Genomic DNA, 57,671 nt, shown 5'->3' on the forward strand with positions numbered 1-57,671 from the left:
GCGTCAGCACCACGCAGAATGATCTGGCCCATGTGCGAGACGTCGAACAGGCCGGCCTGCTCGCGGGTGTGCAGGTGTTCCTTGAGCACACCCAGCGGGTACTGCACCGGCATGTCGTAGCCGGCGAACGGCACCATGCGCGCACCCAGTTCCAGGTGCAGGGCATGCAGTGGGGTCTTGAGCAGTGTTTCGGACATCGATGACTCCTTGCTGTCATTGTCGGGTCAACATTCAATGATGTTGACGGCCAGGCCGCCACGGGCGGTCTCTTTATATTTGCTTTTCATGTCGGCGCCGGTCTGGCGCATGGTGCGGATGACCTTGTCCAGCGACACGTAGTGCTGCCCGTCGCCGCGCAGGGCCATGCGTACCGCGTTGATGGCCTTCACCGAGCCCATCGCATTGCGCTCGATACAGGGCACCTGCACGAGGCCGCCGATCGGGTCGCAGGTCAGGCCCAGGTTGTGTTCCATGCCTATTTCGGCGGCGTTCTCCACCTGCTGCACGCTGCCACCCATCACTTCGCACAGCGCCCCGGCGGCCATCGAGCAGGCCACGCCGACCTCGCCCTGGCAGCCCACTTCGGCACCGGAGATGGAGGCGTTTTCCTTGTACAGGATGCCGATGGCTGCGGCGGTGAGCAGAAAGCGCACCACCCCGTCCTCGCTGGCACCCGGCACGAAGCGCATGTAGTAGTGAAGGACTGCCGGGACGATGCCCGCTGCGCCGTTGGTAGGGGCCGTAACCACACGACCGCCGTAGGCGTTTTCCTCGTTCACTGCCAAGGCGTAGAGGTTGACCCAGTCGAGCACCGACAGGGCGTCACGCAGGCTGGCCTCCGGGTGGCCGCTCAGTTGGCGGTACAGGGCCGGCGCACGGCGTTTGACCTTGAGCCCTCCCGGTAATATGCCCTCATGCTGGCAACCAGCAGCGACACAATCTTGCATCACCTGCCAGATGCGCAGCAGCCCGGCTCGGGTTTCTGCTTCTGGGCGCCAGGCGGTCTCGTTGGCCAGCATCACCTGGCTCACCGACAGGTCATGCGCGGTGCAGTGGCCGAGCAGCTCCTTGGCGGTCTTGAACGGATAGGCCAGCACCGTGGTGTCCTCGACGATGCGGTCGTGGCCGGCAGCGTCCTCGTCGACCACGAAACCACCGCCTACCGAGTAATACTCGCGGCTTCGGATTTGCAGGCCTGCGTCGTCGAACGCGCGGAAGATCATGCCGTTGGGGTGGTAGTCCAACGGCTTGCGGATCATCGCCAGGTGCTGCTTTTCGATGAACGCAATGCTGTGCTCGCCCAGCAGGTTGATGCGTCCGCTGTCGCGGATGGCTTGCAGGCGAGCGGGAATGCTGTCGGTGTCGATAATGTCCGGGTGTTCGCCTTCAAGGCCCAGCAGCACGGCTTTGTCACTGCCGTGGCCTTTGCCTGTGGCGCCCAGTGAGCCATACAGCTCGGCTTTGACGCTGGCGGTGCGGGTAAGCAAGCCATCACGGCGCAGCCCTTCGGCGAACCGCGCAGCGGCGCGCATCGGGCCGACCGTGTGGGAGCTGGAGGGGCCGATGCCGATCTTGAACAGGTCGAAGACGCTCAGTGACATGGTGGTTCCTCCAGCCGGGGAAATTAGGCGGACGGTGAACCCTGTGGGAGCGAGCGTGCCCGCGAATGCGTCGGTGAAGTCATCATCGCATTCGCGGGCGTGCCCGCTCCCACAGAGGTCCACACCTCAAGTCAGGTAGCGGGCCTGAGCGCAATCAGGCGTCCTGATAGCTCTCGATCGACGGGCAGGCGCACACCAGGTTGCGGTCGCCGAACACGTTGTCGACCCGGCCGACCGGCGGCCAGTACTTGCCTTCCACCAGGCTCGCCAAGGGGTATACCGCCTGCTCGCGGCTGTAGCCATGGGTCCATTCGCCAACCAGCTCAGCCGCAGTGTGCGGTGCGTTTTTCAGCGGGTTGTCGTCCTTGTCCAGGCTACCGTCCTCCACCGCGCGGATTTCTTCGCGGATCTGGATCATCGCGTTGCAGAAGCGGTCCAGTTCTTCTTTGGACTCGCTTTCGGTCGGTTCGATCATCAGCGTGCCAGCCACCGGGAAAGACATGGTCGGGGCGTGGAAGCCGAAGTCGATCAACCGTTTGGCCACGTCGTCGACACTGATGCCGCTGTTGTCCTTCAGTGGGCGCAGGTCGAGAATGCATTCGTGAGCCACCAGGCCATTACCGCCGGTATACAGAACAGGATAGTGCTCTTCCAGGCGGCGGGCGATGTAGTTGGCGTTGAGGATTGCCATTTGCGAGGCACGTTTGAGGCCGGCACCGCCCATCATGCGGATATACATCCATGTGATTGGCAGGATGCTGGCGCTACCGAACGGCGCAGCGCATACCGCGCCCTGGGTGTTTTCCAGCTGTGCATGGCCTGGCAGGAACGGCGCCAGGTGCGACTTGACGCCAATCGGGCCAACGCCCGGGCCACCACCACCGTGCGGGATGCAGAAGGTCTTGTGCAGGTTCAGGTGGGAAACGTCGCCGCCGAACTTGCCTGGCGCGCACAGTCCGACCATGGCATTCATGTTGGCGCCGTCGATGTACACCTGGCCACCGTTGTCGTGGATGATCGCGCAGATTTCGCCGATCGCTTCCTCGAACACGCCGTGGGTCGACGGGTAGGTGATCATGATTGCAGCCAGGCGCTCGCGGTGCTCGATGGCTTTGGCGCGCAGGTCCTCGACATCGACGTTGCCACGGGCGTCACAGGCGGTAACCACGACACGCATGCCAGCCATATGTGCGGTGGCCGGGTTGGTGCCATGGGCCGACGACGGGATCAGGCAGATATCGCGGTGGCCTTCACCACGGCTGCGGTGGTAGGCGCGGATCGCCAACAGCCCGGCGTATTCGCCCTGCGAGCCGGCGTTGGGCTGCAGCGACACGGCATCATAGCCAGTGGCCGCGCACAGCATGGCCTCCAGTTCGGTGGTCATCTGCAGGTAGCCCTGGCTCTGCTCGGCCGGGGCGAACGGGTGCAGGTTGCCGAACTCGGCCCAGGTGACCGGGATCATTTCGCTGGCGGCGTTCAGCTTCATGGTGCACGAGCCCAGCGGGATCATGCTGCGGTCCAGCGCCAGGTCCTTGTCGGCCAGGCGGCGCAGGTAGCGCATCAGCTCGGTTTCGCTGTGGTAGCGGTTGAACACCGGGTGTTCCAGGATGGCCGACTGGCGCAGCAGGGCGGCAGGCAGCAGGGAACCGGTGCTGGCGGCCAGTGCGGTGAAGTCAGGCTGTGCCTGCTCGCCACCCAACAGCTGCCACAGCGACTCGACGTCAGCCTGAGTGCTGGTTTCGTCCAGAGACAAACCCACATGGGCGGCATCGATCTGGCGCAGGTTGATGCCTTGGGCGCGTGCCTTTCCATGCAGGCTGGCGGTGGCAGTGCCGGTGGCCAGGGTCAGGGTGTCGAAGGCGCTGGCGCCTACCACCTGTACGCCCAGCGCCTTCAGGCCGGCGGCAAGGATCGCGGTCAGGGCATGGGTGCGCTCGGCAATGCGCTTGAGGCCGGCAGGGCCGTGGTAGACGGCGAACATGCTGGCGATGTTGGCCAGCAGCACCTGGGCGGTGCAGATGTTGCTGGTGGCCTTTTCGCGGCGGATGTGTTGCTCGCGGGTCTGCATGGCCAGACGCAGGGCGGTTTTGCCGAAGCGGTCAATCGACACGCCGACCAGGCGGCCAGGCATGTCGCGCTTGAACGCGTCGCGGGTGGCGAAGTAAGCCGCGTGCGGGCCACCGAAGCCCAGTGGCACGCCGAAGCGTTGGGCGCTGCCGATGGCCACGTCAGCCTCGAATTCGCCCGGTGGGGTCAGCAGGGTCAGGGCCAGCAGGTCTGCTGCTACGGCGACCAGTGCGTTGGCAGCATGGAAACGCTGTACGACCTCGCGGTAGTCGAACACTTCACCGTTGCTGGCCGGGTATTGCAGCAGGGCGCCGAAGAAGGCGCTGACATCGCCCAGCTCGCGCTCGTCGCCAACCACAACTTCGATACCCAGCGGCTCGGCACGGGTGCGCAGCACGTCGAGGGTTTGCGGGTGGCAGTGTACCGAGGCGAAGAAGGTGTGGCTGGCCTTGTTCTTCGACAGGCGCTTGCAGAAGGTCATGGCCTCGGCCGCAGCCGTGGCTTCGTCAAGCAAGGAGGCGTTGGCGATCGGCAGGCCGGTGAGGTCGCTGATCAGGGTCTGGAAGTTCAGCAGCGCTTCCAGGCGGCCCTGGGAAATTTCTGGCTGATATGGGGTGTAGGCGGTGTACCAGGCCGGGTTTTCCAGCAAGTTGCGCAGAATCGGCGCCGGAGTGTGGGTGTTGTAGTAGCCCTGGCCGATGTAGCTTTTGAACAGCTGGTTCTTGCCGGCGATGGCCTTGAGTGCGGCCAGCGCATCCGCTTCACTTTGGCCGTCATGCGAGCCAAGCACGCTAGTGCCCTTGATGCTGTCGGGGATGACCGCAGCGGTCATGGCGTCCAGCGAGTCGAAGCCCAGTGCAGTGAGCATGGCCTGTTCGTCAGCGGCGCGCGGGCCAATGTGACGGGCGATGAATTCGTTGGCGGTGCCGAGGTTGATGGTCATGGCGGGTGTCCTCAGGCGTCGTCGTTGGCTTTGAGCAGGCGGTCGTAGGCGTCCTGATCGAGCAGAGCGGTCACGGCTTCTGCATCGGCAGGGATGAAGCGGAAGAACCACCCTTCGCCCATCGGGTCTTCGTTGACCAGTTCCGGGCTGTCTTCGAGCTGGCCGTTGACTTCGACCACTTCACCCGTCAGTGGCATGTACACGCCGCTGGCGGCCTTGACCGATTCGACGGTGGACGCTTCGCTGCCTTTCTCATACTGCTGCAACTCTGGCAGTTGCACGAAAACCACGTCGCCCAGGGCATTCTGGGCGTAGGCGGTGATGCCCACGGTGACGCTGCCATCGGCTTCGACGCGCAGCCATTCGTGATCTTCAGTGAAACGCAACTCGCTCATGGGAAATCCTCGGGAAGCAGGGCGTGGGGCGCGGTGGCGCCGCGCTCTTAGGGTAGGATTCCCTAAGCAATAATGCGGCCAATATAAAGAACTTCTTTTTTATCAATTGCTTACGTAAATATGGTGGAAAGCCATATTTTTTGTATGGAATGATATCGTTACAGGTGCTCATGGGAGGAAAAGGGTTTGAGCATCAAACCCTTGTGCACCCACGTCGAGGCGGGCTTGTATCGTTTTCGCTACAGTGTAGCGAAAACGATACGATTGCTGCGTGAACATGGCAGGTGCCAATTGGCCTTCGGTCATTTCACTTTCAGCAGATGATCCAGCGAAAACGCGCCGGCGCCACGTGCGACCAGGAGCAGCAAGAGCCCTGCCCAAGTCAGGTGGGTGGGCCACGCATCGGGGTATACGAACACTTCTATCACCAGGGTCATGCCCAGCAGTGCCAGCGCAGATAGCCTGGTCATCAGCCCGAGCACCAGCAATAGCGGGAACAAGTGCTCAGCGTAGGCTGCCAGGTGCGCTGCAAGCCAGGGCGAGAGTAGCGGCAGCGCGTACTCGGTGCGGAACAGCTCATAGGTGCCGGGTGTGAGGGTAAGGAAACCTTCCACTTTGGTGCGCCCGGAAAGAAAGAATACCGAGGCGATCCCGAGCCGGGCGACCAGGCACAACAGGTCATCGCTCAACCGGCGCTCGATGCTTTGCGCAACGTGGTTCCAGGCGCGCCGCAGGCCGCTGGCCGGGGGTGTGAAATCGACACTAGCCATGGTGGTGTTCTCCTGTGAAGGCGAGTGGGCGAAAAGCCTGGGCTGTCATCAGGCGCCCGAGCATCTCGGTGAAGTCCAGGTCGGTTTCTGCGTGTCGCGCCAGGTCTGAGGCCTGCATCAGCGAGTGTCCGGCCGCACAGGCCTTGAGAAACTCATGGCCACCTTTCCCCAACGGCTGATGGCATACGCCATCAGCGGTCCCGACAAACAGTACCCCTTCGCCCACCCATGGCTGGTCATGGGGCCAGGCAAGCTGTTCGCGGGCGCAGCGCCACAGGGTGTACACAGGATGCGCTTCGCACCAGTACCAGCGGGCACTGGCACGGGGGGCCAGGCAACCGTGATCCAGATCGCTGGGGGTCATGCCTGCCAGCTCGACAAGGTTCAGGCACGGTTCGTTCGGCGCGCTGAAGGCTTCTGTCCAACGCAGGTCCAGGCGCGCGACATCCGCCAGATACGGCACAGCATGCTGTGACTGAATGTCTTCGAGGAAATCTGGAAAGGTTGCGCCGTAGCAGATCAGCCGGGGATCGCTGGGGGGAAATTGCCGCGCATAGACTGCCGCGGTCTCATCCATCCAGGCGCGCCCGACGAGTGTGCACACGCTCGGAAAGTTTGCGCGCAGCGCATCCACGCAGCCGGCCAGCACCGTGTTGCGATAAACCGCGAACGCCGCTTGTTCGGCCACTCCCGAAAGCTGGGGAGCAGGGCGGGAATAGAGTGCCTCGATGAATGCGTGCTGGAACTGACCAAGGGAAAGGTTCATGGCAATACACCTGGGCAAGTCATGATCGACTGTGCGATGGACCGTTCGGCAAGCAGTTCGGTGAACGGGGGAAGCTTGTCGTCACGTTCAATGAGTGTCGGGCGCGGGCCGACACGGGAAACCAGTTGGCGGTACAGCGCCCACACAGGCTCGGCCACCTGCGCATCATGAGAGTCGATCAACAGGTTGCCTTGGTCATCATCGCTGTGCCCGGCCAGGTGAATTTCTGTGATGGTTTGCGCTGGAAAGCGGTCCAGGTAGGCAGTTGCCGAGAACCCCAGATTGTGAGCACTCACATAGACGTTGTTGATGTCCAGCAGCAGGCCACAACCCGTGCGACGTGTCAGTTCGCCAAGAAAGTCGATCTCGTCCCAGTCATGGCCCTGCAGCTGCAAGTAATGACTGGGGTTTTCGATGGATATACGCCGGCCCAATACCTCCTGGCATCGCTGGATGTTTTCAGCGATGCGCTGAAGGGCTTCGTTGCTGCGGGGAAATGGCAGCAGGTCTGGATGGTAGTGCCCCTGCCAGGTGGACCAGGCCAGGTGCTCTGATACAAGTACCGGTTCGGTCTGATCGCACAGTGCGCGCAGACGCTGCAAGTGGTCCTGATCGGGGGCTGCATCAGCCGCCAGCGAAAGTGCCACACCATGCAATGAGACCGGGTGCCGCTCTGCGATGCGGTTCAGCCAGGCAAGGCGAGGGCCACCGACCATGTAGTTCTCCGGGTGAACTTCAAACCAGAGCCCTTCGAGATTGCACGCCAGCGCCTGGTCGTAGTGCTCGGCCTTCAGGCTGATTCCGGCGCCCATTCGTGCGTCTGCGTTCATGGTCGGTTTCCCCTGATCAAGACTTGTGAGGTGTCAGCGAACCCATGCCGGCAGGTGTCTTGATCGAAGTGCAGGTGCCGGCGGGGACGTTTTTCCAGTGCATGCCGTCGTAGTCTTTCTTCGCACTGCCTGCGCAGCTGGTACCGGCGCCGGCCTTGCAATCGTTCTTTCCTGCCATGGCGACGCCGTAGCATTTTTCCATGGCAGCGCCACTGCCTGCGGGTTGCGTGCTGTCGGCCGCCATGGCAACGCCTGCAAGCGAGGCGAGAGCAAGTGCTGCAGTGGTGAGGGCGAGGGTTTTCATGGGTGAATCTCCTGAGAGTGTGGCCGTGGTCTTTACCGGCGGCTCATGGAGTAATTCGTGCCTCGCGTAAAAAGGGTTACAGCCGTGGGAGAATTTTTTTCAGGGCATGTCTTAACAAGCTGATGTTGAAGCCAAGGGCATGGCATATTTGCAGCACCTGCGTGCCACACGCCGGGAGCGGATGAATCAAGTCAATTGTATTCAGGGTGTAACCCAGGCGGCCCATGCAGCGAACTAACTCACAGGATGAGCTCGAGGCTCGCGAGGCCCGGTTGAAAGCACTGTTGCTTCGAGGGCTGACAGGCGACCAGCTGGCCTATCAGGATTTTCTTGGCACGCTTGCGCTGCATGTCCGTGCGTTTCTGCGCAGCCGTCTGAGCAGGCGCCCGGCCGAGATAGAGGACATGGTGCAGGATGTGCTGCTGGCGGTGCATAACGCGCGTCACACTTACCAGGCACAGCAGCCTTTGACGGCTTGGGTGCATGCGATCGCCCGTTACAAACTGGCGGATCATCTGCGAAGTGTTTCACGTCGCGAAGCCCGGCATGATGTTCTGGACGATGATGCGCAACTGTTTGCCATCTCGGAGGTTGAATCAGCCGAGGCCAGCCGAGACCTGACCAAGCTGCTCAAGCAACTGCCAGAGCGGCAACGACTGCCGATTGTTCATGTCAAGCTGGAGGGGTTGTCTGTCGAAGAGACGGCACAACTTACCGGGCTTTCCAGTTCAGCGGTAAAGGTTGGGATACATCGAGGTCTGAAAGCGCTATCCAGGCTGATTGGAGGAGCCAATAACCATGAAGACTGACGACTTGATTGCCTTGCTGGCCGCAGGCGAAGGGCCAGTGCCGCGCCACGCCGTTTGCAGGCGGATGGCGGTTGCTGTGCTGGGTGGGCTGACCGCAGCACTGCTGCTGACAGTTGCCCTTTACGGTGTACGTAGTGATATCACAGAGGTCGCACAAACCCCGTTGTTCGGGGGCAAAGTCGCCTTTCCAACCAGCTTGGCGTTGATCGGGCTGTGGTTGACAAGCCGCTTGGCCAGGCCAGGGGGGAAGGGCGCTGCGGGCTGGAAGATGCTTGGCTTGCCACTGCTGCTGGTCTGGTGCGGGGCGGCCGTGAGTATCGCCGGGGCGCCTGTGGATGCTCGCGCCGACCTGTTGTTCGGGCGCACATGGCGTACCTGCGCACTGAATATCACGTTGCTGTCGGTGCCGGCTTTTGTCACCGTGTTCTGGGCGCTGAAAGGCCTGGCGCCCACCCGGTTACGGCAAGCGGGCGCTGCCGGCGGCCTGCTGGCGGGCTCGACCGCGACGGTGGCCTACTGCCTGCATTGTCCGGAAATGGGCGTACCGTTCTGGGGTGTGTGGTATGTCCTTGGCATGCTTGTTCCGACGGCGTTCGGTGCCTGGTGGGGCCCCCGCATGCTGCGTTGGTAGGCAACTCAGAGCGGCCTTCTGGTTGTCGGTCCTGTGCTTTAAGGGGGCCTGAAAGCGCTTAACCAGTAATGAACAAGGGCAATGCCAGGTACAGCTTGATCACGATGACATTGATGATGTCGATGAAGAACGCCCCCACCATCGGCACCACCAGGAAGGCAAGGTGCGAGGCACCATAGCGTTGTGTCACCGCTTGCATGTTGGCGATGGCTGTCGGTGTAGCACCCAGGCCGAAGCCACAGTGGCCGGCAGCCAGGACGGCTGCATCGTAGTTGCGCCCCATTACCTTGAACGTCACGAAGATTGCGAACAGCGCCATGACCAGTGTCTGCGCGGCCAACAAGGTAAAGAAGGGTAAAGCCAGGGCTGCCAGGTCCCACAACTTGAGCGACATCAAGGCAATGGCCAGGAACAGGGACAAACTTACATTGCCCAGTACCGACACTTCCCGTTCGAATACTTTGTAAAAGCCGAAAGCCCGAAGACCATTGCGCAACAGTACGCCGACGAAGAGTACGCAAACGAATGTCGGTAGTTCGAATGCTGTACCTTTCAGCAAGCTGTTAAGTAATGTGCCAGTCAATAAGCTGACAGCAATAAGTGCCAAGGTTTCTATAAATGAAAACGATGTGATCAGGCGCTCTCTGTCCGGTTGTTCAAAGCCCTTGGGTAGCTGCGGCGTTTCTTCTTGCACCCCTGGTGTCTTGACCCGTTTGATCAGCAACCGGGCGACTGGGCCACCAATCAAACCGCCCAACACCAGCCCGAAAGTGGCAGAGGCCATTGCCAGTTCCGACGCCGAAGCCAGGCCAAACCTCTCAGTGAAGGTCGCGCCCCAGGCAACGCCTGTACCGTGGCCACCCGACAAGCTGATCGAACCGGCCAGCAGGCCCATCAGCGGGTCGAGCCCCAACGCTGTCGCCAGACCGATACCCATGGCGTTCTGAACCACCAGCAAACCCGTCACCACCAGGAGGAATACGGCGACCACGCGTCCACCTTTCTTCAGGCTCGCGAAGTCTGCACTCAAGCCGATGGTAGCGAAGAATGCCAGCATCAACGGTGTTTGCAACGAGGTATCAAACTGGACGTGTACATCGAAACTGCGCAATGCCAGAAGTGACAAGGCAACGACCAGGCCGCCTGCAACAGGCTCAGGGATATTGTATGCGCGCAGGAAACCGATACGTGCGACCAGGCCGCGTCCCAATAGCAGTACCAAAGAGGCGGCTACAAGTGTCCCGTAAAAATCGAGTTCAAACATCAGGGTGCTCTTAGTTCAAGGTGACATGCAAAATTACAATGTCACCATTCTACGGGGAGCACTCCAGTCAAATACGGCTGGGCAGCCAGGAAAAGTCTGATTCAATTATGGGTTTTTACCACGGGCGTCATGGTTTCCCGGGTATTCCATATTTACGCAGCCGCTGGGCGATAGCCGTGTGCGAAGTTTGCAAGCGCCCGGCCAGTTGCCGTGTTGACGGATAGCTGGCATACAGGCGCTGTAACAGCTCGCGCTCGAAATTACCCACGGCCTGTTCCAGGCTGGCCACTTCGCCATCTTGCCCGCGTGCCACCGAGGTGCCGGCGATGTCCAGGTCGCCGATATCCACCAGGTTGCCCTCGCAGATAGCCGCGGCGCGGAAGATCACGTTCTGCAACTGGCGCACATTGCCCGGCCAAGGGTTGGCCAGCAGTGCCGAATGGGTGGAGGGGGTCAGCCGACAGGCTGGGCGCTGGATCTGCGTGCACGCCTGCTGCATGAAGAAGTGCGCCAGCATCAGGATGTCCTGGCCACGGTCGCGAAGCGGCGGTACCTCCAGGTTAAGCACGTTCAGACGATAGAACAGGTCTTCGCGGAAGCTACCTTCGGCGACCATGCGCTCCAGATCGCGGTGGGTTGCGCTGATGATGCGCACATCCACCTTCACTTCGCGGTCGCCACCCACCCGGCGGAAGCTGCCGTCGCTGAGAAACCGCAGCAGTTTGGCCTGCAGGTATGGCGACATCTCACCAATTTCATCAAGGAATACGGTGCCCTGGTTGGCCAGTTCCATCAGCCCAGGCTTGCCGCCTCGTTGCGCGCCGGTAAAGGCCCCGGGCGCGTAACCGAACAGCTCGCTTTCGGCCAGGCTCTCGGGCAGTGCTGCGCAGTTCAAGGCCAGGAATGGGGCCGCGTGGCGGCTGCTGACGGCATGGCAGGCGCGGGCTACCAGTTCTTTGCCGGTGCCGGTCTCGCCATGCACCAGCAGCGGCGCATCGAGCGCCGCCACGCGTAAGGCGCGGGCTTTGAGGGTGCGAATGGCCGGCGACTCGCCCAGCAAGGCATCGAAGCCTTCGGCGTGGTCGTGGTGCAGGGCCGACAGGCGTTCGCCCATGCGCGAGGGTGGGTACAGCGTCAGCAGGCCACCGGCGTTGGTGATCGGCATGGCGTCCAGCAGCAGGCTATGGCCGTTCAGCTGCATTTCGCGCATGGGCAGGTGGAAGTTGTTGTCCAGCAGCGCTTGCAGCAATGCGGGGTCGCCAAACAGTTCACCCACCGAGCGCCCGGCAGATTCGCGACCGCACAGTTCGATCAGCGCCGGGTTGGCCAACAGCACCAGGCCTGCGCTGTCCACCGCCAGCACCGGGTCGCTCATGGCGGCCAGCAGGGCATCGAGCTGCAGGTGGCGGCGCTGGCCGGGGAGGATGTCGACCACGTCCACCGATTGCACACCGTGTACTTCGAACAGCGCGTCGTGCAGTTCTTCGAGTACGGCGGGGCTGAGGGTGGGGGCGTCGATGTAGACGTTCGGCGGGACCATCTCCACGGCGTCCAGGTTGAGGTTGCGGGCACCGAGCAGGGCGAGGACTTCCTGGGTGATGCCGACGCGGTCGATGAAGCTGACGTGGATGCGCATGGGGTTCGAACAGTTGGCGATGGAGGCCGCCAGTATGCCCTGAGACGGGGGTCAGGCCCAAGGTTGGCGGTGGCGCATTCGCGGGCACGCCCGCTCCCACAGGATTGCTGCTGTAGGGGCGGGCTTGCTCGCGACAAGGGTCACTCCAGATGTTCAGGTTTGATCGGGTCGCCCGATTTCACATCGAGCTTTTCGCGAATGTCCGCAAACATATGGTCATAAAGCTTGTGCGGCGAACTCAGGGTCTCGAATTTTTTCGGCGGCTTCAGATATGACTGCGCCTTGCGGGTCAGTAGCATGAGGAAGCTGGGCAAGACCTGGTCCTTGGCCAGGAAGAACTTTTCTTCCACCGGCTTGCCTTCGATGCTGCCATGCATGTGGAACTGAATACCTCTGCCTTCCTTGGGGTCCGACACAGCCTCGTACTCGATGCTCAGGTCATAGCTGTGGTCGGCGTTGTTCAGCGCAGTGCGCTCGATGTGTACATGACCGGAGTGATACTGGGCCATGGCTATCTCCTTTGGAAGGTCGAAAATGGCGGGCCGCGTAAGCCCGCCTGCTGCATTCAACGGTAGCTGATCCCCGGCTTCTCGGTGGAAACCCGAGTGCCGGCCGTGCCTTTGACGATGTCTTTGATGTTCTCCAGCGAACTGATCACCGCCACCTTGCCGGTGTTGCGGGCAAAGTCGCAGGCGGCCTGCACCTTCGGCCCCATGGAGCCGGCGGCAAACCCCAGCGTTTCCAACGCGTCCGGGTGGGCCTGGGCGATGGCCTTCTGCGTCGGTTTGCCCCAGTCAATGTAGGCTGCATCGACGTCGGTGGCGATAATCAGAAGGTCGGCTTCCAATTGCTCGGCCAGCAGCGCCGAGCACAGGTCTTTGTCGATCACCGCCTCGATGCCTTTGAGCTTGCGGTTTTCATCGTACAGGGTGGGGATGCCGCCACCGCCTGCGCAAATTACGATGCTGTTCTTTTCCAGCAGCCACTTGATCGGGCGGATTTCGAAGATGCGCTTGGGTTTCGGGCTGGCTACCACGCGGCGGTACTTGTCGCCGTCGGCCTTGACCACCCAGCCCTTTTCCTTGGCCAGGCGCTCGGCCTCATCCTTGCTGTAAACCGGGCCGATGAACTTGGTCGGATCCTTGAAGGCCGGGTCGTTGGCGTCCACTTCCACTTGGGTGAGCAAGGTGGCGAAGGGCACCTCGAAGGCCAGCAGGTTGCCCAGTTCCTGTTCGATCATGTAACCGATCATGCCCTCGGTCTCTGCACCCAGCACGTCCAGCGGGTAGGCCTCGTCTGGCTTGTACGACAGGGCCTGAAGCGACAGCAGACCCACTTGCGGGCCGTTGCCGTGGGCGATGACCAGTTCGTTGCCAGGGTGGATCTTGGCGATCTGTTCGGTGGCGGTGCGGATATTGGCGCGCTGGTTGTCAGCGGTCATGGGCTCGCCGCGACGAAGCAGGGCGTTGCCGCCCAATGCAACAACGATACGCATGTGGAATGTCCTTTAGCGAAAGAATGAATGGACTGTCGCTGCACGGAGGCTGCGGAGTTCGCTGTGGGAGCGGGCATGCCCGCGAAGAGGCCAGACCTGACATCATCGATGATGCGGCTGACGCCTTCGCGGGCACGCCCGCTCCCACAGGGACTGCGGGCTACTTATAGATCCGCCAGGGTCGATACCAAGATCGCCTTGATCGTGTGCATGCGGTTTTCCGCCTGCTCGAAGGCGATGCACGCTGGCGACTCGAACACGTCATCGGTCACTTCGATGCCGTTTGCCAGGTCCGGGTATTGTTCGGCGATCTGCTTGCCTACCTTGGTGTCGGAGTTGTGGAATGCCGGCAGGCAGTGCATGAACTTGGTCCGCGGGTTGCCGGTGGACTTCATCAGTTCGGCATTCACCTGATAAGGCTTGAGCTGCTTGATGCGCTCACCCCAGGCTTCGATCGGCTCGCCCATCGAGACCCACACGTCGGTATGGACAAAGTCGACACCCTTGACCGCGGCTTTCGGGTCTTCGGTGAGGGTAATGCGTGCGCCGCTTTCTTCAGCGTACTGTTTGCAGCGTTCGACCAGGTCGTCATGCGGCCACAGTGCCTTGGGCGCGGCGATGCGCACATCCATGCCCAGCTTGGCGCCGATCAGCAGCAGCGAGTTGCCCATGTTGTTGCGGGCATCGCCCAGGTAGGCGTAGCTGATGTCGTGCAGCGGCTTGTCGCTGTGCTCACGCATGGTCAGCACGTCGGCGATCATCTGGGTTGGGTGGTATTCATCGGTCAGGCCGTTGAACACCGGTACGCCGGCGAACTTGGCCAGCTCTTCGACGATTTCCTGCTTGAAGCCACGGTACTCGATGGCGTCATACATGCGCCCGAGCACACGGGCCGTGTCCTTCATGCTCTCCTTGTGGCCGATCTGCGAGGAGTTGGGGTCGATGTAGGTGACGTTGGCGCCTTGGTCATAGGCTGCCACTTCGAAGGCGCAACGGGTACGGGTGGAGGTCTTTTCGAAGATGAGGGCAATGTTGTTGCCCTTCAGGTGCTGCTGCTCGGTGCCGGTGTACTTGGCGCGTTTGAGGTCGCGGGAAAGGTCCAGCAGGTAGCGCAACTCACGGGTGGTGTGGTGTTCCAGGCTGAGCAAGTTGCGGTTGTGAATGTTGAACGCCATGACAGTTTCTCCTTGAGTTCGGTGATGTCCCGGCCGCCACTTCATGGGTGCGGCCGGGCGTGATGGTCGTTAGTAGTCGATCGGGTCGCGCACGATCGGGCAGGTCATGCAGTGGCCGCCGCCACGGCCTCGGCCCAGTTCGCCGGCGCTGATGGTGATGACCTCGATGCCGGCCTTGCGCAGCAGGGTGTTGGTGTAGGTGTTGCGGTCGTAGCCAATGACTACGCCCGGCTCGATGGCCACCACGTTGTTACCGTCATCCCACTGTTCGCGCTCGGCGGCGAAGCTGTTGCCGCCGGTCTCGACCACGCGCAGCTGGACGCCCAGTTGCTCGCCCACCACTTCGATGAACGACTTGTTGATGCGGCGTACATCCATGCCGTAAGGCTTGCTTTCGTCCGGGCGGATGATGAATGGCACAATCTCTTTCACCACTTCCGGGAAGACCGTGACCAAGTCGCGGTCGCAGAAGCTGAAGACAGTGTCCAGGTGCATGGCGGCGCGGGATTTTGGCAGGCCGGCGACGATCACTTCCTTGACGGCGCCCTTGGCGAACAGGTTTTGCGCCAGCTGGCCGATGGCCTGGCGCGAGGTGCGCTCGCCCATGCCGATCAGCACGATGCCATTGCCGATCGGCATCACATCACCGCCTTCGAGCGTGGCATTGCCATGGTCCTTGTCCGGGTCGCCATACCACACCTGGAAGTCGGCCTCGGTGAACTCCTTGTGGAACTTGTAGATGGCGGTGGTCAACAGGGTTTCCTGGCGACGCGCCGGCCAGTACATCGGGTTCAGCGTCACGCCGCCGTAGATCCAGCAAGTAGTGTCGCGCGTGAACTGGGTGTTGGGCAGTGGTGGCAGGATGAAGCTGGAGTGGCCCAAGTAGTCGTTGTACATCTTCACGACTTCGGCGCCTTCGCTCTGCGGCAGGTCCTGGCCTGCCACACCGCCGATCAGGAATTCGGCCAGGTGGCGTGGCTCAAGGCCTTCGAGCCAGCTACGCACTTCGTTGGTCAGGCCTACGCCGACGGTGTCAGGGGTGATCTTGCGGTCGAGGATCCACTTCAGGGCCTCTTTGTTTTGCACGATATCGGTCAGCAGGTTGTGCATCTCCAGCACATCCACGCCACGCTCGCGCATCTTGGTAACGAAGTCGAAATGGTCACGCTTGGCCTGGTCGACCCAGATCACGTCGTCGAACAGCAGTTCGTCACAGTTGCTCGGCGTCAGGCGCTTGTGCGCCAGGCCAGGGGCGCAAACCATCACTTTGCGCAGTTTGCCGGCTTCGGAGTGGACACCGTACTTCTGTTTTTCAGCGGACATGGTTTCATTCCTCCAATTGAGCGAAGACGTGGGTCAAAGGGTCAGGAAGCCGTCATACAGGCCATAGGCTGCCACCAAGGCACCAATGACCACGGCTGCGAAGATCAGTTTTTCCACGTTGGTGAAGACCGGTTTGCCCACCTCACGCTTGGCTTTGGCGAACAGGATGGCGCCAGGTGCGTAGAGCAGGGCCGAGAGCAGCAGGTATTTCACGCCGCCTGCGTACAGCAGCCAGACGGCGTACAACAGGGCGATACCACCGATGATCAGGTCCTTCTTGCGTTCGGCCAGGGCCTGTTCGTAGGTTTCGCTGCGCAGTGCCAGCAAGAACGCATAGGCTGCCGACCACAGGTAGGGCACCAGGATCATCGAGGTGGCGAGGTAGATCAGGGACAGGTAGGTGCTGCTTGAGAACAGCGTGATGACCAGAAAGATCTGCACCATGGCGTTGGTCAGCCACAGGGCGTTGGCCGGTACCTGTTTGGCGTTCTCGCGGCGCAGGAACTCCGGCATGGTGTGGTCCTTGGCTGCGGCGAACATGATCTCGGCGCACAGCAGCACCCACGACAGCAGCGCCCCGAGCAGCGAGATGACCAGGCCGACGCTGATCAGCACCGCCCCCCAGTGGCCGACCACATGCTCCAGCACGGCAGCCATCGACGGGTTCTGCAGCTTGGCCAGTTCCGGTTGAGTCATGATGCCCAGCGACAGCACGTTGACCAACACCAGGAACAGCAGCACGGTCACGAAGCCGATCACCGTTGCCTTGCCCACGTCGGTGCGTTTTTCCGCCCGCGCCGAGAAGATGCTCGCGCCCTCGATGCCGATGAACACCCACACGGTGACCAGCATCATGTTGCGCACCTGGTTCATGACACTGCCAAGCTCTGGCGTGCCCACGGCCCAGATATCGGCGGTGAAGATGTCGAGCCTGAAGGCGAACAGGCAGATCAGGGCGAACAGCACCAGCGGCACCACTTTGGCCACAGTGGTGACCAGGTTGATGAAGGCAGCCTCCTTGATGCCGCGCAGTACCAGGAAGTGCACCGCCCACAACAGGATCGACGCGCCAATGATGGCGGCTGGGGTATTGCCTTCACCAAAGATCGGGAAGAAGTAGCCCAGGGTGCTGAACAGCAACACGAAGTAGCCGACGTTGCCCAGCCAGGCACTGATCCAGTAGCCCCAGGCCGAGGAAAAGCCCATGTAGTCGCCGAAGCCGGCCTTGGCATAGGCATACACCCCGCCATCCAGATCAGGCTTGCGGTTGGCCAGGGTCTGGAACACGAAGGCCAGGGTCAGCATGCCGACTGCGGTGATCGCCCAGCCGATCAGCACGGCCCCAACCCCTGCGCTGGCTGCCATGTTTTGCGGCAGCGAGAAGATACCGCCGCCAATCATCGAACCGACGACAAGTGCAACTAACGCGCCGAGCTTTAGTTTTCCGGATGAATCAGACATTTAACAACTCCTGCCAGGAGAAAGTTGACGACAGAATAGATCCGACGCCTTTGCCTTGAGCTGACTTATGTCAGTTTAAGGCGCCGTGAAGGTAGGAAATTTCCTTCACGGGTGCTCCTGGAGAGTGCCGACAGCTTGAGCTGCAGGCCTTGTGTGCTGGCACCTCCATGTCCTTCTAGAGCAAACGCTCTGTTCAGCCTGCGATGCTTGAAATTAGCCGCTTTTGCCGCTTTAGCAAATTTTTCACAAGAAATTCGAGTTTTATCAGTTTCTTTTCCTGTTGCCGGACTGCTGCTAGTTTTGAGAGGGCAGGTACATAGACAAAGCAGTTATGAGTGATATAGGTTGAACCCACAGCTTCAGTATAAGTAACGATATTTATATAGCCCGCAATGCTGTTTCAAACGCATGACAGGGTTTGAAGAAGGAGGCTCATGAGCGAACCGGGACAGAAGCTGCGCCTGGGCGCGCTGATCGCGCTGGTGGTCGGGTCGATGATTGGTGGCGGGATCTTCTCGCTGCCGCAGAACATGGCCGCGCGTGCCGATGTGGGCGCAGTGCTGATCGGCTGGGCGATCACCGCAGTCGGCATGTTGGCCTTGGCCTTCGTGTTCCAGACCTTGGCCAACCGCAAGCCGGAACTGGACTCGGGGGTGTATGCCTACGCCAAGGCTGGCTTTGGCGAGTACATGGGCTTTTCCTCGGCCTGGGGCTACTGGATCAGCGCCTGGCTGGGCAACGTCGGCTACTTCGTACTGCTGTTCAGCACCCTGGGTTTCTACTTCCCGGTGTTCGGCGAAGGCAACACACCCATCGCCATCGGTTGTGCCTCGCTGCTGTTGTGGTCGGTGCATTTTCTGGTATTGCGCGGCATCAAGGAGGCGGCTTTCATCAACCAGGTCACTACCGTGGCCAAGGTGGTGCCGTTGCTGATTTTTGTGGTGATCGCTGCATTTGCCTTCCGCGCCGACATCTTCACCCGGGATATCTGGGGCTTGAGCAACCCACAATTCGGCAGCGTGCTGGAGCAGGTGCGCAATATGATGCTGGTGACTGTATTCGTGTTCATCGGCATAGAGGGCGCCAGCGTGTATTCCGGGCGCGCCCAGCGTCGGTCAGACGTGGGCAAGGCCACGGTCATCGGCTTTCTTGGTGTGCTGGCGTTGCTGGTGCTGGTCAACGTGTTGTCGCTGGGCATCATGACCCAACCGGAACTGGCCGGGCTGCAGAACCCCTCACTGGCCTCGGTGCTGGAGCATATCGTTGGCCCCTGGGGCGCCTTGCTGATCAGTCTCGGTCTGGCAGTCTCGTTGCTTGGCGCTTTGCTGTCCTGGGCGCTGCTGTGTGCCGAGATCCTTTACGCTACGGCGCGGGACAAGACCATGCCGCGCTTTCTGGCCAAGGAAAACGCCAACCATGTGCCGGCTAACGCCCTGTGGCTGACCAACTGCATGATTCAGGGCTTCCTGCTGATCACGCTGTTTTCCGCCGGTACGTACACCAGTCTGATCTACCTGGCCTCGTCGATGATCCTGGTGCCCTACCTGTGGTCTGCGGCGTATGCCGTGCTGCTGGCGATGCGTGCAGAAACCTATGCCGGGCAGCCGAGGTTGCGGCGCAAGGACTTGCTGGTGGCGCTGGTTGCCCTGCTGTATGCCGTGTGGCTGCTGTATGCCGGCGGGCTCAAGTACCTGCTGCTTTCGGCGCTGCTGTACGCCCCCGGCGTCATCTTGTTCGCGAGGGCCAAGCATGAGCAGGGGCAGACGTTGTTCACGGCCTGGGAAAAGCTGATTTTCGCCGCCGTGCTGGTGGGTGCCGCGCTGGCGGCCTATGCCCTGTATTCAGGGCTGCTGAGCTTGTGACGGGGCAGGGCAGGCGTGCTCCGGGCGTGACCAGATCCACAGGTTGCCCAAGGTCATCCCGGCGATTGCCAGGAATACCGGCCAGTGGTGTTCCAGAAAGGTCAGCATCAGGCCCGCACACAGCAGCATGCTGATGGTTGCGCTGACCTTGGCGCGGCGCTGGATAACCTTGCCGTTGCGCCAGTTATGCAGAATTGGCCCGAACAGCCGGTGGTTCTCCAGCCATGCCGACAGGCGCGGTGAGCTGCGTGTGGCGGCCCAGGCGGCCAGCAGGATGAACTCGGTGGTCGGCAAACCAGGGATCACAATGGCGACCAGGCCCACCCCGAGGCTCACGTAGGCCAGGATTCCATACAACAGGCGGGCGAGTTTCGAGCGGGCTGGTTGGGTCATGTTCTCACTGCATAAAACGGTTCGGCCACCGGAGGGGTGGCCGGCTACGGCGTATCAGACCAGCGCGGCATCCGCAGCGTAGGCGTGCTTGAGCAGCTCGGTGAAACGCTCGAAAGCGGCCACTGCACCGCGTTCGGCAGCCGCTTCCTCTTCAGGCGAGAGCGCCAGGCCATCGAGGATGCGGGTGAACTGCTTCCAGCCTTCGGCACGGCCACCGGCGGGCTCGCCCAAGTGACGGGCACCGAAGCTGTCGGACAGCTGCAGGGCCACGGCACGCTTGATCAGAAACGCAGCGCCCAGTTTGGAGCCTTCGGAGACGAAGATCCAGCCCATTGCCTCGCCCAGGCTCGGCTTGCCTACGGCGCCCGGCACGGCGGCCGGTACTTCGGTGTCGAGGTCGGCGAGGTCCAGGCGGGCCTGGTCGGCACGGCAGCGTTCAGCCAGGTCAGGGACGATGGCGATCAGTTGAGGGTCGTTGTACAGGGCCTGCAGCTCGGACTGGAACAGGTATTGCGCGACGACGAAGCGGGCGAAACTTTCGCGGCTGTCGAAAGGCGCGTGGGATTTGACCAGGGCATCCAGCTCGGCGTGCGGGGCGTGGGTGATCTGGTTCAGGCGTTGGGAGCGCAGGGCTGGGCGTTCGGTCATGGGGCAGTCCTTGGAGAGGGGGCGTCTAGATACAAGACGAAACAGCGGGGGCGGGACAGTAAAAAAAGGGTGTTTTCAGATTGGTTATTGCAGCGCCTGAGAGATCGAGCGCCGCCCGCGCGACCGCCTTGTTGGTTCGACACAATACAGAGTCGGACACCAAGGGGCCGCGCGCATAAGGCGCAGGAATAACTGGCCCGAAACAGATGTAGGAGCGAGCTTCGCTCGCGATGCGCCGCGCGGGCGGCGCTCGATCTCACAACCAATGCACATTTAAAGCGATCAGATATCCCAAACCACATTGATACCGAAGTTGCGCCCCGGCATGGTCAGGCGGTCGATGTTAGCAGGCTGGGTCACAGCCGCTTCACCCTGGCCGTCGTAGCTGCGCACCGAATCCCACTGCCAGTATTTCTTGTCGGTAAGGTTGTACAGCCCGGCATTGATGGTGACGTCGTCGGTGACCTTGTAGTAGCCGGTCAGGTCCAGCACGCCGTAGCCCGGGGTACGGAACTTCGAGGTGGAACCGTCAGGCGAATAGAAGGTACTGTCGTCGACACGGGTCTTGCGCTTGACCAGCGTCCAGCTCAGCAAGCCGCCGTAGTTCTGCTGCTCGTAGCCCAGGCCGAATACGCCCTTGAGCGGGTTGACACTGTTCAACGGTTGACCGGTGTCATCGTTACGACCATAGGTGTAGGCAATCGAGCTTTGGGCATAGAGGCCCTGCGCTGCGCCGAAGTGGTCGAGGTTCAGGCGGCCCTTGAATTCGGCACCCTTGATCGTGGCGTGCTTGATGTTGTTGGCCTGGAAGGTCTGTTCCAGGTTGGCGCTTTGCACGGCATCTTCGTCGATGAAATCACGGTACTTGTTGTAGAACACTGCCACGTCGAAGTTGCCGGCGTCGAAGTTGCCACGCAGGCCGGTTTCGTAGCTTTTGCTCTTTTCAGGCTCGAGGTTCGGGTTGCCCTCCACGCGGTAGCCTTGGTCCAGGTTCTGGAAGCGGCCATACATGGCTTTGGCGGTCGGAGTACGGAAGCCCTCTGCATACTGGCCGTACCAGGTGTAGTTGTCGTTGAAGGCGTAGGTCAGGCCGAACTTGGGCGAGATGCGGTGCCACTTCTTGTCCGAATCGTCCTGGGAGGTTGGCGCCGTACCGCTGGACTCCAGACCACGCAGGAATTCCTCCGTGAATTTGGGTTCCATGCGGGTGTAGTCGTAGCGCGCGCCGGGCATGAAGGTCCAGTTGTTCCAGCGGATTTCATCCTGCGCGAACAGGCTGTAGGTATTCACGGTCGGGTCCGGGAAGTCGCTGACCAACGCCTGCCCGTCACGCGCGCTGTCCTGTCCGATGGCGGTGCAGGTCCCACCGATATTCAGGCAAGTGCCGGTGCCGCTACGTGAACCCGTGACTTTCTCCTGTTTGAGTGTGGTGCCGTAGGTGAGCAGGTGGTCGGTTTGGCCGATGCTGAAGGCCTTGTCCAATTGGGCGTCGAATACCCACTGGCGATCCTTGTAGGTCGTCTGCCGGTCCCGAAACACTTGGCGTCCCGAGGCGACATACAGCTCATCGGTGCGTTGGTCGGTCTTCGCGATCTGGTAGTTGAGGCTCCATTTGACGTGATCTGCGACCACGCTATCGAGGTCGAATTCATGATTGAGGCCGAAGCGTTCACGGGTGATCGTGTCGTTGCCCTGGCGCATGCGGTACGAGTTCATGCCACCGAAGCCCGGAATGAACGGCCCACCCACCGCGCTGAGGATGTTCTGGTCGCGGTCATCCTTGTAGCGCTCGTAGGTGAGCCCCAGGCGCGCGTCGTCGGCGTAGTTCCAGCCCAGCTTGGCCAGCACGTTGGTGGTGCGCACGTCCATCGGGTTGGCTTCGGTGCGTGACAGGCCGTCGCCACTGTGGCTGCCGTGGGTTTCGGTCTCGTGGCCGTTGCGCTGGCTCAGGTGCAGCAGGCCGTCGAGATCACCCTGGCGGCCGGCGACAGTGGCGGAGGTCAGCCAGCTTTCGTCGGCCGAGCTGTAGCCGGTTTTCAGGCGTGCACCCACGTCTTTGCCGGGCTTGATGATGTCGTCCGGGTCGAGGGTGAAGTAGCTCACCGCACCGCCGATGGCGTTGCTGCCATACAACACCGAGGCCGGGCCGCGGAGGATTTCCACACGCTTGACGATTTCCGGGTCGACATAGTTGCGCTGGGTCTGGGCGTAGGGGCCGTAGAAGAAGCTGTCGGGGATCGACACGCCGTCGACTTGGGTGAGAATCCGCTCGCCGTCGATACCCCGGATGTTGTAGCCGTTCAGCCCGCTGCGTTGGCCGGTTCCGGATACCGACACCCCCGGCTCGTAGCGCACCAGATCCTGGATATTGTTCACGTTCTGCCGGTCCAGTTGCTCACGGGTCTGCACGCTGACAGTGCTCGGCACCTGGCTGACGTCCTGTGCACTGCGGGTGGCGCTGACGGTCACCTGCTGCAGGGCGATCACGTTGCTTGCGGTTTGGCGCTCCAGTACCACATTGCCGTTGCTGATCTTGCGAAAACTCAGCCCGGTACCCCGCAACAGGCGCTTGAGGGCAGCATCTGGCGGCAGCGAACCCTGTACGCCTGGCGAAGCCACGCCGTCGGCCAGCTCGGCGCTGAAGCCGACCTGCCAGCCGGTGACCTGGCTGAAGGCGTTGATCGCCGACACCAGCGGTTGCTGGCCGATGCTGAAGCGGTAGTCGCCCATACGCGGGCTGCTGGCCTGTGCCGGCTCGGCGGCCAGCGCCGGCAGGCTGCAGGCACCGCTGGCGAGCAGGGCAAGGGTCAACAGGGACAGTTGTCCTGTACGGCGGGGAAGGTTGGACGAGCGGGTAGGACCAGTGGACATCGGAAGCGCTCCCAGACGCGCGGGCTGTTATAGGTGATGGCTGTTCTCGTTCACAAACAAGAATCAGTTGCATTGGCTATAACGAGACGGGCGGGCGAGTGCGATCGCGTAAAAATAATTCAGGGTCAGTTCAGGATGACCAGCGCCGGGTACTCATGCAGCTGTGCCGAGGTGATGTGGGCCAGTGCGCGCAGGGTTTCCAGCGGCTGGTCGAGGCGGTAGTTACCGGTGACGGCAACATTCTCCAGCTGTGTATTGCGGTTGATGATCCAGCCCGGGTAGTACCGCTGCACTTCGGCCAGCACCTGGCTCAACGGGCAGTTCTCGAACACCAGGCGGCCGTCGATCCAGGCCAGGTCCTTGTGCATGTCTGGGCGCTGGCGTTGGCCAAAGCCCTCGGGGCCGACGCTGATGCTGTCGCCGGCACTCAGGCGGATGCGCTGGTCGCGCCCACCCTGCAGGTCGACAGCGCCGCGTTGCACCCGCACCTGAGCTTCGCCGTCAAGGTAACGCACGGCAAAGTCGGTGTCGCGCACCTGTGCGCGCAAAGGCCCAGCTTTCACTTCCAGCGGCAGCTGCGCGCTGTCGGGAACCTGAAAATAAGCCTCGCCCTGCAGCAGGCGGGCGACCTGGCGGCCGTCCTGGCGTTCGCTGGCAAATGCCGAATTGGTGTTGAGCAGCACTTTTGCGCCGTCTTCCAGTTGCAGGCGCTGGCGCTCGCCGACCACAGTCAGGTGGTCCGCCTGCAGGCGCATGGGCAGGTTACCGACGGTGAACAGCCCAACCACCAGCAGCGCTGCGGTGGCCAGAGGTTTCCAGTGGCTGCGCAGGCGCCCGCGCCATGAGCGGCGTTGCTGCTGGTGCATCTGTGTGGCCACTTGATGCAACGGGGTACCGTTCCACAGTGCCTCGGCCTCGACATAGGCCTCGGCGTTTTCTGGCGCAGCGCTCAGCCAGGCTTCAAAGGCCTGGGTGTCTGCGGCATCTGCGCATTGCAGGCGCACCAGCCAGTCCAGCGCCTCGTCCATGGCACGAGCTCGGGCGCTAAGCCGGGCAGGTGACGGGCGAGGGGCAGGGCGGTCGGTCACGGTGAATCCTTGAATGGTTTTTCTGCGCATCATCACGGCTGGGGTGGGGAGTGGCAAGGGGCTTTGCGTTACCTACTTGAGACGGTCGGCAACACCCATGCAGATTGCCATGATCAGTTTCAGTTCCTTTTGTACCGTGCTGGGCGAAACACTCAGTTGTTCGGCGATTTCCAGATAGGTGGCGCCATGCAGGCGGCTGAGGATGAAAATGCGTTGTTGGCGCTCGCTCAGTTGATTGAGGCTGACGCTGAGGTGCTTGAGCAACTGCTCGGCGTGGGCGGCATCCTCGCTGCTGGTGGCGGGCGCGGCGACACTGTGCAGCACTTCGTCGGGCACGTCGTCGACCAGCATGCGTGCCTGCACCCGGCGTGCACGCAGGTGGTCCAGCGCCAGGTTGCGCGCGGTCTGAAACACGAACGGCTCGATGTGCTCGATGGGCCGCTCGCCCAGCGCGCGGGACACCCGCAGGTAGGTTTCCTGCAGCAGGTCTTCGGCCGTGCTGGGGTTACCGACCATGCGCTGCAGGGTACGCAGCAGGGTGAGGCGCTGAACGAGGAAGACGGAATTGAACCGGGACTGACTCACGGGGGGACCTGGCCGACGAAAGGTTAATGATAATGCTTATCATCCGTGCGGCAGGTCAAGTGTGGAATTATCAGGAAAAGGTAAAGATTGTGAGTCTGCGGGCGCTTGGCGGTGGATTTTCTGTGTATTTGAAATCGAGCGCCGCCCGCGCGGCGCATCGCGAGCAAGCTCGCTCCTACATTTGTTTCGGGCCAGTCCATCCTGTGCCACTGGCGCGCGACCGCCTTGTTTGTACGACGCGATATCGAGCCATACGCCAGGGCGTTCGCGCGCAAATCCCACAGGCATAATTGGCCCGAAACAAATGTAGGAGCGAGCTTGCTCGCGATGCGCCGCGCGGGCGGCGCTCGATTTCATAGGCGCCGAAAATGCCTTGTCATGCTCAGCCAGCCCGGCACAACGCCAAACAGTTATCCAGCATCCGGTTGCTGAACCCCCATTCGTTGTCATACCAGGCCAGCACCTTGAGCATCCGCCCGTTGGCGCGGGTATGGTTGGCATCGTAGATCGACGACAGCGGGTTGTGGTTGAAATCGCAGGAAACCAATGGCAGGGCGTTGTAGCCCAATACCTTGGAATGCTTGCTGGCCTCGAGGAACAGCTGGTTGACCTGCTCCGCCGTAGCTTCGCGCTTGAGGTTGACAGTGAGGTCTACCAGCGACACGTTGATGACGGGCACCCGCACCGCCATGCCGGTCAGCTTGCCGGCCAGTTCCGGCAGCACCAGGCCCACGGCCTCGGCGGCACCGGTCTTGCTCGGGATCATCGACTGGGTCGCTGAACGCGCGCGGTACGGGTCGCTGTGGTACACGTCAGTCAGCACCTGGTCGTTGGTGTAGGCGTGGATGGTGGTCATCAGGCCTTGCTCGATGCCGAACTCCCGGTGCAGCACCTGAGCGATCGGCGCCAGGCAGTTGGTGGTGCAGGAGGCATTGGAAATGACCTGGTGCGAGGCGCGCAGGATGTCGTGGTTGACCCCGTATACCACGGTGGCATCGGCACCCTTGGCCGGTGCCGAGACAATCACCTTGCCCGCCCCGGCGGCCAGGTGCGCAGCAGCCTTGGCCCGGTCGGTGAACAGCCCGGTGCATTCGAACACCACGTCGATCGCCTCGGCCTTCCAGGGCAGTTCGGCCGGATTGCGGATGGCACTGACCGCGATACGGTCACCGTTGACCGTCAGGCTTTCGTGGTCGGCCTCGACGGTCGCGTCAAAGATGCCGTGGACACTGTCGTACTTGAGCAGGTGGGCATTCATGGCGCTGTCGCCCAGGTCGTTGATGGCGACGACCTGCAGGTCCTGGCGATAGCCTTGGGTATACAGTGCGCGCAGGACATTGCGCCCGATTCGGCCGAATCCATTGATGGCGATGCGAAGGGTCATGGCAGTACCTCTGGCAGTTCGAGTGAAACCTGTGGCACAAAGGAGCTTCACTGAAACGGTTTTGTTGTTGGAATTACAAGATTATTCACTGGCTGATAGAAAACAAGCCTTTTTAGTGGCAGTATTTTGTTTAAATATACAACGAGTGGTTGGGCGACGTGCCTCCACCGATGCAGCGGGCTCCTAACCATGAGCCTAGGCCGCAATCGTTTGGAGGGGAAATGCCCGGTAAACCGCCCTTACAATTAGCCTGGAGTCCAGTACATGCATCCGCGCATCCTTGAGGTCACCCAGCGGCTGGTCGAACGCAGCCGAGCCACCCGCGAACGCTACCTGCAGCTGATTCGTGGCGCGGCCAGTGACGGCCCCATGCGTGCCAGCCTGCAGTGCGCCAACTTCGCCCACGGCGTGGCCGGTTGCGGCAGCGAAGACAAGCAGACTCTGCGCCTGATGAACGCGGCCAACGTGGCCATCGTCTCGGCCTACAACGACATGTTGTCTGCCCACCAGCCGTACCTGCATTTCCCCGAGCAGATCAAGCAGGCCTTGCGCGAGGTCGGTTCGGTCGGCCAGTTTGCCGGTGGCGTGCCGGCCATGTGCGACGGTGTGACCCAGGGCGAGCCGGGCATGGAGTTGGCTATCGCCAGCCGTGAAGTGATCGCAATGTCCACGGCGGTAGCGCTGTCGCACAACATGTTCGACGCAGCACTGATGCTGGGCATCTGCGACAAGATCGTCCCCGGCCTGATGATGGGCGCGCTGCGCTTCGGCCACCTGCCGACCATCTTCGTCCCGGGCGGACCGATGGTTTCCGGCATCTCCAACAAGCAGAAGGCCGATGTGCGCCAGCGCTATGCCGAAGGCAAGGCCAGCCGCGAAGAGCTGCTGGAGTCCGAGATGAATTCCTACCATAGCCCCGGCACCTGCACCTTCTATGGCACCGCCAACACCAACCAATTGGTGATGGAGGTGATGGGGCTGCACCTGCCGGGCGCCTCGTTCGTCAACCCGTACACACCGCTGCGCGACGCACTCACCGCCGAGGCCGCGCAGCAGGTGACGCGCATGACCAAGGCCAGCGGCAGCTTCATGCCGCTGGGCGAAATCGTCGACGAGAAGGCGCTGGTCAACTCCATCGTCGCGCTGCACGCTACCGGCGGCTCGACCAACCACACCCTGCACATCCCGGCGATTGCCCAGGCTGCGGGTATCCAGCTGACCTGGCAGGACATGGCCGACCTCTCCGAAGTGGTGCCGACCCTGTCGCACGTGTACCCCAACGGCAAGGCCGACATCAACCACTTCCAGGCTGCCGGCGGCATGGCCTTCCTGATTCGTGAACTGCTCGACGCCGGCCTGCTGCACGAAGATGTCAACACCGTGGCCGGCCATGGCCTGCGCCGCTACACCCAGGAACCCTTCCTCGACGATGGCAAGCTGGTGTGGCGCGAAGGGCCGCAACAGAGCCTGGACGAAAGCATCCTGCGCCCGGTGTCGCGGCCATTCTCGGCCGAAGGCGGCCTGCGGGTGATGGAAGGCAACCTGGGTCGTGGCGTGATGAAAGTGTCTGCCGTCGCCCCTGAGCACCAGGTGGTCGAGGCCCCCGCACGGGTGTTCCAGGACCAGCAATCGCTGGCCGACGCGTTCAAGGCCGGCGAGCTGGAGCGTGACTTTGTCGCGGTGGTGCGCTTCCAGGGCCCGCGTTGCAATGGCATGCCGGAACTGCACAAGCTCACCCCGTTCCTCGGTGTGTTGCAGGACCGTGGCTACAAAGTTGCGCTGGTTACCGACGGACGCATGTCCGGTGCCTCGGGCAAGATCCCCGCGGCCATCCACGTTTGCCCGGAGGCTTACGACGGCGGCCCGCTGGCGCGGGTGCGCGATGGTGATATCGTGCGAGTCGACGGTGTCGAAGGCACGTTGCGGATCATGGTGTCGGCAGAAGAACTGGCCAGCCGTGAGCTGCCGCCAGCGCCCCAGGGCAACGACCTGGGGTGTGGGCGCGAGCTGTTCGGCTTCATGCGCATGGCGTTCAGCCCGGCAGAGCAGGGCGCCAGTGCCTTTACCTCGGCCCTGGAGCACCTCAAATGAAGCACCTGCTGGTTGGTGATATTGGCGGCACCAATGCCCGTTTTGCGTTGTGGCGTGACAACCAGCTGCATGAGGTAAAAATTTTCGCCACCGCGGACTACACCAACCCCGAGCAGGCCATCGAGGCCTATCTGGAAAGCCAGGGTATCGCCCGTGGCGGCCTGGCGGCGGTGTGCCTGGCGGTGGCCGGCCCGGTCGATGGCGATGAATTCCGCTTCACCAACAACCACTGGCGCCTGAGCCGCACGGCATTTTGCAAGACCTTGCAGGTCGAGCGACTGTTGCTGATCAATGATTTCACCGCGATGGCGCTGGGCATGACCCGTCTGCGCGAAGGCGAGTTCCGCGAGGTGTGCCCCGGCCAGGCCGACCCCTCGCGGCCGGCACTGGTGATCGGCCCAGGTACTGGCCTGGGTGTGGGCTCGTTGCTGCGTCTGGGCGAACAGCACTGGAAGGCCCTGCCGGGTGAAGGCGGGCATGTTGACCTGCCGGTAGGCAATGCTCGCGAAGCGGCAATCCACCAGCAGATCCACAGTCAGATCGGTCATGTCAGCGCCGAGGCCGTGCTCAGTGGTGGTGGCCTGGTGCGGCTGTACCAGGCGATCTGTGCGCTGGACGGCGACACGCCCAGGCACAAGACCCCGGCGCATATCACCGATGCCGCACTGGGCGGTGAGCCGCGAGCGCTGGCGGTGGTCGAGCAGTTCTGCCGTTTCCTTGGGCGAGTGGCGGGTAACAATGTGCTGACGCTGGGCGCACGAGGCGGGGTCTATATTGTTGGCGGTGTGATTCCGCGCTTTGCCGAGCTGTTCTTGCGTAGCGGGTTTGCCGCGAGTTTTGCCGACAAGGGGTGTATGAGTGGCTATTTTGCCGGGGTGCCGGTGTGGCTGGTGACGGCGGAGTTTTCCGGGTTGGAGGGGGCCGGTGTAGCGTTGCAGCAGGCGTTGGATCACTGATGGGGCCACTTGACGGCCCCGATGGCAATACCCGACAGCAGGCAAAAAGACCTGCAATCAACAAGAGGAAGGACCACCTTGAGCACTGCCGGCAAATCGATCCTGATGGTCGACGACGACCAGGAAATCCGTGAACTGCTGCAAACCTACCTGAGCCGCTCCGGCTTCCAGGTGCATGCCGAGGCTGACGGCAGGGGCTTTCGCCGTGCGCTGGAAACCACGCCCTGCGATCTGGTCATTCTTGACGTCATGTTGCCCGACGAAGACGGCTTCAGCTTGTGCCGCTGGGTACGCCAGCACCCACGCCAGGCGCGCGTACCTATCATCATGCTCACCGCCAACTCGGACGAGGCTGACCGGGTCATTGGCCTGGAACTGGGCGCTGATGACTATCTGGGCAAGCCGTTCAGCCCCCGCGAACTGCAAGCGCGAATCAAGGCTTTGTTGCGCCGCACCGAGTTCGGCCAGACGGCGCCGGGCAGCGCCGTGCTGGCCTTCGACGACTGGCGCCTGGACACGGTCAGCCACCGCCTGTTCCACCGTGATGGAGAGGAGGTGATCCTCTCCGGCGCCGACTTTGCCCTGCTCAAACTGTTCCTCGATCACCCGCAGCAAATCCTCGACCGCGACACCATCGGCAACGCCACCCGTGGCCGCGAACCGATGCCGCTGGACCGTATCGTCGACATGGCGGTCAGCCGTCTGCGCCAGCGCCTGCGCGATACCGACAAACCTCCCCGGCTGATCCGCACCGTGCGAGGCAGTGGCTACTTGTTGGCGGCGCATGTCTGCTGTGCGCCCTGAGCGGCGCTGGCGCCTGCTGCCGCGCTCCTTGCTGGGGCGCATGCTGCTGCTGACCTTGCTGGTTGTCCTGCTGGCCCAGGGGTTGTCCAGCATTATCTGGGTATCTCAGCTGCGCGCCAGCCAGCTTCAGGGGCTGCGTGCCAGCGCCAGCAGCCTGGCCCATTCCATGAGTGCCAGCGTCAGTTACTTCCGCTCGCTGCCGGTGGCCTACCGGCCGCTGGTGCTCGACCAATTGCGCAGCATGGGCGGCACGCGTTTTTTCGTGTCGCTTAACGCCACGCCGCTGGACATGCAGGCACTGCCCATCACCCCTCGCAAGCAGGCGGTGATCGATGTGTTCCAGCAGGTGCTGCACGAGCGCCTGGGTTCACAGATGGAAATTTCCGTAGCGTTCGTCGCCCCCGACGACCTGCGTATCTTCAACAGTGGCCTGAAGCTCGACGAGCTACCGCGCTCCTGGGCGCATTACTCGTTGACCCTGGAACCACTCAACCCGCCGGTGCTGGTAACGCAGATCCGTCTGGGTGAGGGGGAGTGGTTGTATATCGCCTCGTTGCTGCCTGAACCCTATACCAGCCTGGAGGCCGAACGCCTGCCTCGGCAGCAGATCGGTTTCATCGTGCTCACCACAACCTTGCTGCTGCTGTTCATCGGCCTGCTGGTGCACTGGCAAAGTTGGCCGCTCAAACGGCTGGCGCGGGCTGCGCGGGAAATGTCGTTGGGCGCCGATGTGGCGCCGTTGGCTGAAGCGGGCGGCAGTGAAGTGGTCGAGGTTAGTCGGGCGTTCAACAGCATGCGTGAGCGAATCAGCCGCTACCTGACTGAACGCAGCCAGTTGTTCAGCGCCATTTCCCACGACCTGCGCACGCCAATCACCCGCTTGCGCCTGCGTGTCGAACTGCTGGAGGACGAGCGCCTGCAGGCCAAGTTCAGCCAGGATCTGGACGAGCTGGAGTTGCTGGTCAAAGGCGCCTTGCAGTGCGTAAAGGACACCGACATCCACGAAAACATCGAGCCGGTCGACCTCAACCAGGTGCTGGAGATTCTGGCCGAGCCTTACCTGGGCGATGGTCGCATCACCGTCGAGGGCCAGGCGCTGGCGCCTTACCCGGGCAAGCCGCTGGCATTGCGTCGTTGCATCGGCAACCTGATCGACAACGCCATCAAGTACGGCGAACGGGCGCGGCTGCGCATCATCGACGGGGCAGAAGGCTTTGTGCTGCAGGTGGATGACCAGGGGCCCGGGGTGCCGCAGCAGCAGCTGGAACAGGTGTTCGAGCCGCATTTCCGTCTGGCCGGGCAGCAGCAGGGGTATGGGCTGGGGTTGGGCATTGCGCGCAACATCGCCCATAGCCATGGGGGCGAGGTGAGCTTGCTGAACCTGCGCGAGGGCGGGCTGCGGGTGACTCTGTATCTGCCACGGGGTATGGATTGATTTTTTGGGGTGCCTGTGTGGGCCTCTTCGCGGGCAAGCCCGCTCCCACAGGTACAGCGTAAACTTGGAAGGCTGTGTGGTCTTTGTGGGAGCGGGCGCGCCCGCGAAGAGGCCAATACAGGCAGGCGAAATGTCACTGACCGGTGACAATCCCGCCGTCCTTCGTGACATCCGCCATGACCCCGCTGGCTAGAATTCGCAAATGACTGGCAAGGATCAAGCTGGCCCATGACCTCCCTCAACCTGTCCGCTGACAGCTGGCTCAATGCCCCGGCCCACAACGCCTGGCGCTTGGCCGAAGCACAGCGCCTGCTGGCCTTTGCCAAGGCCGCGAAACTACCCGACGGTTTCGGCAATCTGGATGCCAACGGGCAACTCGCCCCTGGTGCCCGTGCCGAAACCATGAACACCGCCCGTATGACCCATTGCTTCGCCTTGGCCCATCTGCAGGGCATCCCTGGCAGCCTGGCCTATGCCGAGCACGGTGTGGCAGCACTGCGCGGAGCCATGCAGGATGCCGACCACGGCGGCTGGTTCGCTCACCCCGACGGCCACGTCGATAGCGGCAAGGCGGCGTACCTGCATGCCTTCGTCGCGCTGGCCGCCAGCTCGGCGGTGGTGGCCGGCGTTGTCGACGCCAATACGCTATTGGCAGACGCAATCCAGGTGATCGAAGCGCATTTCTGGAGCGAAGAAGAAGGTGCCCTGCGGGAAGCCTTCTCCCGCGCCTGGCAGCTCCCCGAGCCGTACCGGGGCGCCAACAGCAACATGCACGCGACCGAGGCCTTTCTGGCTTTGGCAGATGCCACCGGCAACGGCCTGTGGCTGCAACGCGCCCTGCGAATTACCGAACGCATCATCCATGGCCATGCTGCCGCCAACGGTTATCGGGTGATCGAACATTTCGATGCCCATTGGGCACCGCTGCCGGATTACAACCTCGAACACCCCGCCGACCCCTTTCGGCCTTATGGCACTACACCCGGGCATGCCCTGGAGTGGGCGCGGTTGCTGCTGCACCTGGAAGCCAGCCTTGAACGGGCCGGCCTGTGCGCCCCGCAATGGCTGCCGAACAGTGCCCGCGCATTGTTCGACACCGCCTGCCAGCAGGCCTGGAACGTCGATGGTGAACCGGGTTTCGTCTATACGCTGGACTGGGCTGATCGCCCGGTGGTGCATGCACGACTGCACTGGGTGCACGCCGAGGCCTGCGCCGCTGCGGCAGCCCTGTTGCAACGCACCGGCGAGGCGCATTACGAACAGTGGTACCGCTGCTGCTGGGGCTTTATCGCCAATCATTTCATCGACCCCATCGGCGGCAGCTGGCACCACGAACTCGATGCACACAACCAGCCGGCCGGCACCCTCTGGCCGGGCAAGCCCGACCTCTATCACGCCTACCAGGCGCTGCTGTTGCCAGGCTTGCCCCTGGCACCCAGCCTGGCCAGCAACCTGGGCGGCAATGTAACCAAACGATGACATTCACGCATCGCTTCGTTACCTGACGAGGCGAGCGCGCTGTTTAGACTTCATGCAACGCAAGCGATCGACTTGCACGGCATAACAACAAGAAAGGTGCCTCGATGAATTCCACGCTCCGTTTCGCTGCCGCAATTTCCTTTGCCTCCTTGATCCCCCTGGGTGCCCAGGCTGCTGACGCCAAAGGCAGCGTCGAAGTGGTGCACTGGTGGACCTCCGGTGGTGAAAAAGCCGCGGTCGATGTGCTCAAGGCCCAGGTCGAAAAAGATGGCTTCATCTGGAAGGACGGCGCCGTTGCCGGCGGCGGCGGTGCCACGGCCATGACCGTGCTGAAGAGCCGCGCGGTGGCCGGCAACCCGCCTGGCGTCGCGCAAATCAAGGGCCCGGACATCCAGGACTGGGCGGCCACCGGCCTGCTGGACGCCGATGTGCTCAAGGATGTGGCCAAGGAAGAAAAGTGGGACTCCCTGCTGGACAAGAAAGTCGCCGACACCGTGAAGTACGACGGTGATTATGTTGCCGTGCCGGTGAATATCCACCGTATCAACTGGCTGTGGATCAACCCCGAAGTATTCAAGAAGGCCGGCATCGACAAGGCGCCCACCACCCTCGAGGAATTCTACGCCGCCGCTGACAAGCTCAAGGCTGCTGGCTTCATCCCGCTGGCCCATGGTGGCCAACCCTGGCAGGACAGCACCGTGTTCGAAAGCGTGGTGTTGTCGGTAATGGGCGTCGACGGCTACAAGAAGGCCTTGGTCGACCTCGACAACACCGCCCTGACCGGCCCGGACATGGTCAAGGCGCTGACCGAGCTGAAGAAGGTCGCCACCTACATGGACCCGGACGGCAAGGGCCAGGACTGGAACCTGGAAGCCGCCAAGGTCATCAACGGCAAGGCCGGCATGCAGATCATGGGCGACTGGGCCAAGAGCGAATGGACCCTGGCGAAGAAAACCGCCGGCAAGGATTACCAGTGCGTGCCATTCCCCGGCACCGACAAGGCGTTCCTGTACAACATCGACTCGCTGGTGGTGTTCAAGCAGAACAACGCTGGCACCTCTGCTGGCCAGCAGGATATCGCCCGCAAGGTGCTGGGTGAGGACTTCCAGAAGGTCTTCAGCATCAACAAGGGCTCGATCCCGGTACGCAACGACATGCTTGCCGACATGGGCAAGTATGGTTTCGATGCCTGTGCTCAAACCTCCGCCAAGGACTTCCTGGCCGACTCCAAAACGGGCGGCCTGCAACCGAGCATGGCGCACAACATGGCCACCACGCTGGCCGTGCAGGGCGCGTTCTTCGATGTGGTGACCAACTACATCAACGACCCCAAGGCCGACCCGGCCGATGCGGCGAAGAAGCTGGCGGCGGCGATCAAGGCTGCCCGGTAACGGCTGTTCGCGGGCACGCCCGCTCCCAGATGGGCCCTGCTCACCACTGTTCCTGGTCATGACGCCGGACCTGTGGGAGCGGGCTTGCCCGCGAAGCGGTGCGCAGCACCGCCACTACCTCGGGATTCAATACATGAGCACTACCACCGCCCAACTGCGGGCCTCACCCCTGGACGCGCTTCAGCGCTGGCTGCCCAAGCTGGTGCTGGCACCCAGCATGTTCATCGTCCTGGTGGGCTTCTACGGCTACATCCTCTGGACCTTCGTGCTGTCCTTCACCACCTCGACCTTTCTGCCCACCTACAAGTGGGCGGGCCTTGCGCAATACGCCCGTCTGTTCGACAACGACCGCTGGTGGGTGGCGAGCAAGAACCTGCTTCTGTTCGGCGGCCTGTTCATCGCCATCAGCCTGGCCATCGGTGTGTTGCTGGCGGTGCTGCTGGACCAGCGCATCCGCCGTGAGGGCTTCATTCGCACCATTTACCTGTACCCCATGGCGTTGTCGATGATCGTCACCGGCACCGCGTGGAAATGGCTGCTCAACCCCGGCATGGGCCTGGACAAGCTGTTGCGTGACTGGGGCTGGGAGGGTTTTCGCCTGGACTGGCTGATCGACCCTGACCGGGTCGTGTACTGCCTGGTGATCGCCGCCGTGTGGCAGGCCTCGGGCTTTATCATGGCGATGTTCCTCGCCGGCCTGCGCGGCGTTGACCAATCGATCATCCGCGCCGCACAGATCGACGGTGCCAGCTTGCCGCGCATCTACTGGACTGTAGTGCTGCCCAGCCTGCGCCCAGTGTTCTTCAGCGCGCTGATGATCCTTTCGCACATTGCCATCAAGAGCTTCGACCTGGTGGCGGCAATGACGGCCGGCGGCCCGGGTTACTCGTCCGACCTGCCTGCAATGTTCATGTATTCGTTCACCTTCAGCCGCGGCCAGATGGGCATAGGCTCGGCCAGCGCCATCCTCATGCTCGGGGCGATCCTGGCGATCCTCGTGCCTTACCTGTACTCGGAGCTGCGGAGCAAACGCCATGCATAGTCCTGTCGACAAGCCGGTGCTCAGCTTCAGCCGTATGGCCATCCATACCGTGTTGCTGATCGCCGTGCTGCTGTATCTGGTGCCGCTGGTGGTGATGCTGCTGACCAGCTTCAAGACCCCCGAAGACATCAGCACCGGCAACCTGCTGAGCTGGCCTGCGGTGATTACCGGCATAGGCTGGGCCAAGGCCTGGGCAGCGGTCAGCGGTTACTTCTGGAACTCGATCATGATCACCGTGCCAGCGGTGCTGATCTCCACCGCTATTGGTGCACTGAACGGCTATGTGCTGTCGATGTGGCGCTTTCGGGGTTCGCAACTGTTCTTCGGCCTGCTGCTGTTCGGCTGCTTCCTGCCGTTCCAGACCGTGCTGCTGCCGGCCTCGTTCACCCTCGGCAAGCTTGGCCTGGCCAGCACCACCAGCGGCCTGGTGCTGGTGCATGTGGTCTACGGCCTGGCCTTCACCACGCTGTTCTTCCGCAACTTCTACGTGAGCATCCCCGACGCGCTGGTCAAGGCCGCACGGTTGGACGGTGCCGGGTTCTTCACCATCTTCCGCCGCATCATCCTGCCGATGTCCACGCCGATCATCATGGTCTGCCTGATCTGGCAGTTCACCCAGATCTGGAACGACTTCCTGTTCGGCGTGGTGTTCTCCAGCGGCGATTCGCAACCGATCACCGTAGCCCTGAACAATCTGGTCAATACCAGCACCGGGGCCAAGGAATACAACGTCGACATGGCGGCAGCGATGATCGCTGGCCTGCCAACCCTGCTGGTCTACGTGGTGGCAGGCAAATATTTCGTGCGCGGGCTGACGGCCGGCGCGGTCAAGGGGTAAGCCATGGCAACGCTCGAACTTCGCAATGTGAACAAAACCTACGGCAGCGGCCTGCCGGACACCCTCAAGGACATCCAGCTGTCGATCAAGGATGGCGAGTTCCTGATCCTGGTGGGGCCGTCGGGCTGCGGCAAGTCGACCTTGATGAACTGTATCGCCGGCCTGGAGCAGATTACCGGCGGCGCCATCCTCATCGACGAGCAGGACGTCAGTGGCATGAGCCCCAAGGACCGCGATATCGCCATGGTGTTCCAGTCCTATGCGCTGTACCCCACCATGAGCGTGCGTGAGAACATCGAGTTCGGCCTGAAGATCCGCAAGCTGCCCCAGGCCGCCATCGACGAGGAAGTGGCGCGGGTGGCCAAGTTGCTGCAGATCGAACACTTGCTGGCGCGCAAGCCGGCGCAGCTGTCCGGTGGCCAACAGCAGCGCGTGGCCATGGGCCGGGCACTGGCGCGGCGACCCAAGATCTACCTGTTCGATGAACCCCTGTCCAACCTCGATGCCAAGCTGCGGGTCGAAATGCGCACCGAAATGAAGTTGATGCACCAGCGCTTGAAGACCACCACGGTGTACGTCACCCATGACCAGATCGAGGCCATGACCCTGGGCGACAAGGTGGCGGTGATGAAGGACGGCATCATCCAGCAGTTCGGCACCCCGCAGCAGATCTACAACGACCCAGCCAACCAGTTCGTGGCCAGCTTCATCGGTTCGCCGCCGATGAACTTCATTCCGGTGCGTCTGGCCAGGCACGATGGCCACTTGCTGGCGCTGCTCGACAGCGGCCAGGCGCGCTGCGAGCTGCCTTTGGGGCTGGCTGCTGACGAGCTGGAGGGGCGCGAGATCATCCTCGGCATCCGCCCTGAGCAGATCGCCCTGGGCGCTGCTGACGGCAATGGTTTGCCGGGTATCCGCGCCGAGGTGCAGGTCACAGAGCCCACCGGGCCGGACCTGCTGGTGTTCGTCACGCTCAACCAGACAAAAGTGTGCTGCCGCCTTGCACCGGATGTGGTGTGCCGGGTGGGTGACACCCTCAACCTGCAATTCGACCCGGCCCGGGTGCTGCTGTTCGACGCCGACAATGGCGAGCGCCTGCACCTGGCCAGCACTGGCGCAACTGCAAAGGACAACGTGGCTCACTTCAAAGGCCGTTGACTCGTCTACACCATCAATAAGAAAAAAGAGGACGCAAAGGGATGGAACAGCGCAAACGCATCAAGACACTGGGATCGTTGGCCTTGCTTGCACTTGTAGGCAGCAGCGGTACCCAGGCTGCCGAGGCTTTTTCCAGCGAATCAAAATGGATGACCGGCGATTGGGGCGGCACCCGGACCGAGCTGCTGGACAAGGGCTATGACTTCACCCTCGACTATGTGGGCGAGGTGGCTGGCAACCTGCATGGCGGCTACAACGACGACAAGACCGCACGCTACAGCGACCAGTTCGCCCTCGGCGCGCATCTGGACTTGCAGAAGATACTGGGCTGGCATGATGCCGAGTTCAAGCTGGCAATCACCGAGCGAAGCGGTCGCAACCTGTCCAACGACCGCATCAGCGACCCGCGCGCCGGGCAGTTCAGCTCGGTGCAGGAGGTGTGGGGCCGTGGCCAGACCTGGCGCCTGACCCAGATGTGGATCAAGCAGAAGTACTTCGACGGCGCACTGGACGTGAAATTTGGCCGCTTTGGCGAAGGCGAGGACTTCAACAGCTTCCCTTGTGACTTCCAGAACTTGGCTTTCTGCGGCTCGCAGGTGGGCAACTGGGTGGGCGGCATCTGGTACAACTGGCCGGTCAGCCAGTGGGCGCTGCGGGTGAAGTACAACATCACGCCGGAGTTCTTCGTACAGGTCGGGGCCTTCGAGCAGAACCCTTCCAACCTGGAAACCGGCAACGGCTTCAAGCTCAGCGGCAGTGGCACCAAGGGTGCGATCTTGCCGGTGGAAGCGGTGTGGTCGCCCAAGGTCAATGGCCTGCCGGGCGAGTACCGCCTGGGTTACTACTACAGCACGGCCAAGGCTGACGATGTGTTCGACGACGTCAACGGCAACCCGCAGGCGCTGACAGGTGAAGCCTTTAAGTCGCACTCCAGCAAGCACGGATGGTGGGTGGTGGCGCAACAGCAGGTCACCGCCCACGGCGGCGACGTCAACCGTGGCCTCAGCCTGTTCGCCAACTTTACCGTGCACGACAAGGCCACCAACGTGGTCGACAACTACCAGCAGGTAGGGTTGGTCTACAAAGGTGCTTTCGACGCTCGGCCCAAAGATGACATCGGCTTCGGCGTGGCGCGAATTCATGTGAATGACGACGTGAAGAAGCGCGCCGAGTTGCTCAACGGCCAAAGCGGCATCAACGATTACGACAACCCTGGTTTCGTGCCGCTGCAGCGCACCGAGTACAACGCAGAGCTCTACTACGGCTTCCACGTTACCAACTGGCTGACCGTGCGGCCTAACCTGCAGTACATCAAGAGCCCTGGCGGGGTGGACGAGGTAGATAACGCGCTGGTCGCTGGCTTGAAGATTCAGTCGTCATTCTGAGGGCACTTGTTGTAAATTTACGCCAATCCATTATCGGTTCCTGGCACCCACTGGTCTGCAGTGGGTGTCGGGGATAGGCCGAGACAGCGCTATCTCGAACAACAAGAGCTCTGAACCATGCCCGAACATCCGCTCCATCGCTTCTTTTCCTCGCAGCGGCCACGGCCGACATTCGAATGGGAGCGTTACCAGCAGCGCGATGTCCTGATCATCGACCACCCCCGTTGCCAGGCGGTGTTCAGCCGCCAGGGCGCGCAGTTGCTGCACTTTCAACCGGCGGGTGAACGGCCGTGGCTGTGGTGCGCCGAACAGTGGCCGCAGGTGGGGGCGATCCGCGGTGGTGTACCGGTGTGCTGGCCCTGGTATGGCTGCCATCCCAGCGAAGACCTGTGGCCGGACCACGGCTGGGCGCGGCTGCTGGACTGGAAACTGGTGGACAGCCGTGAGGACGAGGAGGGTGTGACCCTGAAATGGCGGCTGGACCTGTGCGACTGGCAAGTCGACCTGCACGCCCGGCTAGGTAGCCGTATGGAGCTGAGCCTGAGCACCGAACATCAGGATAGCGAGCCCTGCCAGCTGAGCCATGCGCTGCTGGCGTACTGGCGCATCAGTGACGTGTCAGAGATAGCGCTGTCTGGGCTGGAAGACATTGAAGGCTACGACCGCCTCAACCGCCAGGCTTGCCGTGAAGATGGCGCGCTGAAGCTCAAGGGCGGCTGCCAGAAGGTCTACCCCGGTACGCCACGGGTGCAATTGCAGGACCCAGCCTGGCAGCGCGAGCTGTGCATCGACACCGGTGACAGCGACGACACCGTGGTCTGGCACCCTGGCAATCGCCCGCTGATGGGGGTGACGGGCCGCGAGTCGCAGCGTTTTGTCTGCGTCGAGGCGACCAGCGGCAGTGGCGAAGGCCTGAGCCTGGCGCCTGGGCAGCGTGCGCACCTGCGTTTGCAGGCGCACCGGCTCAGTTGAGTTCGTCGTCCTCGATCGGGTAGCGGCTGGCGTTGAGGCTTTCCTTGATCTTGCGCAGGTGGGGCTGGAAGTCCACGCCGCGGCGCAGGGTCATGCCGGTGGCCAGCACATCGAGCACGGTCAGCTGGATGATCCGCGAGGTCATCGGCATGTAGATGTCGGTATCTTCCGGCAGCGGGATGTGCAGGCTCAGGCTGCAGGCATTGGCCAGTGGCGAGCCTGCGGCGGTCAGGCCCAGCACCGAAGCGCCGTTTTCACGTGCCAGGCGTGCCACTTCGACCAGTTCGCGGGTGCGTCCGGTGTAGGAAATGATCACGAACAGATCGCCGGTGTGGGCGACCGAGGCCAGCATGCGTTGCATCAGCACATCGGCGTGGGCCGACACGGCCAGGTTGAAGCGGAAGAACTTGTGCTGCGCATCCAGGGCCACTGGAGCCGAGGCTCCAAGGCCGAAGAAGTGGATCTGCCGGGCCTGGATCATCATGTCCACGGCGCGGCTGACCTGCTGCGGGTCCAGTTGCTGGCAGGCGCTGTCAAGCGAGGCGATGGCGCTGGCGAAGATTTTCTGGGTGTAGGCGGCCGGGTCATCGTCGGCCTCCACCGCGCGGCTGACATAGGCGGCACCACTGGCCAGGCTCTGCGCCAGTTGCAGCTTGAGTTCGGGGTAGCCGCTGACGCCGAACGAGCGGCAGAAGCGGTTGACGGTCGGTTCGCTGACCTTGGCCGCCTGGGCCAGCGCAGCGATGCTGAAACGGGTGGCTTGTTGCGGGTTGAGCAGGATGACTTCGGCGACTTTGCGTTCGGCCTTGTTCAGCTCGTCGAGGCGGCCCTGGATCTGTTCCAGGAGGTTTCGCACGCGGTCCATGGGTGTGTCCTTGGGTCGGGAAGACAGCCGGCTGTGGGAGCAGCAGGCTTTTTGCACGGTCGTCTATCGTACTGTCGGTGCGGTTGGCGTACCACTTGTCTGTAACACTTGTGTGTAATGTTGTGGTTTTTACTACATTTCCCCTTGAAAACCGTGTGTGAAAGCGGTATTCCTAGACCAACTTTAGGAAAGAACCAACATCATGGCTGCAATCAGTGTCGAACCTTGCACCTTTGCCCTGTTTGGCGCCCTCGGCGACCTGGCACTGCGCAAGCTGTTTCCTGCGCTCTACCAGCTCGACCGGGCCAACCTGTTGCACCCGGAGACCCGCCTGCTGGCCCTGGCTCGCGAGGCCGGCAGTGCGCAGGAGCACCTGGACAGTATCGAAGCCCACCTGCGCCGGCACGTGCCCGAGACAGACATCGAGCCTGCTGCGCTGGGGCGCTTCCTCGCCCGCCTGAATTACCAGCACCTGGACTTCCTTCAGCCCGAGGGTTACCAGGCCCTTGCCGAGCAACTGCCTGGCGAGCTGCCGCTGATCGCCTACTTCGCCACGGCGGCGGCCGTGTATGGGGCCATCTGCGAAAACCTCGACAAGGTCGGGCTGGCTGCGTGCACCCGGGTAGTGCTCGAGAAACCTATTGGCCACGACCTGGAGTCGTCGCGCCGGGTCAACGATGCCGTGGCGCGGTTCTTCCCTGAAAGTCGGGTCTATCGCATCGACCACTACCTGGGCAAAGAGACGGTGCAGAACCTGATTGCCCTGCGTTTCGCCAATAGCCTGTTCGAAACCCAGTGGAACCAGAATTCCATCTCCCATGTGGAGATTACCGTGGCGGAAAAGGTCGGTATCGAGGGCCGTTGGGGCTATTTCGACAAGGCCGGCCAGCTACGCGACATGATCCAGAACCACCTGCTGCAGTTGCTGTGCCTGATCGCCATGGACCCGCCCAGCGAACTGTCCGCCGATGCCATCCGTGACGAGAAGGTGAAAGTGCTGAAGGCCCTCGCACCGATCACCGGCGACGGCCTGAGCACCAGTGTGGTGCGCGGCCAGTACATTGCTGGCTACAGCGAAGGCAAGCCGGTGCCTGGTTACCTGGAAGAAGACAACGCCAACGCTCAGAGCGACACCGAAACCTTCGTCGCCCTGCGCGCCGACATCCGTAACTGGCGCTGGTCGGGCGTGCCGTTCTACCTGCGAACCGGCAAGCGCATGCCGCAAAAACTGTCGCAGATCGTCATTCACTTCAAGGAAACGCCGCACTACATCTTCGCCCCGGAACAGCGTTTGCAGATCGGTAACAAGCTGATCATCCGCCTGCAACCGGACGAAGGCATTTCTTTACGGGTGATGACCAAGGAGCAGGGCCTGGACAAAGGCATGCAACTGCGCAGTGGCCCATTGCAGCTGAATTTTTCCGATGCCTGGCGCAGTGCAAGAATTCCGGATGCCTACGAGCGGCTGTTGCTCGAAGTGATGCGCGGCAACCAGAACCTGTTCGTGCGCAAGGACGAAATCGAGTATGCCTGGAAGTGGTGCGACCAGTTGATCGCCGGCTGGCGTAATGCGGGCGACGCGCCCAAGCCGTACGCTGCGGGCTCCTGGGGGCCGATGAGCTCGATTGCACTGATCACACGCGATGGGAGGGCGTGGTATGGGGATATCTGAACTGAAACTGCCAGCGGCCGTGAAGGCTCATGAACTGGCGGATGCCAAGGCACTGTCCGTGTCCTTGGCTCATGATGTGGCTGAGCGCCTGCGCGCAGCGATTGCCGCCAAGGGGCAGGCCTGCTTGGTGTTGTCTGGCGGACGCAGCCCGGTGCCGTTCCTGGAGAAGCTGGCCAGCGAGAATCTGGACTGGGCCAAAGTCATCGTCAGCCTGGCTGATGAGCGCTGGGTGCCGGTAGAGCACGTCGACAGCAATGCCGGCCTGCTGGCCCGCCACCTGTTGAAGGGCGCAGCCGCCAAGGCCCGCTTCGTTGGCCTGTACCACCAGGCGGAGAACCTCGATGCAGCTGCGCTCAAAGCTGACCAGGCCTTGGCTGAGCTACCGCCGATCGACGTGCTGGTGCTGGGCATGGGCGACGATGGCCATACCGCCTCGCTGTTCCCCGCCAGTCCCAACCTGGAAGCAGGCCTGGACCCGGCCGGCCCACGCCGCTGCCTGCCGCTGCTGGCGCCGAGCGTGCCGCACCAGCGCCTGTCGATGACCCGTTCGCTGCTGGCCAGTGCTGCCTTCATCGCGCTGTCTGTGCAAGGCCAGAGCAAACTCGCTACCCTGCGCGCCGCGCTGGCGGGCAACGACCTTACTGAAATGCCGATTCGCGCTTTTCTTCACGACCCCCTGGACATCTACTGGTGCCCATGAGCCAAGGATCCACAGTCATGACCACCCTTGAACGCCCGCAGCCCAAGCTCTCGATGGCTGATAAAGCCGCGCGGATCGACGCCATTTGCAAAAAGGCGCGCATCCTGCCGGTAATCACCATTGCTCGTGAGGAAGACATCCTGCCGCTGGCTGACGCCCTGGCCGCCGGCGGCATCCGTACCCTGGAAGTGACCCTGCGCTCACAGCATGGCCTCAAGGCCATTCAGGTGCTGCGTGAGCAGCGCCCGGAGCTGTGTGTCGGCGCTGGTACCGTGCTCGACCGCAGCATGTTCGCAGCGGTTGAGGCTGCGGGCGCGCAGTTCGTCGTTACCCCAGGCATTACCCAGGACATTCTCGAGGCGGGGGTGGACAGTGAAATCCCGCTGTTGCCGGGCATCAGTACGCCGTCCGAAATCATGATGGGCTATGCCCTGGGCTACCGCCGGTTCAAGTTGTTCCCGGCGGAGATCAGCGGCGGCGTAGCAGCGATCAAGGCCTTTGGTGGCCCATTCGGCGATATTCGTTTTTGTCCCACTGGCGGTGTAAACCCGGCCAACGTGCGCAACTACATGGCCCTGCCAAACGTGATGTGCGTGGGGGGGACCTGGATGCTCGACAGCAGCTGGATCAAGAACGGTGACTGGGCGCGGATCGAAGCGTGCAGTGCCGAGGCGATGGCACTGCTGGACGCCAACTGAATCAGTTGTGTGCTTTACGGCTTATGGGGCGCTTGGTCGGCGCCCCTTTTTTTGCCTGGAGTATTTGCACTGGTTGTGCTGGCCTTTTCGCGGGTAAACCGATCTCCTACACACTGATCTGCGGTGGACATACACCGGGAGGTGGGCACAGGCCGTTGTGGGAGCGGGTTTACCCGCGAAAGGGCCGGGCCTGCTGGCCAATATCCCTGGCCGTTCACCGTTGCCGTGGCCTCTGTATTCGCGGGTAAACCCGCTCCTACACCTGATCGGTGGTGGACACACACACATTGGTGATTGGGCGCAGGCCGTTGTAGGAGCGGGTTTACCCGCGAAATGGCCAGTCCAGGTCAACAAAAAAAGCCCGCATCAAACGATGCGGGCTTTCTCATCCCTCATTCCAGGCTTCAGGCCGCCTTGGCTTCCTGCTGGCTCAGCGAGCGGTTCAGCGCGCTGAACAGGGCCTTGAAGCTGGCCGTGGTGATGTTCTCATCGATACCCACGCCATGCACCGGACGGCCACCGGCTACACGCAGTTCAATGTAGGCCGCGGCCTTGGCATTGGTGCCAGCGCCAATGGCGTGCTCGTTGTAGTCCATGATCTCTACGGCAACCGGCAGGCCAGCCACCAGTGCTTCCAGGGCGCCGTTGCCCTTGCCGCGCCAGTGCAGGGTGGTTTCGCCTTCACCGGCAACTTCCACTTCCACAGCGCTGTGGCCGTTTTCTTCCTGCAGGCGATGGCTGACCAGTGCGTATGGCGCGTTGGCCTGGAGGTATTCCTTGTGCAGCAGGCTGTAGATCTGCTGGGCGGTCATTTCCAGGCCCAGGCGGTCGGTCTCACCCTGCACCACCTGGCTGAATTCGATCTGCATGCGACGCGGCAGGCTGATGCCGTATTCCTGCTCAAGCAGGTAGGTGATACCGCCTTTGCCCGACTGGCTGTTGACGCGGATTACCGCTTCGTAGCTGCGGCCGATGTCGGCCGGGTCGATCGGCAGGTAAGGCACCTCCCACAGTTCCCCATCCTGCTGCTTGGCGAAGCCCTTGCGGATGGCGTCCTGGTGCGAGCCGGAGAACGCGGTATGGACCAGGTCGCCCACATACGGGTGGCGTGGGTGTACCGGCAACTGGTTGCACTCTTCGACCACCTTGCGCACGCCGTCGATGTCGGAGAAGTCCAGCAACGGGTCGATGCCCTGGGTGTAGAGGTTCAGAGCCAAAGTCACCAGATCGACGTTACCGGTACGCTCGCCGTTGCCGAACAGGCAGCCTTCGGCACGGTCGGCGCCGGCCATGAGGCCCAGTTCGGTGGCAGCGATGCCGGTGCCACGGTCGTTGTGGCAGTGCAGGCTGATGATCACGCTGTCGCGGCGGCTGATGTTGCGGCAGAACCACTCGATCTGGTCGGCGTAGATATTTGGCGTGGACACTTCCACGGTGGCCGGCAGGTTGAGGATGATCTTGTGTTCAGGGGTAGGGTTCCACACCTCGATGACCGCGTCACAGACTTCCTTGGCGAACTCCATTTCAGTGGCGCTGAAGGTTTCTGGCGAGTACTGGAAGGTCCACTGGGTTTCCGGCTGCTGGGCGGCGTACTTGACGAACAGCTTGGCCGCGTTCACCGCGATGTCCTTCACGCCTTGCTTGTCCTGATTGAAGACGATGCGGCGGAACGACGGGCTGGTGGCGTTGTACAGGTGGACGATGGCCTTCTTCGCACCACGCAGCGACTCGAAGGTGCGGGCAATCAGGTCCTCACGTGCCTGGGTGAGCACCTGGATGGTGGTGTCATCCGGGATGTGGCCGTCCTCGATCAGGGTGCGCACGAAGTCGAAATCGGTTTGCGAGGCAGACGGGAACGAGGCTTCGATCTCCTTCACGCCAACCTGCACCAAGGTCTTCCAGAAGCGCAGTTTCTTCTCCGAGTCCATCGGCTCGATCAGCGACTGGTTGCCATCACGCAGGTCGGAACTGCACCAGATAGGTGCCTGGGTGATGGTCTTCGACGGCCAGGTACGGTCAGGCAGGTCGATGGTCGGGAAAGCGCGGTATTTCTTCGAAGGGTCTTTGAGCATGGTCATGGAAGCAATCCTTTTGTGTGCGGCCGAGATCGGGCCTGCCGAAGCGATAACGATATGAGGAGGCGAGGCGACGCGATTCAGCCTGGTAGTCGGGCGCTGACCAGGCAGAGGCTGCGATGTTGTCGGAGCAGGATGAGGGTGCTGAAGGTTTTCATGCCTTCAAACTTAACCAGTGGGGTGGGGGATGGCAAGCGTTCGGGAAAAATTGAGATAAATGCTTAAAAAAAGTAATCGGGCGAGATTTTATGGCTTGGATCTTCTGGGCGCTTATTGATTCTTGCGCAGTATTTTTCGATGGCGCAACGCAGTTGATCTGCTGTCGACTGTGCTGGCGTCTTCGCGGGCATGCCCGCTCCCACCAGTATCGCGCTGTGTCTGAAGGCTTCGCTTTACCTGTGGGAGCGGGCGTGCCCGCGAAGCAGACGCCGCAGTTTCAGGGCTGGAACGCGCCAATGAAAATCGCCGGGTCCACCCGCGCATCGTTCAGGCTGACGTTCCAGTGCATGTGCGGCCCGGTCGCCCGCCCGGTCGAGCCCACGCGCCCGACCACCTCGCCACGACGCAGTTGCTGCCCGACCTGCACATCGATCTTCGACATGTGGCAGAACATGCTGATGAAGCCCTGCCCATGGTCGACGAACACCGTGCGGCCGTTGAAGAAGTAATCCCCCAGCAGAATCACTTTGCCATTGGCGGGTGTCTTGATCGGCGTGCCCGCCGGTACCGCAAAGTCCAGCCCGGCATGCGGGTTGCGTTCTTCGCCATTGAAGAAGCGGCGCACGCCGAACTTGCTCGACAGCGGGCCGTTGACCGGCTTGTCGAGAATCAGGTTGCTTGGCAGGTTCGGGCTGAAACTGCGGTAGGCCTTGATCTGCTCGGCCAGCTCGCGGTCGATGCGCTTGAGGTCGGCCGGGTTAGGGTTGACCTGGCGGGTGTTCTTCAGGGTGATGCGCTGCTCAGGGTACTTCTTGCTACCTACGCTGAAAGGCAGGGTGCGCCCGCCCTGGTTCAGCACTGCGGTACCGGGCTTTTGGGTGAGCGGGATGCCGACGATGGCCAGCCAGTTGTCCTGCTCCTTCACCACCAGCACCGGCTTGCCGTCGAAACGGGCGCTGGGTGCGCTGGCGGCGGGGCCCAGGTCGACGACCGCCACGCCGCCGGGTACCGGTTTGTTCAGCGTGCGGGTGATATAGCTGGCCTGGGCGCCGCCGGCCAGCAGCAGCAGGGAAAGGGCAAGCAGGGGCGCGAGCATGCGGGGCATGTGTCAGTCCAGTAGTGAGAGGGTGACCGGGGTCAGGTGGTTGTCTTCGACGCGCACCAGCAGCTCGCCTTCGTTCAGGCGGGCAGTCAGGCGTTGGCCGTTGCGGGTCTGTTCGGCGCTGCGAATGGCCTGGCCTTGTTCATCCAGCAAAATGCTGTATCCGCGGGCCAGGGTGGCCAGCGGACTGACCACTTGCAGTGTCTGCAGCTGGGCCTGGAACCGCTGGCGACGGTCCTTGAGCACCTCACGCATGGCCCGTGGCAGGCGCTCGGCCAGGCTGTCCAGGCGCTGGTTCAGCAGTTTCAGGTTACGCCCCGGATGCTGCGCGGCCAGGCGGGCGTCCAGGCGTGCCAGGCGTTCGCGGCGCTGGTTGAGGTTGAGCATGAACGCGCGACGCAGGCGCATGTCCAGGTCGTCCAGGCGTTGAGCCTGCTGGCGCAAACGCTCGCCTGGGTGGCGCAGGCGCCGGGTAAGTGATTCCAGGCGCAGGCGGTCGTGGGTCAGGCGGTTCTGCATGCGCAGCAGCAGGCGCCGTTGCAGGCCATCCAGGCGTTGCCGAAGGCCGCTGTTGTCAGGGGCCAGCAGCTCGGCGGCAGCAGACGGTGTGGGCGCGCGCACGTCAGCCACGAAATCGCTGATCGACACGTCGGTTTCATGGCCCACGGCGCTGACAATTGGCGTGACGCAGGCGGCCACGGCACGCGCCACGGCTTCCTCGTTGAAACACCACAGGTCTTCCAGCGAACCACCACCACGCGCCAGGATCAGCGCATCGAAGCCGAGGCTGTCGGCCAGGCGGATGGCGCGTACGATCTGCGCGATGGCTTCGCGGCCCTGTACCGCCGTAGGGATCAGGTTCAGCTCCACCTGCGGGGCACGGCGGCCGAACACACTGATGATGTCGCGGATCACCGCGCCAGTGGGCGAGGTGATGATGCCGATGCGCTGCGGGTGAGCCGGCAGTGGCTTCTTTCGTTCGGTGCTGAACAGTCCCTCGGCACCGAGCTTTTCCTTCAGGGCCTCGAAAGCCAGGCGCAGCGCGCCATCACCGGCGGGCTCGACGGTGTCGAGAATCAGCTGGTAGTCGCCACGTCCCTCGAACAGCGAAACCTTGCCGCGCACCCGCACCGCCAGGCCGTCTCGCAGTGCCTGGCGTACCCGCGTGGCGTTCTGCCGGAACAACGCGCAACGCACCTGGGCGCCGCTGTCCTTGAGGGTGAAGTACATGTGGCCGGACGCCGGGCGGGCGAGGTTGGAGATTTCGCCTTCCACCCACACACTGCGGAAAACGTCTTCCAGCAGCACGCGGGCGCGGCCGTTGAGTTGGCTGACGGTAAGGACCTCGCGGTCCAGGCCGAGTCGTTCAAAGGGGTCTCTGATCATGGTGGGCATGATACTGGGCTGGGTGAGTGCATGTCTTGGGGTTTGTGGTGCCTGTGAGATCGAGCGCCGCCCGCGCGGCGCATCGCGAGCTGCGCTCGCTCCTACGTTTGTTTTTGGCCAATTATTCCTGTGCCATTTGCGCGCGAACGCCTTGGCGCATGGCGCAATATCACGTCTTACAAACAAGGCGGTCGCGCGCGCCTGTCACAGGCGTTACTGGCCCGAAACAAACGTAGGAGCGAGCGCAGCTCGCGATGCGCCGCGCGGGCGGCGCTCGATCTCACAGGCACCAAAAACCCCAAGACATGCACCTGTTTGCCCCGGCGCAATCCTGCGACGAATACAAGGACTACCCAGGAACTCGGCACGATGCTCGCTCAGCTCTCCTCATGGCCATCGCTGGGGCCTACATTGTCTTCGGCATCGCCTACCTGCTGCCTATCATGTTCACTGGCCTGTGGGTAGGGCGTAGATTGACCAACCGGTTGTCCCGCGAAGCGTTCGTACGCCTGGTCACCTTGCTGGTGCTGGCCAGCGGCCTGGCGTTGATTGGTCGCTACCTGAGCGCCTGAGCGGTAGAATTGCGTCATTACCGGCGTTTCTCAGGCTTGTCCCGTTCATGAACACCCAGAGCATCATCGTTCCAAAGCTGTCTACCGTCCCGGTGCATGAAGCCCGCTCCCGCGCCATCCTGCGCTGGCTGGTGCGCGAAAAAGTCGTCGAGGAGCAACTGACCACCTGCGGTCGCACCGGCAACCGCATGGGCCATGCCCTGGCGGCAGGGGCGCGCAAAGTGGCCCTGCACCCGGAAAAACTGCCCTTCGGCGAGCCGGTCAACGGCCTGGAAGTGATGCTCAAGCGCTGCATCTACACCCCCACCGAAGGCTTCCTCGAAGAAGCCGGTTGCCCGGAGTGCCGGCGCGAGGTAGGCGAGCCGTTGTTCGAAAGCCTGGAAGAGTGGATGCCGGCAGTGAGCGACAACTTTACCTGCCCACTGTGCGGCTTCGAAGATGACATCAATGGCTTCATTTACCTGCAGCCATGTGCCTTTTCCAACCTGGGGTTCATCTTCAACAACTGGGGCGAGGCCGGGTTCACCCAGGCCTTTCTCGACAGCTTCGCCGACTGGCTCGACCAGCCGGTGGCCGTGGTGCAGGTAAAACTGCCACAAGCCTGACCGAAGGCCCTTATTTTGCATTGAGCGGCGCGCCATGCATGAGTATAATGGCGCGCTTCCATTTTTCCCGCCCGGGAGCCCCCGCGATGCTGCGTATCAGCCAAGAAGCCCTGACCTTCGACGATATCCTCCTTGTACCTGGCTATTCCGAGGTACTGCCCAATGAAGTCAGTCTCAAGACCCGTTTGACCCGTGGCATCGAGCTGAACATTCCGCTGGTTTCCGCTGCCATGGATACCGTGACCGAAGCGCGTCTGGCCATTGCCATGGCTCAGGAAGGCGGTATCGGCATCATCCACAAGAACATGACCATCGAACAACAGGCCGGCGAAGTGCGCAAGGTCAAGAAGTTCGAGGCTGGCGTGGTCAAGGACCCGATCACCATCGACGCCGATGCCACTGTGCGCGACCTGTTCGAGCTGACCCGCCTGAACAACATCTCGGGTGTGCCGGTGCTGGCGAACGGCGACCTGGTCGGCATCGTCACCTCCCGTGACGTGCGCTTCGAAAATCGTCTGGACGCCAAGGTCCGTGACGTGATGACGCCGAAAGAGCGTCTGGTCACCGTCCGCGAAGGCGCCGACAAAAACGAAGTTCGCGAGCTGCTGCACAAGCATCGTCTGGAAAAAGTCCTGATCGTTGACGACAAGTTCAACCTCAAGGGCATGATGACCGTCAAAGACATCGAAAAAGCCAAGGCTTACCCGCTGGCCAGCAAGGACGACCAGGGTCGCCTGCGCGTCGGCGCCGCCGTCGGCACCGGCAAGGACACCGGCGAGCGCGTAGCTGCGCTGGTGGCGGCTGGCGTTGATGTTGTCGTCGTCGACACTGCCCACGGCCACTCCAAAGGTGTGATCGACCGCGTACGCTGGGTGAAAGAAACCTACCCGCAAGTGCAGGTGATCGGCGGCAACATCGCCACCGGCGCTGCCGCCAAGGCCCTGGCCGAAGCGGGTGCCGATGCGGTCAAGGTCGGTATCGGCCCTGGCTCTATCTGCACCACCCGTATCGTTGCCGGTGTCGGCGTGCCGCAAATCAGCGCCATCGCCAACGTTGCCGCAGCGCTGGAAGGCACTGGCGTGCCACTGATCGCTGACGGTGGTATCCGCTTCTCCGGTGACCTGTCCAAGGCCATCGTTGCCGGTGCTTCCTGCGTGATGATGGGTTCGATGTTCGCCGGTACCGAAGAGGCCCCGGGTGAAGTCGAGCTGTTCCAGGGCCGTTCCTACAAGGCTTACCGCGGCATGGGCTCGCTGGGTGCCATGGCACAGGCGCAAGGCTCGTCCGACCGTTACTTCCAGGACTCCTCGGCCGGCGCCGAGAAGCTGGTACCGGAAGGCATCGAAGGCCGCGTTCCTTACAAAGGTGCCTTGGCCGCGATTATCCACCAGCTGATGGGCGGCCTGCGTTCGTCCATGGGCTACACCGGCAGCGCAACCATCGAAGAAATGCGCACCAAGCCGGAATTCGTACGTATCACCGGTGCCGGCATGGCCGAGTCCCACGTGCATGACGTGCAAATCACCAAAGAAGCCCCTAACTACCGCGTAGGCTGAGGCTTCCAGCTACAACATAAAGCGGGGCTGTCATGACAGCCCCGCGTCGTTTCCGATTTCCACTGACGAGATTGAGTCATGGCCCTCGACATTCACGCTCACCGCATCCTGATCCTCGATTTCGGTTCCCAGTACACCCAGCTGATCGCCCGCCGAGTGCGCGAAATCGGCGTGTACTGCGAACTGCACCCGTTCGACATGGACGATGAAGCGATCCGCGAATTCAACCCGCGCGGCATCATCCTTGCCGGCGGCCCCGAGTCGGTCCACGAAGCCAACAGCCCGCGCGCTCCGCAAGCCGTGTTTGACCTGAATGTGCCTGTGCTGGGTATCTGCTACGGCATGCAGACCATGGCCGAGCAGATGGGCGGCAAGGTAGAAGGTTCCGACCTGCGTGAGTTCGGTTATGCCCGCGTGGACGTTGTCGGCAAGAGCCGCCTGCTCGACGGCATCGAAGACCACGTTGACGACGATGGCGTGCTGGGCCTGGACGTGTGGATGAGCCACGGTGACAAGGTCACCCAGATGCCTTCCAACTTCAGCATTCTGGCCAGCACCCCAAGCTGCCCGATCGCCGGTATGTACGACGACGCCCGCGGCTACTACGGCGTGCAGTTCCACCCCGAAGTGACCCACACCAAGCAAGGTGGTCGCATCCTGTCCCGTTTCGTGCAGGACATCTGCGGCTGTGAAGCCCTGTGGACGGCGTCCAACATCGTTGAAGACGCCATCGCCCAGGTGCGTGCGCAAGTCGGTTCGGCCAACGTTCTGCTGGGCCTGTCCGGCGGCGTCGACAGCTCGGTGGTTGCCGCGCTGCTGCACCGTGCCATCGGCGACCAGCTGACCTGCGTATTCGTCGACAACGGCCTGCTGCGCCTGCACGAAGGCGACCAGGTGATGGCCATGTTCAAAGAGAACATGGGTGTCAAGGTAATCCGCGCCGACGCTGAAAAGCAGTTCCTCGACAACCTGGCCGGCGAAGCCGACCCGGAGAAGAAGCGCAAGATCATCGGCCGCACCTTCATTGATGTGTTCGATGCCGAAGCCAGCAAGCTGGAAAACATCCAGTTCCTCGCCCAGGGCACCATCTACCCGGACGTGATCGAGTCGGCTGGCGCCAAGAGCGGCAAGGCTCACGTGATCAAGTCGCACCACAACGTCGGCGGCCTGCCCGAGGAGATGAACCTCAAGCTGGTCGAGCCGCTGCGTGAACTGTTCAAGGACGAAGTGCGCAAGATCGGCCTGGAGCTGGGCCTGCCATACGACATGGTCTACCGCCACCCGTTCCCGGGCCCGGGCCTGGGCGTGCGTATCCTTGGTGAAGTGAAGAAGGAATACGCCGACATCCTGCGTCGCGCCGACCACATCTTCATCGAAGAGCTGCGCAAGGCCGACTGGTACCACAAGACCAGCCAGGCATTCGTGGTATTCCAGCCGGTCAAGTCGGTCGGCGTCGTCGGCGACGGCCGTCGCTACGCCTGGGTCGTGGCCCTGCGTGCCGTCGAGACCGTGGACTTCATGACCGCGCGTTGGGCACACCTGCCGTACGAGCTGCTGGAAACTGTCAGCGGTCGTATCATCAACGAAATCGACGGTATTTCGCGCGTTACCTACGACGTGTCGAGCAAGCCGCCGGCGACCATCGAGTGGGAGTAGGGGGTATTCGTAACTATCTGATCTAGTTGTAAAAAATAAAGATAGATAGTTACTTTTACTGTGTCATTAATGGCGTTTTTCATGGTGCGGATGGTTGGCATCTGCACAAGTACCTCGATACCATGATCGGCATTAGAAATGCCGACATGGTGTCGAGAGTACTAGAAGGTCCATTTACACATCACAGTCCTTGGTGAAGGCGCGCATTCAGTCAGCGCGCATGCAGGGGGCACGCCAGCTAAGAAACTGCGTAACAGACATCCTGGTTTTTACTCCTCCTTTCGAGCTTCTCTAATCATGTCTTCCATCATTTTGTATGTTTCTGAATTTCGGATTCCAATAAGCTCGATGTAGAAGGTGCTATAAGCTTCCGAAAGCTCTTTGTATTTTCTGAGATTTGACTCATCCATAATTTTACTGCCTGGTACGTCCCTAGCCTCAACTGGAGTGCTAATTTCGCCCCGCTCAGCTGCGGATATTAAATGCTCCAATTGTTCGTATAAATATAGCGCTGCTGGCTCTGTTTTCTTGTGTAGCTCGAGATTTTTTCGTAGTTCTACTGCCGCTTTTTTTAAAGCCAGAATGTCCATGATGATTCCTAGTTATCGATTTCGCCTATGAGTTTCGCAGCAGACCACTCTTGTCTGTTAGGCACCAGGTATTGGGACGCCCCTCCAGCTCTCGTGATATTACCTCCAAACTCCACCGTTGGTGCTACTTTGCTCATAAAAACCTCAGTAGGCTGGAGTGGGGTGATCTCAAATATAGAGTATCTCGAGTTTTCGCTAATGACGGGTAAGCCAAGTGAGTCCGCTAGGGTTCTTCCAGATTTTGCAGCCGCTTTTAATTCATCCATGGTGGTAAAAAAAGGTGAGAAATCAGAAACGCCCTTTTCGCCAATAGGTACAATTTTCACAAGGGGGGTTGTTATGTGTGTGGTCACCGGTATGGTACTGCCTGATGCGATTTGGCTAAAAGCTCTCTCAATGAGAACATCAGGCGATGTATCAGGAGCTGCTGCTATAATTTTAGCGAAATATTTTCTCCCTTCCTCGCTAGCCAAATACTCTTGAACTGTTTGGGTGCTTAAACCCTTGGGCTCAAATGTTTTGGCTTTTTGTCGTTTATTTTCCACTGAAGTGAATGTAGGATCCTGCTTGGCGTAAAAATCACGCATCTCAGTTTCACGCGCTAGGGTCTCAACTGAACTGACGCCTTTGATCTGCAACTCAGGCTGCGCCAGAATCTTCTGCTCATTCTTCGCCAACCAATCCGCAAACTGCCTATTGGAGATCTCCGCCTGAAGCTTGGCGCTGCGCGTTGCAATGCTTTCCATACTATTCATCACCCCAGCCTTCATCTGGCCGCGAGTGAGGTAGGTGACGATGGCCGTCAACAGCAGCAACACCAATTGCTCCTGCCCACGCGCAAGTTGTCGTGCTGCGCGTTCTGTTCGCTCCTGGATCTGCGCCGAAGAGCCGCCGGTAGGATCAAGCCCTTCTGGCTTGACGCCGTCGGATGCGTACCAGGCCGTAGCGAGTCCTTCTTGCAGGCTCGCAAGGCAGGTGGGTAAGCCTTGATAGAAATAGTCAGCGATGGCCGCCAAACCCAAACCCATCAGAATCAGGTTGCCCACTTGCAACCCAATCCCGCCTCCAACCATTGCGCCCGGTAGCGCGCCCGCGCCAAAAGCAAGCGAGCCAACCGCGCCGCCGATGGCGCCACCCACCGCCACACTCCCTCCCACAATCATTGAGACTTCTTTAACCAACTCCAGCAGCACTGGCAGGATCTGCTCGATGTTGATGGACGCCCATTTACGGCGAAGATCGGTCTGGATGATCGGGTAGGACAACGTCATGGCGTTACGTACGTTGTCGATGCGGTGCCCACCGAGATAGCCATAAGCCTGGCTGGCTCCATTACTGACACGACGGGTAAAACCATCCCAGCTGTCATGAGCACTCTGCAATCCATGGCTGATGCTCTGGTTTAGCTCGCCGAATTTCTGGTCGAGGTTACGTTCGATATCGTCCCAACTGGGGACATGGGCTAGAAGGTCCATTTACACATCACAGTCCTTGGTGAAGGCGCGCGTTCAGTCAGCGCGCATGCAGGTGTTACAGCGGTCAATAAGCTGAGTAACGTATAGCTTAGTGCCATGATTGCCGTTGAGACAACCGATAGAATTCCGAACGTGCTGCATTCTTTACGCTCACGCGGCATTACAGCAATAGTGGCAATAAGATGGCGGCTGCTGGTTCAGTTCGCATAACTCGCTGTAACCACTGGAAATATCGAGTTCAATTACCCGCGCTATCGCTTTACTTTTGATCGTGTCCCAGGAAGTGGTGTAACTCATCATGGCTCTGGCCACTGAGTTGGCCGTTTAATTGATCACGGCCGACAGCTTGGCCTGTGGATTATCGCTGACTGCTTCAAAGGCCTCCAACTGCATGTAACGTCGTTGCAGGCACCACTCGTCGTTCTGCTCCAGCAGCATCGCACCTACCAGCCGTGTGATCGCTGGATCGTAGGGGAAGATGCCCACGACGCCCGCTGCGTTGGCAGGCGTGTCAGCACGTCCTTCAGGTAGGCATACGGATCGTGTCCGTTGTTGCGGGCCGACTGGATCAAGCTCATGATCGCGGCGGCGCGTTTAGAGCTCCGTAGAGACCGTGCAAAGAGCCAGTTCTTGCGCCCCAGCGCCTAGCGCCGTATCTGGTACTCGCACCAATTATTATCAATGGGCACAGCCCCGTCATCGTGGTAGCGCTACAGTGCCGTCCAGCTTTTCAGGCTGTAATCCAAGGAATTGCTGATGGCAGAACCGATATGGCATTATTTGTGGTGTTATGAGATTTATGTTTCGTAAATAGATGATATTTATGGGGTATTTCTAGTCGTTGATAATAGAGTGGGAATAAGCCGGCACATGGCAATAGCCAGTGTCAGATGACCTGTAACACACAAAGGCCCGCGTAATCGCGGGCCTTTGTCATTCTGAGGTCTATCGGCTACTCACGTTCATCTGCCCCGCTGCGTGCATTATCTCAGCGAGTAGAACGGGTCGCTTTCAGGCGCCTGGTCGTGCAACGCTTGGGCGAGGTCCTGTATGTGTTCTGACCACGCCACTGTCTTTACCCATTGCACGGGCATGCCGGATACCCCGTACAACGCCCCGGCTAGTTGCCCCGCCACGGCTGCCACACTGTCGGCATCGTCTGCCAGGTTTGCTGCCAGAAGCACTGCGTCCCTGAAGTTGTCGGTATTCCACACTGCCCACAGTGCAGCTTCCAAGGTGTCGATGACATACCCTGAGGAGCGAATCTGGTCGCGGCTTTTTTCCTTGTATTCGCCAGCGTTGATAATCGTGGCGCGGGGCTGCAATGGGCGCACCATGGGGCGGCATATTTCCTCCTTGTCTGCGCCGTTCAGGGCGAGGTGCAGCTGCGCACCCAGCAGTTCGCAACAACTCAGTGCTTCGGGCGCGCGGTGGGTGGTCCGACTCTGACTTTGGGCTTCGCGCCAGGTGGACGGTAGCATGTGGCGCCTGAAAATGGCGGTCGGGGCGAGTCGGATGATCGAGCCATTACCGGCCGTGTTCGGGTCTGTGTTGCCTGACCAGTCCAAGCCTTGCCGTAGCCATCCTTCCAAGGCAAGGCGGGTTGCATTGCCAATGTCGAAGCAGACACCGTTAGCGCTGTTTTCCCCTTGCTTGTACCACCTGCACAGACGCTCAAGATAATCGGCATGATCAAATCGCATGCACGCCAGGTACGAGTCCGCCAGGCAAAGCGCCATGCTCGTATCATCGGTCCACTCACCTGGCTTGAGCCTGAACGGCCCGCCGCCGACCATGTCATCGACATGCTTGGCATCACGGGGCAAGAACTCCAGCGTGGTGCCTACGGCATCGCCAATGGCCAACCCCAGCAATGCCCCCTTGGCTCTGTCGAGCGATTGATCGGGGGTGAGTGTGCAGGCGCGCGAATTTTGCCATTGCGGGTGTACGTAGCCACGGCTTGCGGATTCGCGTGGGGTGGGCGCTGGCAGCAAGTGGTTGTACCGGTAGGCATATTCGGTAACGGCGAGGGTGGAGCTGTGCAGGTCGATCATAGTACTTTTTCTAATAAGAGATGAGTCGTGGGGCCTTGCTCAATCCGATTCAGTACTCTGAAAGAGGTACCTGGCGGAAGGCGAGAGAACCTACCGCGCCGCTATAACGCCGCCCAGCGCGACGCTGCCGCCGAGAATCATCACCACTTCTCGCACCAGCTTGAGCAGCACGGGGAAAATCTGGTCGATGTTGATGGATGCCCATGTGCGGGACAGATTTGACTGCATCATGGGGTAGGACAGCGCCATCGCCTGCCGGACGCTGTCGATTCGATGCGCGCCTACAGCGCCATAGGCCTGGCTGGCGCCATCGCTTACACGGCGGGTGAAACCGTCCCAGCTGTCATGGGCATTGCGCAAGCCGCTGCTGACGCTCTGATTCAGGGCGCTGAACCTCTGGTCCAGGTTGCGTTCGATGTCGCCCCAACTAGGGACGTAAGCTGATAAGTCCATTTACCATTGCATTCCTTTAGAGAAGGCTCGGTGAGTGTGCTGGCTGACGGCGATTCATTCCCATGCACCGCCCTGGCAGTCAAGCCAACCGCCAAATGAGCTGATGATTGCACTGCGAGGCATTTTCTCATCCGAGGTGCCTCTGGCAATGGTGTCGAATTGATGTCGGCGCTGTCGATTGATTCTGCTACGCCGGTCGCC

At 61.6% G+C, this 57,671-nt stretch carries 48 protein-coding genes and 4 pseudogenes (1 of these 52 running past the window's edge); 21 read left to right on the forward strand and 31 right to left on the reverse strand.

What is annotated here, in order from left to right:
- From gcvT to GST84_05370, 8 genes are all read right to left on the reverse strand, one after another.
- On the reverse strand, positions 1-197 hold the 5' portion of the coding sequence (gcvT, locus tag GST84_05335; protein ID XGB11814.1) for a glycine cleavage system aminomethyltransferase GcvT. 925 nt of this gene lie to the left of the window's left edge; 197 of the gene's 1,122 nt are visible here — the first part of the coding sequence; it begins with the start codon at positions 195-197; its stop codon lies beyond the left edge, outside the window.
- Between the two features lie 27 nt (positions 198-224).
- Entirely contained in the window at positions 225-1,601 is a 1,377-nt protein-coding gene (locus GST84_05340; protein ID XGB11815.1) for an L-serine ammonia-lyase, read from the reverse strand.
- A 154-nt stretch (positions 1,602-1,755) separates the two neighbouring features.
- On the reverse strand, positions 1,756-4,611 hold the full coding sequence (gcvP, locus tag GST84_05345) for an aminomethyl-transferring glycine dehydrogenase (protein XGB11816.1): 2,856 nt from the start codon (positions 4,609-4,611) through the stop codon (positions 1,756-1,758).
- Between the two features lie 11 nt (positions 4,612-4,622).
- On the reverse strand, positions 4,623-5,006 hold the full coding sequence (gcvH, locus tag GST84_05350) for a glycine cleavage system protein GcvH (protein XGB11817.1): 384 nt from the start codon (positions 5,004-5,006) through the stop codon (positions 4,623-4,625).
- A 302-nt stretch (positions 5,007-5,308) separates the two neighbouring features.
- A complete protein-coding gene (locus GST84_05355) occupies positions 5,309-5,776 on the reverse strand; it encodes a DoxX family membrane protein (GenBank protein XGB11818.1) in 468 nt (155 codons plus the stop codon).
- Entirely contained in the window at positions 5,769-6,542 is a 774-nt protein-coding gene (locus tag GST84_05360) for a DUF2063 domain-containing protein (protein XGB11819.1), read from the reverse strand. Before GST84_05360 ends, GST84_05355 begins: the two co-directional genes overlap by 8 nt.
- Positions 6,539-7,354 (reverse strand): DUF692 family protein, encoded by an 816-nt coding sequence (locus GST84_05365; GenBank protein ID XGB15710.1) that lies wholly within the window; start codon positions 7,352-7,354, stop codon positions 6,539-6,541. The genes GST84_05360 and GST84_05365 overlap by 4 nt, the downstream gene beginning before the upstream one ends.
- Before the next feature lie 34 nt (positions 7,355-7,388).
- Positions 7,389-7,676 carry a DUF2282 domain-containing protein gene (locus GST84_05370; protein ID XGB11820.1) on the reverse strand — a complete coding sequence of 96 codons (288 nt, stop codon included), beginning with the start codon at positions 7,674-7,676 and terminating at the stop codon, positions 7,389-7,391.
- A 224-nt stretch (positions 7,677-7,900) separates the two neighbouring features.
- Between GST84_05370 and GST84_05375 the strand changes: the two genes are divergently transcribed.
- Positions 7,901-8,485 (forward strand): sigma-70 family RNA polymerase sigma factor, encoded by a 585-nt coding sequence (locus GST84_05375; protein ID XGB11821.1) that lies wholly within the window; start codon positions 7,901-7,903, stop codon positions 8,483-8,485.
- On the forward strand, positions 8,475-9,116 hold the full coding sequence (locus GST84_05380) for a DUF1109 family protein (protein XGB11822.1): 642 nt from the start codon (positions 8,475-8,477) through the stop codon (positions 9,114-9,116). Before GST84_05375 ends, GST84_05380 begins: the two co-directional genes overlap by 11 nt.
- A gap of 58 nt (positions 9,117-9,174) precedes the next feature.
- On the opposite strand, the gene gltS is transcribed toward GST84_05380, so the two are convergent.
- The 7 genes from gltS to arcD (GST84_05415) form a co-directional block, all read right to left on the reverse strand.
- Complete coding sequence (gltS, locus tag GST84_05385; GenBank protein XGB11823.1) at positions 9,175-10,380, reverse strand: sodium/glutamate symporter; 1,206 nt, start codon at positions 10,378-10,380, stop codon at positions 9,175-9,177.
- 127 nt (positions 10,381-10,507) lie between these two features.
- Positions 10,508-12,016, reverse strand: coding sequence for a PAS domain-containing protein (locus GST84_05390; protein XGB11824.1), 1,509 nt, complete (start codon positions 12,014-12,016; stop codon positions 10,508-10,510).
- 140 nt (positions 12,017-12,156) lie between these two features.
- Positions 12,157-12,525, reverse strand: a complete 369-nt coding sequence (locus GST84_05395) for a DUF5064 family protein (GenBank protein XGB11825.1) — start codon at positions 12,523-12,525, stop codon at positions 12,157-12,159.
- Positions 12,526-12,581: 56 nt separating this feature from the next.
- Positions 12,582-13,511, reverse strand: coding sequence for a carbamate kinase (gene arcC / locus GST84_05400; protein ID XGB11826.1), 930 nt, complete (start codon positions 13,509-13,511; stop codon positions 12,582-12,584).
- Positions 13,512-13,675: 164 nt separating this feature from the next.
- Positions 13,676-14,686, reverse strand: a complete 1,011-nt coding sequence (locus tag GST84_05405) for an ornithine carbamoyltransferase (GenBank protein XGB11827.1) — start codon at positions 14,684-14,686, stop codon at positions 13,676-13,678.
- Positions 14,687-14,755: 69 nt separating this feature from the next.
- The gene (arcA, locus tag GST84_05410) at positions 14,756-16,009 is read right to left on the reverse strand and encodes an arginine deiminase (GenBank protein XGB11828.1); all 1,254 of its coding nucleotides are present in this window, start codon (positions 16,007-16,009) and stop codon (positions 14,756-14,758) included.
- 33 nt (positions 16,010-16,042) lie between these two features.
- Entirely contained in the window at positions 16,043-17,470 is a 1,428-nt protein-coding gene (arcD, locus tag GST84_05415; GenBank protein XGB11829.1) for an arginine-ornithine antiporter, read from the reverse strand.
- A 434-nt stretch (positions 17,471-17,904) separates the two neighbouring features.
- Between arcD (GST84_05415) and arcD (GST84_05420) the strand changes: the two genes are divergently transcribed.
- Positions 17,905-19,332, forward strand: a complete 1,428-nt coding sequence (gene arcD, locus GST84_05420) for an arginine-ornithine antiporter (protein ID XGB11830.1) — start codon at positions 17,905-17,907, stop codon at positions 19,330-19,332.
- On the opposite strand, the gene GST84_05425 is transcribed toward arcD (GST84_05420), so the two are convergent.
- The 6 genes from GST84_05425 to gap form a co-directional block, all read right to left on the reverse strand.
- Complete coding sequence (locus tag GST84_05425) at positions 19,312-19,725, reverse strand: DUF454 family protein (GenBank protein ID XGB11831.1); 414 nt, start codon at positions 19,723-19,725, stop codon at positions 19,312-19,314. The genes arcD (GST84_05420) and GST84_05425 overlap by 21 nt on opposite strands.
- A gap of 54 nt (positions 19,726-19,779) precedes the next feature.
- Positions 19,780-20,373 carry a biliverdin-producing heme oxygenase gene (locus GST84_05430; protein ID XGB11832.1) on the reverse strand — a complete coding sequence of 198 codons (594 nt, stop codon included), beginning with the start codon at positions 20,371-20,373 and terminating at the stop codon, positions 19,780-19,782.
- Between the two features lie 282 nt (positions 20,374-20,655).
- The gene (locus GST84_05435; protein ID XGB11833.1) at positions 20,656-23,244 is read right to left on the reverse strand and encodes a TonB-dependent hemoglobin/transferrin/lactoferrin family receptor; all 2,589 of its coding nucleotides are present in this window, start codon (positions 23,242-23,244) and stop codon (positions 20,656-20,658) included.
- A 125-nt stretch (positions 23,245-23,369) separates the two neighbouring features.
- The gene (locus GST84_05440) at positions 23,370-24,332 is read right to left on the reverse strand and encodes a DUF4880 domain-containing protein (protein ID XGB11834.1); all 963 of its coding nucleotides are present in this window, start codon (positions 24,330-24,332) and stop codon (positions 23,370-23,372) included.
- Positions 24,333-24,404: 72 nt separating this feature from the next.
- A complete protein-coding gene (locus GST84_05445; GenBank protein XGB11835.1) occupies positions 24,405-24,917 on the reverse strand; it encodes a sigma-70 family RNA polymerase sigma factor in 513 nt (170 codons plus the stop codon).
- A gap of 382 nt (positions 24,918-25,299) precedes the next feature.
- The gene (gene gap / locus GST84_05450) at positions 25,300-26,301 is read right to left on the reverse strand and encodes a type I glyceraldehyde-3-phosphate dehydrogenase (protein ID XGB11836.1); all 1,002 of its coding nucleotides are present in this window, start codon (positions 26,299-26,301) and stop codon (positions 25,300-25,302) included.
- 264 nt (positions 26,302-26,565) lie between these two features.
- Here gap and GST84_05455 point away from each other — a divergent pair, with 264 nt between their 5' ends.
- The 11 genes from GST84_05455 to GST84_05505 all read left to right on the forward strand — a co-directional run bounded on the left by GST84_05455 (position 26,566) and on the right by GST84_05505 (position 39,852).
- Positions 26,566-28,392, forward strand: a complete 1,827-nt coding sequence (locus GST84_05455; protein ID XGB11837.1) for a phosphogluconate dehydratase — start codon at positions 26,566-26,568, stop codon at positions 28,390-28,392.
- Positions 28,389-29,348: a glucokinase gene (locus GST84_05460; GenBank protein XGB11838.1), complete on the forward strand. Its 960-nt coding sequence runs from the start codon at positions 28,389-28,391 to the stop codon at positions 29,346-29,348. Before GST84_05455 ends, GST84_05460 begins: the two co-directional genes overlap by 4 nt.
- Before the next feature lie 78 nt (positions 29,349-29,426).
- A complete protein-coding gene (locus GST84_05465) occupies positions 29,427-30,152 on the forward strand; it encodes a response regulator (GenBank protein XGB11839.1) in 726 nt (241 codons plus the stop codon).
- Positions 30,133-31,587: a HAMP domain-containing protein gene (locus GST84_05470; GenBank protein ID XGB11840.1), complete on the forward strand. Its 1,455-nt coding sequence runs from the start codon at positions 30,133-30,135 to the stop codon at positions 31,585-31,587. Before GST84_05465 ends, GST84_05470 begins: the two co-directional genes overlap by 20 nt.
- A gap of 228 nt (positions 31,588-31,815) precedes the next feature.
- Positions 31,816-33,066: a sugar isomerase gene (locus GST84_05475; protein XGB11841.1), complete on the forward strand. Its 1,251-nt coding sequence runs from the start codon at positions 31,816-31,818 to the stop codon at positions 33,064-33,066.
- 104 nt (positions 33,067-33,170) lie between these two features.
- The gene (locus GST84_05480; protein XGB11842.1) at positions 33,171-34,457 is read left to right on the forward strand and encodes a sugar ABC transporter substrate-binding protein; all 1,287 of its coding nucleotides are present in this window, start codon (positions 33,171-33,173) and stop codon (positions 34,455-34,457) included.
- A 133-nt stretch (positions 34,458-34,590) separates the two neighbouring features.
- On the forward strand, positions 34,591-35,499 hold the full coding sequence (locus tag GST84_05485; GenBank protein XGB11843.1) for an ABC transporter permease subunit: 909 nt from the start codon (positions 34,591-34,593) through the stop codon (positions 35,497-35,499).
- A complete protein-coding gene (locus GST84_05490; GenBank protein XGB11844.1) occupies positions 35,492-36,337 on the forward strand; it encodes an ABC transporter permease subunit in 846 nt (281 codons plus the stop codon). The genes GST84_05485 and GST84_05490 overlap by 8 nt, the downstream gene beginning before the upstream one ends.
- A gap of 3 nt (positions 36,338-36,340) precedes the next feature.
- Positions 36,341-37,495, forward strand: coding sequence for a sn-glycerol-3-phosphate ABC transporter ATP-binding protein UgpC (ugpC, locus tag GST84_05495; protein XGB11845.1), 1,155 nt, complete (start codon positions 36,341-36,343; stop codon positions 37,493-37,495).
- Between the two features lie 41 nt (positions 37,496-37,536).
- Positions 37,537-38,880 (forward strand): porin, encoded by a 1,344-nt coding sequence (locus GST84_05500; protein XGB11846.1) that lies wholly within the window; start codon positions 37,537-37,539, stop codon positions 38,878-38,880.
- A gap of 117 nt (positions 38,881-38,997) precedes the next feature.
- The gene (locus tag GST84_05505) at positions 38,998-39,852 is read left to right on the forward strand and encodes a D-hexose-6-phosphate mutarotase (GenBank protein XGB11847.1); all 855 of its coding nucleotides are present in this window, start codon (positions 38,998-39,000) and stop codon (positions 39,850-39,852) included.
- On the opposite strand, the gene hexR is transcribed toward GST84_05505, so the two are convergent.
- A complete protein-coding gene (gene hexR / locus GST84_05510) occupies positions 39,845-40,717 on the reverse strand; it encodes a transcriptional regulator HexR (GenBank protein ID XGB11848.1) in 873 nt (290 codons plus the stop codon). The two genes, GST84_05505 and hexR, sit on opposite strands and share 8 nt — an antisense overlap.
- Positions 40,718-40,919: 202 nt before the next feature.
- On the opposite strand from hexR, the gene zwf reads away from it, so the two are divergent.
- The 3 genes from zwf to eda are packed head-to-tail and all read left to right on the forward strand — an operon-like array spanning position 40,920 to position 43,787.
- Positions 40,920-42,389, forward strand: a complete 1,470-nt coding sequence (gene zwf, locus GST84_05515) for a glucose-6-phosphate dehydrogenase (protein ID XGB11849.1) — start codon at positions 40,920-40,922, stop codon at positions 42,387-42,389.
- Positions 42,376-43,089 carry a 6-phosphogluconolactonase gene (pgl, locus tag GST84_05520; protein XGB11850.1) on the forward strand — a complete coding sequence of 238 codons (714 nt, stop codon included), beginning with the start codon at positions 42,376-42,378 and terminating at the stop codon, positions 43,087-43,089. Before zwf ends, pgl begins: the two co-directional genes overlap by 14 nt.
- A 17-nt stretch (positions 43,090-43,106) precedes the next feature.
- A complete protein-coding gene (eda, locus tag GST84_05525; GenBank protein XGB11851.1) occupies positions 43,107-43,787 on the forward strand; it encodes a bifunctional 4-hydroxy-2-oxoglutarate aldolase/2-dehydro-3-deoxy-phosphogluconate aldolase in 681 nt (226 codons plus the stop codon).
- Between the two features lie 404 nt (positions 43,788-44,191).
- On the opposite strand, the gene leuA is transcribed toward eda, so the two are convergent.
- The 3 genes from leuA to GST84_05540 form a co-directional block, all read right to left on the reverse strand.
- A complete protein-coding gene (gene leuA / locus GST84_05530; protein ID XGB11852.1) occupies positions 44,192-45,865 on the reverse strand; it encodes a 2-isopropylmalate synthase in 1,674 nt (557 codons plus the stop codon).
- A gap of 433 nt (positions 45,866-46,298) precedes the next feature.
- Entirely contained in the window at positions 46,299-47,126 is an 828-nt protein-coding gene (locus GST84_05535; GenBank protein ID XGB11853.1) for a peptidoglycan DD-metalloendopeptidase family protein, read from the reverse strand.
- 3 nt (positions 47,127-47,129) lie between these two features.
- Entirely contained in the window at positions 47,130-48,509 is a 1,380-nt protein-coding gene (locus GST84_05540; protein ID XGB11854.1) for an exodeoxyribonuclease VII large subunit, read from the reverse strand.
- Positions 48,510-48,940: 431 nt separating this feature from the next.
- Here GST84_05540 and GST84_05545 point away from each other — a divergent pair.
- The 4 genes and pseudogenes from GST84_05545 (at position 48,941) to guaA (ending at position 52,898) form a co-directional block, all read left to right on the forward strand.
- Positions 48,941-49,081, forward strand: a pseudogene (locus GST84_05545) (sulfite exporter TauE/SafE family protein).
- Between the two features lie 47 nt (positions 49,082-49,128).
- Positions 49,129-49,686, forward strand: a complete 558-nt coding sequence (locus GST84_05550) for a sugar ABC transporter ATPase (protein XGB11855.1) — start codon at positions 49,129-49,131, stop codon at positions 49,684-49,686.
- A gap of 86 nt (positions 49,687-49,772) precedes the next feature.
- A complete protein-coding gene (gene guaB, locus GST84_05555; protein XGB11856.1) occupies positions 49,773-51,242 on the forward strand; it encodes an IMP dehydrogenase in 1,470 nt (489 codons plus the stop codon).
- Between the two features lie 78 nt (positions 51,243-51,320).
- Positions 51,321-52,898 (forward strand): glutamine-hydrolyzing GMP synthase, encoded by a 1,578-nt coding sequence (guaA, locus tag GST84_05560; protein ID XGB11857.1) that lies wholly within the window; start codon positions 51,321-51,323, stop codon positions 52,896-52,898.
- Positions 52,899-53,167: 269 nt separating this feature from the next.
- On the opposite strand, the gene GST84_05565 is transcribed toward guaA, so the two are convergent.
- The 6 genes and pseudogenes from GST84_05565 to GST84_05590 form a co-directional block, all read right to left on the reverse strand.
- Complete coding sequence (locus GST84_05565; protein XGB11858.1) at positions 53,168-53,488, reverse strand: hypothetical protein; 321 nt, start codon at positions 53,486-53,488, stop codon at positions 53,168-53,170.
- Between the two features lie 8 nt (positions 53,489-53,496).
- On the reverse strand, positions 53,497-54,963 hold the full coding sequence (locus GST84_05570; protein XGB11859.1) for a hypothetical protein: 1,467 nt from the start codon (positions 54,961-54,963) through the stop codon (positions 53,497-53,499).
- 324 nt (positions 54,964-55,287) lie between these two features.
- Positions 55,288-55,452, reverse strand: a pseudogene (locus GST84_05575) (IS256 family transposase).
- Positions 55,407-55,730 (reverse strand): annotated as a pseudogene (locus GST84_05580) (transposase). Before GST84_05580 ends, GST84_05575 begins: the two co-directional pseudogenes overlap by 46 nt.
- 216 nt (positions 55,731-55,946) lie before the next feature.
- Entirely contained in the window at positions 55,947-57,017 is a 1,071-nt protein-coding gene (locus tag GST84_05585; protein XGB11860.1) for an ADP-ribosylglycohydrolase family protein, read from the reverse strand.
- 76 nt (positions 57,018-57,093) lie between these two features.
- Positions 57,094-57,470 (reverse strand): annotated as a pseudogene (locus tag GST84_05590) (hypothetical protein).
- Positions 57,471-57,671: the final 201 nt, after the last annotated feature.

Source organism: Pseudomonas putida, assembly GCA_041879295.1.
Lineage (GTDB): Bacteria > Pseudomonadota > Gammaproteobacteria > Pseudomonadales > Pseudomonadaceae > Aquipseudomonas > Aquipseudomonas putida_Y.

Excerpts from the sequence above, each read along its gene's own strand:
- GST84_05425 (XGB11831.1), bottom strand. The coding sequence starts at position 19,725 with ATGACCCAACCAGCCCGCTCGAAACTCGCCCGCCTGTTGTATGGAATC.
- GST84_05505 (XGB11847.1), top strand. The coding sequence starts at position 38,998 with ATGCCCGAACATCCGCTCCATCGCTTCTTTTCCTCGCAGCGGCCACGG.
- GST84_05470 (XGB11840.1), top strand. The coding sequence starts at position 30,133 with ATGTCTGCTGTGCGCCCTGAGCGGCGCTGGCGCCTGCTGCCGCGCTCC.
- arcD (XGB11829.1), bottom strand. The coding sequence starts at position 17,470 with ATGTCTGATTCATCCGGAAAACTAAAGCTCGGCGCGTTAGTTGCACTT.
- gap (XGB11836.1), bottom strand. The coding sequence starts at position 26,301 with ATGACCCTTCGCATCGCCATCAATGGATTCGGCCGAATCGGGCGCAAT.
- GST84_05355 (XGB11818.1), bottom strand. The coding sequence starts at position 5,776 with ATGGCTAGTGTCGATTTCACACCCCCGGCCAGCGGCCTGCGGCGCGCC.
- GST84_05430 (XGB11832.1), bottom strand. The coding sequence starts at position 20,373 with ATGACCGAACGCCCAGCCCTGCGCTCCCAACGCCTGAACCAGATCACC.
- GST84_05390 (XGB11824.1), bottom strand. The coding sequence starts at position 12,016 with ATGCGCATCCACGTCAGCTTCATCGACCGCGTCGGCATCACCCAGGAA.
- GST84_05485 (XGB11843.1), top strand. The coding sequence starts at position 34,591 with ATGAGCACTACCACCGCCCAACTGCGGGCCTCACCCCTGGACGCGCTT.
- GST84_05435 (XGB11833.1), bottom strand. The coding sequence starts at position 23,244 with ATGTCCACTGGTCCTACCCGCTCGTCCAACCTTCCCCGCCGTACAGGA.
- hexR (XGB11848.1), bottom strand. The coding sequence starts at position 40,717 with ATGGACCGCGTGCGAAACCTCCTGGAACAGATCCAGGGCCGCCTCGAC.
- GST84_05550 (XGB11855.1), top strand. The coding sequence starts at position 49,129 with ATGAACACCCAGAGCATCATCGTTCCAAAGCTGTCTACCGTCCCGGTG.
- leuA (XGB11852.1), bottom strand. The coding sequence starts at position 45,865 with ATGACCATGCTCAAAGACCCTTCGAAGAAATACCGCGCTTTCCCGACC.
- GST84_05565 (XGB11858.1), bottom strand. The coding sequence starts at position 53,488 with ATGGACATTCTGGCTTTAAAAAAAGCGGCAGTAGAACTACGAAAAAAT.
- GST84_05360 (XGB11819.1), bottom strand. The coding sequence starts at position 6,542 with ATGAACCTTTCCCTTGGTCAGTTCCAGCACGCATTCATCGAGGCACTC.
- GST84_05570 (XGB11859.1), bottom strand. The coding sequence starts at position 54,963 with ATGGACCTTCTAGCCCATGTCCCCAGTTGGGACGATATCGAACGTAAC.
- GST84_05375 (XGB11821.1), top strand. The coding sequence starts at position 7,901 with ATGCAGCGAACTAACTCACAGGATGAGCTCGAGGCTCGCGAGGCCCGG.
- GST84_05480 (XGB11842.1), top strand. The coding sequence starts at position 33,171 with ATGAATTCCACGCTCCGTTTCGCTGCCGCAATTTCCTTTGCCTCCTTG.
- GST84_05475 (XGB11841.1), top strand. The coding sequence starts at position 31,816 with ATGACCTCCCTCAACCTGTCCGCTGACAGCTGGCTCAATGCCCCGGCC.
- GST84_05405 (XGB11827.1), bottom strand. The coding sequence starts at position 14,686 with ATGGCGTTCAACATTCACAACCGCAACTTGCTCAGCCTGGAACACCAC.
- gltS (XGB11823.1), bottom strand. The coding sequence starts at position 10,380 with ATGTTTGAACTCGATTTTTACGGGACACTTGTAGCCGCCTCTTTGGTA.
- GST84_05540 (XGB11854.1), bottom strand. The coding sequence starts at position 48,509 with ATGATCAGAGACCCCTTTGAACGACTCGGCCTGGACCGCGAGGTCCTT.
- gcvH (XGB11817.1), bottom strand. The coding sequence starts at position 5,006 with ATGAGCGAGTTGCGTTTCACTGAAGATCACGAATGGCTGCGCGTCGAA.
- pgl (XGB11850.1), top strand. The coding sequence starts at position 42,376 with ATGGGGATATCTGAACTGAAACTGCCAGCGGCCGTGAAGGCTCATGAA.
- eda (XGB11851.1), top strand. The coding sequence starts at position 43,107 with ATGACCACCCTTGAACGCCCGCAGCCCAAGCTCTCGATGGCTGATAAA.
- GST84_05380 (XGB11822.1), top strand. The coding sequence starts at position 8,475 with ATGAAGACTGACGACTTGATTGCCTTGCTGGCCGCAGGCGAAGGGCCA.
- GST84_05585 (XGB11860.1), bottom strand. The coding sequence starts at position 57,017 with ATGATCGACCTGCACAGCTCCACCCTCGCCGTTACCGAATATGCCTAC.
- GST84_05460 (XGB11838.1), top strand. The coding sequence starts at position 28,389 with ATGAAGCACCTGCTGGTTGGTGATATTGGCGGCACCAATGCCCGTTTT.
- arcD (XGB11830.1), top strand. The coding sequence starts at position 17,905 with ATGAGCGAACCGGGACAGAAGCTGCGCCTGGGCGCGCTGATCGCGCTG.
- GST84_05500 (XGB11846.1), top strand. The coding sequence starts at position 37,537 with ATGGAACAGCGCAAACGCATCAAGACACTGGGATCGTTGGCCTTGCTT.
- guaA (XGB11857.1), top strand. The coding sequence starts at position 51,321 with ATGGCCCTCGACATTCACGCTCACCGCATCCTGATCCTCGATTTCGGT.
- guaB (XGB11856.1), top strand. The coding sequence starts at position 49,773 with ATGCTGCGTATCAGCCAAGAAGCCCTGACCTTCGACGATATCCTCCTT.
- arcC (XGB11826.1), bottom strand. The coding sequence starts at position 13,511 with ATGCGTATCGTTGTTGCATTGGGCGGCAACGCCCTGCTTCGTCGCGGC.
- arcA (XGB11828.1), bottom strand. The coding sequence starts at position 16,009 with ATGTCCGCTGAAAAACAGAAGTACGGTGTCCACTCCGAAGCCGGCAAA.
- GST84_05370 (XGB11820.1), bottom strand. The coding sequence starts at position 7,676 with ATGAAAACCCTCGCCCTCACCACTGCAGCACTTGCTCTCGCCTCGCTT.
- gcvP (XGB11816.1), bottom strand. The coding sequence starts at position 4,611 with ATGACCATCAACCTCGGCACCGCCAACGAATTCATCGCCCGTCACATT.
- zwf (XGB11849.1), top strand. The coding sequence starts at position 40,920 with ATGGCTGCAATCAGTGTCGAACCTTGCACCTTTGCCCTGTTTGGCGCC.
- GST84_05535 (XGB11853.1), bottom strand. The coding sequence starts at position 47,126 with ATGCCCCGCATGCTCGCGCCCCTGCTTGCCCTTTCCCTGCTGCTGCTG.
- GST84_05490 (XGB11844.1), top strand. The coding sequence starts at position 35,492 with ATGCATAGTCCTGTCGACAAGCCGGTGCTCAGCTTCAGCCGTATGGCC.
- GST84_05395 (XGB11825.1), bottom strand. The coding sequence starts at position 12,525 with ATGGCCCAGTATCACTCCGGTCATGTACACATCGAGCGCACTGCGCTG.
- ugpC (XGB11845.1), top strand. The coding sequence starts at position 36,341 with ATGGCAACGCTCGAACTTCGCAATGTGAACAAAACCTACGGCAGCGGC.
- GST84_05455 (XGB11837.1), top strand. The coding sequence starts at position 26,566 with ATGCATCCGCGCATCCTTGAGGTCACCCAGCGGCTGGTCGAACGCAGC.
- GST84_05365 (XGB15710.1), bottom strand. The coding sequence starts at position 7,354 with ATGGGCGCCGGAATCAGCCTGAAGGCCGAGCACTACGACCAGGCGCTG.
- GST84_05340 (XGB11815.1), bottom strand. The coding sequence starts at position 1,601 with ATGTCACTGAGCGTCTTCGACCTGTTCAAGATCGGCATCGGCCCCTCC.